The sequence below is a fragment of the Shewanella sp. 8A genome, from assembly GCF_023475945.1.
Lineage (GTDB): Bacteria > Pseudomonadota > Gammaproteobacteria > Enterobacterales > Shewanellaceae > Shewanella > Shewanella xiamenensis.
This window is the reverse complement of sequence record NZ_JAMDJP010000025.1, coordinates 1-57,671: the sequence shown is the minus strand read 5'-3', so window position 1 is coordinate 57,671 and position 57,671 is coordinate 1. Positions and strand designations below refer to the sequence as shown.

At 46.0% G+C, this 57,671-nt stretch carries 49 protein-coding genes, 4 tRNA genes and 1 riboswitch (1 of these 54 running past the window's edge); of the genes, 20 read left to right on the top strand and 33 right to left on the bottom strand.

Annotation, left to right across the window (positions count from 1 at the left end):
* Both purB and M0413_RS17145 read left to right on the top strand, forming a co-directional pair.
* On the top strand, positions 1-225 hold the 3' portion of the coding sequence (gene purB / locus M0413_RS17150; protein ID WP_037426522.1) for an adenylosuccinate lyase. 1,146 nt of this gene lie to the left of the window's left edge; only the last 225 of its 1,371 coding nucleotides appear in the window; its start codon lies beyond the left edge, outside the window; its stop codon occupies positions 223-225.
* 120 nt (positions 226-345) lie between these two features.
* Positions 346-1,485, top strand: a complete 1,140-nt coding sequence (locus M0413_RS17145) for a ribosomal protein uL16 3-hydroxylase (RefSeq protein ID WP_144346688.1) — start codon at positions 346-348, stop codon at positions 1,483-1,485.
* Between the two features lie 121 nt (positions 1,486-1,606).
* On the opposite strand, the gene M0413_RS17140 is transcribed toward M0413_RS17145, so the two are convergent.
* Positions 1,607-2,059, bottom strand: coding sequence for a DUF4826 family protein (locus M0413_RS17140; protein WP_037419348.1), 453 nt, complete (start codon positions 2,057-2,059; stop codon positions 1,607-1,609).
* A 280-nt stretch (positions 2,060-2,339) separates the two neighbouring features.
* On the opposite strand from M0413_RS17140, the gene M0413_RS17135 reads away from it, so the two are divergent.
* Positions 2,340-3,374, top strand: a complete 1,035-nt coding sequence (locus tag M0413_RS17135) for a Glu/Leu/Phe/Val dehydrogenase dimerization domain-containing protein (RefSeq protein ID WP_037426528.1) — start codon at positions 2,340-2,342, stop codon at positions 3,372-3,374.
* Between the two features lie 195 nt (positions 3,375-3,569).
* Entirely contained in the window at positions 3,570-3,917 is a 348-nt protein-coding gene (locus M0413_RS17130) for a hypothetical protein (RefSeq protein WP_037419354.1), read from the top strand.
* Positions 3,918-3,942: 25 nt separating this feature from the next.
* Here M0413_RS17130 and M0413_RS17125 read toward each other — a convergent pair whose 3' ends face one another.
* From M0413_RS17125 to ppsA, 4 genes are all read right to left on the bottom strand, one after another.
* Positions 3,943-4,368, bottom strand: coding sequence for a MarR family winged helix-turn-helix transcriptional regulator (locus M0413_RS17125; protein ID WP_037419357.1), 426 nt, complete (start codon positions 4,366-4,368; stop codon positions 3,943-3,945).
* 138 nt (positions 4,369-4,506) lie between these two features.
* The gene (locus M0413_RS17120) at positions 4,507-4,998 is read right to left on the bottom strand and encodes a DUF1285 domain-containing protein (protein ID WP_249555016.1); all 492 of its coding nucleotides are present in this window, start codon (positions 4,996-4,998) and stop codon (positions 4,507-4,509) included.
* A gap of 87 nt (positions 4,999-5,085) precedes the next feature.
* Entirely contained in the window at positions 5,086-8,127 is a 3,042-nt protein-coding gene (gene ydiJ, locus M0413_RS17115; protein WP_249555014.1) for a D-2-hydroxyglutarate dehydrogenase YdiJ, read from the bottom strand.
* 99 nt (positions 8,128-8,226) lie between these two features.
* The gene (gene ppsA, locus M0413_RS17110; protein ID WP_144376463.1) at positions 8,227-10,596 is read right to left on the bottom strand and encodes a phosphoenolpyruvate synthase; all 2,370 of its coding nucleotides are present in this window, start codon (positions 10,594-10,596) and stop codon (positions 8,227-8,229) included.
* A gap of 124 nt (positions 10,597-10,720) precedes the next feature.
* Here ppsA and ppsR point away from each other — a divergent pair, with 124 nt between their 5' ends.
* The 4 genes from ppsR (at position 10,721) to M0413_RS17090 (ending at position 14,232) form a co-directional block, all read left to right on the top strand.
* Entirely contained in the window at positions 10,721-11,533 is an 813-nt protein-coding gene (gene ppsR / locus M0413_RS17105; RefSeq protein ID WP_011072591.1) for a posphoenolpyruvate synthetase regulatory kinase/phosphorylase PpsR, read from the top strand.
* 181 nt (positions 11,534-11,714) lie between these two features.
* Positions 11,715-12,779: a 3-deoxy-7-phosphoheptulonate synthase gene (locus M0413_RS17100; protein WP_069455136.1), complete on the top strand. Its 1,065-nt coding sequence runs from the start codon at positions 11,715-11,717 to the stop codon at positions 12,777-12,779.
* A 149-nt stretch (positions 12,780-12,928) separates the two neighbouring features.
* A complete protein-coding gene (locus M0413_RS17095) occupies positions 12,929-13,360 on the top strand; it encodes an acyl-CoA thioesterase (protein WP_037419524.1) in 432 nt (143 codons plus the stop codon).
* Between the two features lie 209 nt (positions 13,361-13,569).
* Positions 13,570-14,232 (top strand): response regulator transcription factor, encoded by a 663-nt coding sequence (locus M0413_RS17090; protein ID WP_037419521.1) that lies wholly within the window; start codon positions 13,570-13,572, stop codon positions 14,230-14,232.
* Positions 14,233-14,319: 87 nt separating this feature from the next.
* Here the strand turns inward: M0413_RS17090 and cysB are convergent, their stop codons facing one another.
* Positions 14,320-15,294, bottom strand: coding sequence for an HTH-type transcriptional regulator CysB (cysB, locus tag M0413_RS17085; protein WP_011622367.1), 975 nt, complete (start codon positions 15,292-15,294; stop codon positions 14,320-14,322).
* Between the two features lie 227 nt (positions 15,295-15,521).
* Here cysB and zomB point away from each other — a divergent pair, with 227 nt between their 5' ends.
* The gene (gene zomB, locus M0413_RS17080) at positions 15,522-16,301 is read left to right on the top strand and encodes a flagellar motor control protein ZomB (RefSeq protein ID WP_037419518.1); all 780 of its coding nucleotides are present in this window, start codon (positions 15,522-15,524) and stop codon (positions 16,299-16,301) included.
* Between the two features lie 144 nt (positions 16,302-16,445).
* Here the strand turns inward: zomB and topA are convergent, their stop codons facing one another.
* Entirely contained in the window at positions 16,446-19,082 is a 2,637-nt protein-coding gene (gene topA, locus M0413_RS17075; protein WP_069455457.1) for a type I DNA topoisomerase, read from the bottom strand.
* Positions 19,083-19,413: 331 nt separating this feature from the next.
* Between topA and astB the strand changes: the two genes are divergently transcribed.
* Entirely contained in the window at positions 19,414-20,748 is a 1,335-nt protein-coding gene (gene astB / locus M0413_RS17070) for an N-succinylarginine dihydrolase (protein WP_249555012.1), read from the top strand.
* Between the two features lie 83 nt (positions 20,749-20,831).
* Here the strand turns inward: astB and M0413_RS17065 are convergent, their stop codons facing one another.
* From M0413_RS17065 to M0413_RS17030, 8 genes are all read right to left on the bottom strand, one after another.
* A complete protein-coding gene (locus tag M0413_RS17065) occupies positions 20,832-21,329 on the bottom strand; it encodes a GNAT family N-acetyltransferase (protein ID WP_047538930.1) in 498 nt (165 codons plus the stop codon).
* A 34-nt stretch (positions 21,330-21,363) separates the two neighbouring features.
* Positions 21,364-21,912 carry an NAD(P)H nitroreductase gene (locus M0413_RS17060; RefSeq protein WP_144345663.1) on the bottom strand — a complete coding sequence of 183 codons (549 nt, stop codon included), beginning with the start codon at positions 21,910-21,912 and terminating at the stop codon, positions 21,364-21,366.
* Between the two features lie 129 nt (positions 21,913-22,041).
* A complete protein-coding gene (locus tag M0413_RS17055) occupies positions 22,042-22,635 on the bottom strand; it encodes an HvfX family Cu-binding RiPP maturation protein (RefSeq protein WP_188871549.1) in 594 nt (197 codons plus the stop codon).
* Positions 22,636-22,686: 51 nt separating this feature from the next.
* Entirely contained in the window at positions 22,687-23,559 is an 873-nt protein-coding gene (locus M0413_RS17050) for a DUF6279 family lipoprotein (RefSeq protein WP_203433457.1), read from the bottom strand.
* 178 nt (positions 23,560-23,737) lie between these two features.
* A complete protein-coding gene (locus M0413_RS17045; protein ID WP_249555010.1) occupies positions 23,738-24,877 on the bottom strand; it encodes a phosphotransferase in 1,140 nt (379 codons plus the stop codon).
* A gap of 74 nt (positions 24,878-24,951) precedes the next feature.
* Positions 24,952-25,617, bottom strand: coding sequence for a nicotinamide riboside transporter PnuC (pnuC, locus tag M0413_RS17040; RefSeq protein ID WP_037419501.1), 666 nt, complete (start codon positions 25,615-25,617; stop codon positions 24,952-24,954).
* A gap of 116 nt (positions 25,618-25,733) precedes the next feature.
* A complete protein-coding gene (locus M0413_RS17035; RefSeq protein WP_037427460.1) occupies positions 25,734-25,994 on the bottom strand; it encodes a hypothetical protein in 261 nt (86 codons plus the stop codon).
* Between the two features lie 102 nt (positions 25,995-26,096).
* Positions 26,097-28,298, bottom strand: coding sequence for a TonB-dependent receptor (locus M0413_RS17030; protein WP_203433453.1), 2,202 nt, complete (start codon positions 28,296-28,298; stop codon positions 26,097-26,099).
* A gap of 53 nt (positions 28,299-28,351) precedes the next feature.
* A riboswitch (TPP riboswitch) is annotated at positions 28,352-28,461 on the bottom strand.
* Positions 28,462-28,684: 223 nt separating this feature from the next.
* On the opposite strand from M0413_RS17030, the gene M0413_RS17025 reads away from it, so the two are divergent.
* Complete coding sequence (locus tag M0413_RS17025; RefSeq protein WP_188871557.1) at positions 28,685-29,365, top strand: Crp/Fnr family transcriptional regulator; 681 nt, start codon at positions 28,685-28,687, stop codon at positions 29,363-29,365.
* A 76-nt stretch (positions 29,366-29,441) separates the two neighbouring features.
* Here M0413_RS17025 and tsgA read toward each other — a convergent pair whose 3' ends face one another.
* The 6 genes from tsgA to hinT all read right to left on the bottom strand — a co-directional run bounded on the left by tsgA (position 29,442) and on the right by hinT (position 33,458).
* Positions 29,442-30,596, bottom strand: a complete 1,155-nt coding sequence (tsgA, locus tag M0413_RS17020) for an MFS transporter TsgA (RefSeq protein WP_249555008.1) — start codon at positions 30,594-30,596, stop codon at positions 29,442-29,444.
* A gap of 50 nt (positions 30,597-30,646) precedes the next feature.
* Positions 30,647-31,351, bottom strand: coding sequence for a purine-nucleoside phosphorylase (gene deoD, locus M0413_RS17015; RefSeq protein WP_037427467.1), 705 nt, complete (start codon positions 31,349-31,351; stop codon positions 30,647-30,649).
* 269 nt (positions 31,352-31,620) lie between these two features.
* Positions 31,621-32,013, bottom strand: coding sequence for a YcfL family putative periplasmic lipoprotein (locus M0413_RS17010; protein WP_099458254.1), 393 nt, complete (start codon positions 32,011-32,013; stop codon positions 31,621-31,623).
* Between the two features lie 113 nt (positions 32,014-32,126).
* Positions 32,127-32,591, bottom strand: coding sequence for a PaaI family thioesterase (locus M0413_RS17005; RefSeq protein WP_088585477.1), 465 nt, complete (start codon positions 32,589-32,591; stop codon positions 32,127-32,129).
* Entirely contained in the window at positions 32,578-33,105 is a 528-nt protein-coding gene (locus tag M0413_RS17000; protein ID WP_249555006.1) for a PaaI family thioesterase, read from the bottom strand. Before M0413_RS17000 ends, M0413_RS17005 begins: the two co-directional genes overlap by 14 nt.
* Complete coding sequence (gene hinT / locus M0413_RS16995) at positions 33,102-33,458, bottom strand: purine nucleoside phosphoramidase (RefSeq protein ID WP_011623075.1); 357 nt, start codon at positions 33,456-33,458, stop codon at positions 33,102-33,104. The genes M0413_RS17000 and hinT overlap by 4 nt, the downstream gene beginning before the upstream one ends.
* A gap of 145 nt (positions 33,459-33,603) precedes the next feature.
* Here hinT and M0413_RS16990 point away from each other — a divergent pair, with 145 nt between their 5' ends.
* Entirely contained in the window at positions 33,604-35,370 is a 1,767-nt protein-coding gene (locus M0413_RS16990) for a M61 family metallopeptidase (RefSeq protein ID WP_144376468.1), read from the top strand.
* Between the two features lie 186 nt (positions 35,371-35,556).
* On the opposite strand, the gene M0413_RS16985 is transcribed toward M0413_RS16990, so the two are convergent.
* Positions 35,557-36,192 (bottom strand): LuxR C-terminal-related transcriptional regulator, encoded by a 636-nt coding sequence (locus M0413_RS16985; RefSeq protein ID WP_011717426.1) that lies wholly within the window; start codon positions 36,190-36,192, stop codon positions 35,557-35,559.
* A 296-nt stretch (positions 36,193-36,488) separates the two neighbouring features.
* On the opposite strand from M0413_RS16985, the gene M0413_RS16980 reads away from it, so the two are divergent.
* The gene (locus tag M0413_RS16980) at positions 36,489-37,235 is read left to right on the top strand and encodes a cytochrome b/b6 domain-containing protein (protein WP_249555004.1); all 747 of its coding nucleotides are present in this window, start codon (positions 36,489-36,491) and stop codon (positions 37,233-37,235) included.
* 71 nt (positions 37,236-37,306) lie between these two features.
* Here M0413_RS16980 and cctA read toward each other — a convergent pair whose 3' ends face one another.
* Positions 37,307-37,657 (bottom strand): tetraheme c-type cytochrome CctA, encoded by a 351-nt coding sequence (gene cctA / locus M0413_RS16975; protein WP_037419470.1) that lies wholly within the window; start codon positions 37,655-37,657, stop codon positions 37,307-37,309.
* A 325-nt stretch (positions 37,658-37,982) separates the two neighbouring features.
* Positions 37,983-38,846 carry a protease HtpX gene (gene htpX, locus M0413_RS16970; protein ID WP_037419467.1) on the bottom strand — a complete coding sequence of 288 codons (864 nt, stop codon included), beginning with the start codon at positions 38,844-38,846 and terminating at the stop codon, positions 37,983-37,985.
* 286 nt (positions 38,847-39,132) lie between these two features.
* On the opposite strand from htpX, the gene pepE reads away from it, so the two are divergent.
* From pepE to M0413_RS16955, 3 genes are all read left to right on the top strand, one after another.
* Positions 39,133-39,843 (top strand): dipeptidase PepE, encoded by a 711-nt coding sequence (gene pepE / locus M0413_RS16965; protein WP_037419465.1) that lies wholly within the window; start codon positions 39,133-39,135, stop codon positions 39,841-39,843.
* Between the two features lie 371 nt (positions 39,844-40,214).
* Complete coding sequence (locus tag M0413_RS16960) at positions 40,215-41,798, top strand: glucan biosynthesis protein G (protein WP_249555002.1); 1,584 nt, start codon at positions 40,215-40,217, stop codon at positions 41,796-41,798.
* Between the two features lie 676 nt (positions 41,799-42,474).
* Positions 42,475-43,443, top strand: coding sequence for a DUF3187 family protein (locus M0413_RS16955; protein WP_249555000.1), 969 nt, complete (start codon positions 42,475-42,477; stop codon positions 43,441-43,443).
* 82 nt (positions 43,444-43,525) lie between these two features.
* Here M0413_RS16955 and bioD read toward each other — a convergent pair whose 3' ends face one another.
* The 4 genes from bioD to bioB all read right to left on the bottom strand — a co-directional run bounded on the left by bioD (position 43,526) and on the right by bioB (position 47,557).
* A complete protein-coding gene (gene bioD, locus M0413_RS16950; RefSeq protein WP_249554998.1) occupies positions 43,526-44,221 on the bottom strand; it encodes a dethiobiotin synthase in 696 nt (231 codons plus the stop codon).
* Between the two features lie 54 nt (positions 44,222-44,275).
* Complete coding sequence (gene bioC / locus M0413_RS16945) at positions 44,276-45,103, bottom strand: malonyl-ACP O-methyltransferase BioC (RefSeq protein WP_249554996.1); 828 nt, start codon at positions 45,101-45,103, stop codon at positions 44,276-44,278.
* Positions 45,104-45,199: 96 nt separating this feature from the next.
* A complete protein-coding gene (locus tag M0413_RS16940) occupies positions 45,200-46,405 on the bottom strand; it encodes an aminotransferase class I/II-fold pyridoxal phosphate-dependent enzyme (RefSeq protein WP_249554994.1) in 1,206 nt (401 codons plus the stop codon).
* A gap of 99 nt (positions 46,406-46,504) precedes the next feature.
* Positions 46,505-47,557, bottom strand: a complete 1,053-nt coding sequence (gene bioB, locus M0413_RS16935; protein WP_037427489.1) for a biotin synthase BioB — start codon at positions 47,555-47,557, stop codon at positions 46,505-46,507.
* A gap of 122 nt (positions 47,558-47,679) precedes the next feature.
* Between bioB and bioA the strand changes: the two genes are divergently transcribed.
* A complete protein-coding gene (bioA, locus tag M0413_RS16930) occupies positions 47,680-49,038 on the top strand; it encodes an adenosylmethionine--8-amino-7-oxononanoate transaminase (protein WP_249554992.1) in 1,359 nt (452 codons plus the stop codon).
* A gap of 19 nt (positions 49,039-49,057) precedes the next feature.
* Here bioA and M0413_RS16925 read toward each other — a convergent pair whose 3' ends face one another.
* Positions 49,058-52,495, bottom strand: coding sequence for a hybrid sensor histidine kinase/response regulator (locus M0413_RS16925; protein ID WP_037427492.1), 3,438 nt, complete (start codon positions 52,493-52,495; stop codon positions 49,058-49,060).
* A gap of 175 nt (positions 52,496-52,670) precedes the next feature.
* Between M0413_RS16925 and acs the strand changes: the two genes are divergently transcribed.
* The 3 genes from acs to M0413_RS16910 all read left to right on the top strand — a co-directional run bounded on the left by acs (position 52,671) and on the right by M0413_RS16910 (position 56,944).
* Positions 52,671-54,623 carry an acetate--CoA ligase gene (acs, locus tag M0413_RS16920; protein WP_047535065.1) on the top strand — a complete coding sequence of 651 codons (1,953 nt, stop codon included), beginning with the start codon at positions 52,671-52,673 and terminating at the stop codon, positions 54,621-54,623.
* 227 nt (positions 54,624-54,850) lie between these two features.
* The gene (gene radD, locus M0413_RS16915; protein WP_249554990.1) at positions 54,851-56,623 is read left to right on the top strand and encodes a DNA repair helicase RadD; all 1,773 of its coding nucleotides are present in this window, start codon (positions 54,851-54,853) and stop codon (positions 56,621-56,623) included.
* A gap of 60 nt (positions 56,624-56,683) precedes the next feature.
* Entirely contained in the window at positions 56,684-56,944 is a 261-nt protein-coding gene (locus M0413_RS16910; protein ID WP_011072684.1) for a GrxA family glutaredoxin, read from the top strand.
* Positions 56,945-57,218: 274 nt separating this feature from the next.
* Here the strand turns inward: M0413_RS16910 and M0413_RS16905 are convergent.
* The 4 genes from M0413_RS16905 to M0413_RS16890 all read right to left on the bottom strand — a co-directional run bounded on the left by M0413_RS16905 (position 57,219) and on the right by M0413_RS16890 (position 57,639).
* Positions 57,219-57,294 (bottom strand) — tRNA-Lys (locus M0413_RS16905).
* A 33-nt stretch (positions 57,295-57,327) separates the two neighbouring features.
* Positions 57,328-57,403, bottom strand: a tRNA-Lys gene (locus M0413_RS16900).
* Positions 57,404-57,436: 33 nt separating this feature from the next.
* Positions 57,437-57,527, bottom strand: a tRNA-Lys gene (locus M0413_RS16895).
* A 36-nt stretch (positions 57,528-57,563) separates the two neighbouring features.
* Positions 57,564-57,639 (bottom strand) — tRNA-Lys (locus tag M0413_RS16890).
* Positions 57,640-57,671: the final 32 nt, after the last annotated feature.

The following is a 57,671-nucleotide window of genomic DNA, read 5'->3' as shown; positions in this document are numbered from 1 at the left end:
GAAGTATTGGCTGAGCCAGTACAAACCGTGATGCGTCGCTATGGCATTGAAAAGCCATACGAGAAGTTAAAAGAATTGACACGCGGTAAACGCATCGACGCTAAACAACTTGCCGAATTTATCGACGGTTTAGCCCTGCCAGAAGACGTGAAGGCTGAGCTGAAGAAGATGACGCCAGCCAACTATATTGGCCGTGCAGAAGCATTCGTTGACGAACTTAACTAAAGTTCAGTTTACGGCTAACGCTTCGTTTAACGCTAAGCTGACATGCTTAGCTTATTATCTAGCCTAAATAAGGATTGAGGCGGTTACATTGTTAAGGATGTAGTCGCCTTTTTTGACACTATGTATAAACTCAATCTCGATATTGCCCAGTTCCTCAAGGATTACTGGCAACAAAAACCTGTGGTCATCAAAGGCGCTTTTCCTCACTTTGAAGATCCAATCAGTGCCGATGAGCTGGCCGGCCTTGCCTGCGAAGAAGAAATCACTTCGCGCATCGTCGTGACCCAAAAAGATAACTGGGAAGTGATCCAAGGCCCCTTTGAGGATTACGACAATTACGGTGAAACCCACTGGCAATTATTGGTGCAAGCGGTTAACCATTGGTATCCCGACTCACAACCCCTCGTTGAGGCCTTTCGTTTTCTCCCCGATTGGCGATTCGATGATTTGATGGTGTCATTTGCCACTCCAAGTGGCGGTGTCGGTCCCCATATCGACAACTACGATGTGTTTATTATTCAAGGCGAAGGTCAGCGCCGCTGGACCGTAGGTGACAACACCCCACAACAACGTCGTGGCGGTAATCCTAATTCACCTCTGGTTGAAGACTTTGACCCCATCATTGATATGGTGTTAGAGAAAGGCGATATGCTTTATATTCCGCCAGGATTCCCACACTGCGGTGAAACCTTAACCTTAGCCTTGAGCTATTCAATTGGTTACCGCGCACCCAGTCAGCAAGAATTAGTCAGCGAAGTGGCCGACTATTTACTCGACAAAAATTTGGGTCAACAGCGTTTTACCTCCGCATCCGAGCCAGCAAATCCGGGCATTATTAGCCAAGATCATCAACTCGGCATTATGTCGCTGTTAAGCCAGCTTGCCCAAGATCCTGCGAGTTATCAGGTTGTGCTAGGTAAACTGCTAAGCCAAAACCGATTCGAATTAGATATTTGTGAAGGCGAAGAAGCCTATAGCATCGACGATCTGCAAGATGCCTTTGAACAAGGCGCTGGTGTAAATCGCATTGGCGGTTTAAAAGTACTACGTTTAGAGAATGATGCTCACTCGCGCTTATTCATTAATGGCGAAATCTATGATCTGCCCAATACACCCGAAGCAGTGCTTGTACAGTTAAGCGATCATGTCAGCTTTGATAGCGAAACGGCTTTGGCGTTATGCGAACATGATGAAGTACAACAGCTGTTGCTGGAACTGATTAATCAAGGTTTATACTATTTAAGTGATGAAGAAGCGTAATCCTTTAATATGGAACGAAACCGTCGGTATGCTCAACGTAGAACACAACGCTTGAGACAGACTTAAACAACAAAGGCACTCAATCGAGTGCCTTTGGTTTTATGACTTAACACAAGGAAATCTAGCTATTCCACAGTTTTTCATCATTGTGCATACGATATAAACTCTCTGCACGGGAGACTAATAACTGGGCAAATTTTGCCTGGGTTGCATCACGTCTGGTTGCGCCTGAACGGATCAAATTTTCAGCCTGCATTTGCCACATCATCGAGAAATGACGAACCGCATCACGCGCCGTTTTAGCCACTTTGACATCCACAAAATCCGATGGTAAATCGCCTGACATCACCCAATAGGTTTTGGTCGTAGGACGTTTGGATTCCATCTTCCAAATCGCTAAATAAGGTGCAAGATAACGGCTCTCATCGGCTAAAACCTTGCTGGGGATAACCCCTTTTTCCGCTAAAAAACGGTTCGCTTTTTGGAATTGTGTTCTGACCCACTCTTGGCGCAATTTCTCCATTTCTTCAGGAGAGATTGTTGGTTGAGCTTGATCGACAGCTTGTTCAGTCATACTTCCGTCCTATCTTATTGTTATAGCGCGGCTCTCATTCTCGGGACAGCACGCGAATCATACTAATGTCAGAGAATATCATCAGTTAAAACTGGTTTCGCATCTCTAAGCTTACGTTTACGTAAAGTGGAAAGCTAGATTGCCACAAATAATCTATTTATTCGGTCATTATGCATGGTTGAGAGTATCGCTAAATGCTATGGTTCTGCAATAAATATAACGAGCTGTCGATGGGAAGTCGTTCCATCGACGTTTTATTGTGTATAGCGGAGAACTTCACGTGGCTGTATTTAATCATGTATCCTTTGATGAACATGAACAGGTCGTATTCTGTCATGATAAAGAAAGTGGCTTAAAAGCCATTGTTGCCATCCATAACACCAACTTAGGTCCAGCTGTGGGTGGATGCCGGATGTGGAATTATCAATCCGATGATGAAGCCCTGACAGACGTATTACGCCTCTCCCGTGGTATGACTTACAAAAATGCCCTCGCCGGTTTAACCATGGGCGGTGGTAAGTCAGTGATTATTGCCGATCCTAAGCGTCCTGATCGCGAAGCCCTTTTCCGTGCCTTTGGCCGTTTTATCAATAGCCTCGGTGGACGTTACTATTCTGCTGAAGACGTGGGCACCACGACCGCTGATATCATGATTGCCCATCAAGAAACACCTTACATGGCAGGCCTTGAAGGCAAGAGTGGCGATCCATCGCCATTTACAGCATTAGGCACCTATTTAGGGATCAAGGCTGCAGTTAAACATAAACTCGATTTAGACAGCTTAAAAGGCCTTAAGATCGCCGTTCAAGGTGTTGGCCATGTCGGTTACTACCTGTGTAAACATTTGCATGAAGAAGGTGCACAGCTGATTGTTACCGATATTCACCAAGCATCACTGGATAAAGTGGCTACCGACTTTGGCGCCATCGTTGTTGCTCCACAGGATATCTATGCCCAAGACGTGGATGTCTATGCGCCATGTGCACTAGGTGCAACTCTAAACGATGTCACTCTACCACAACTCAAAGCTAAGATTGTTGCGGGTTGCGCCAACAACCAATTAGCCGAAGTCCGCCATGGCGAGCAGTTAAAAGAAATGGGCATTCTGTACGCGCCAGATTATGTGATTAACGCTGGCGGCATTATCAACGTGTCATTTGAAAAAGATTATGACGCAGCAAAATCAGAAGCTAAGGTCAGAGAAATCTACAACACGCTGCTGAAGATTTTTGCTAAGGCCGATGCTGAAAACCGCACGACAGGTGCAGTAGCTGACGAAATGGCCCGTGCCATTTACCAAGCGGCCAAAGCCTAATAATGCAGTAGGCGGACAACGAGTCGTTGTCCGCCTCAACCACTTCCCTCGCTCCACTTATCTATCTAAAAAATAAATTCCTCTCAATACCAATCAGATACCAAAACGCCACGTAAAATTCACTTTTCTGTAGTGGAAAACCCTATATGTCTCTGCTTGAATTAACTACTCGTCAGTCACGGAGAAGGTGCCACTATGGTCAGTTTCAAATATGAGCTGGGGAAAGATTCACTTGAATTACAAGCAAGTGATTGGTCGGGTTTGGAGAGAGTCTATATCAATGGCCAAATGGTTTCGCGCAAACTCAATTTTAGCCATCAAAGTGAACATTTGATCAAATTGAAAGATGGTGGGCAATGCCTATGTAAGTTGTTTATTGACCCCTTCACAAATGAGTTAACTTGCCGTATTTATAAGCGTAATCAGCTAATCACTAGTCTGAAACAGGGAAAAAATAGCTTAATGCAGCGACAACGATTACTGCAACAAGGGTTATTACTGGGGTCAAGTTTAGTATTACTTTTTATGCTACTTCCACTGTAAATAACCGAAAGAAGCACAATAAAACTTACGGATTAGATGACAGTTTATTTATTTTATTCAAAAGCTTAATAAAATAACTTCGTTCATCTTCAGTAAGATTAGCAAGAAACTTTTCATTGACGCGCTCGGCCTCACGGATCAAATCCTGCTCCAGCGCCTTGGCCTCATCGGTGAGAAAAATCTGGAAAGCTCGGCGATTATCGAGTTCTTGATGGCGGGTGATGAGGCCTTGCACCTGCAACTGATCGAGCAAACGGGTCATGGTATAGTTCGCTACATCACAACGTTTGGACAACTCGGTCTGAGTAATCCCCTCCTCCTGCCAAAGCGCGAATAATACTGGCCACAACTTAATGTCGAGCTGATAGCGTTTCAACTGCAAATCGAGTTCATTTTGCAGCTCAATATTTAAGTGCGAAACAAGATAGCCTAAGCTTTCATAACGGTTCAAACAGCACCTCCGAAAACAACATTTAGACCCATCGACACAAACCTAAACCCGAGTAGGATTGGCTAAGGTTAGTTTTAATACTATCACTTAACCCATAATAAACTAGTCAGCCTCCCCAAGTTATTACAATCAAAATCTTTAAGCACTGAGGCCACCTTCATCGGTTAAATTGAATTCATTCACAAAATTGTAGTAACAGGCACGGCTCAATTTTCCCCATAGGCCACGCTCTAGCGGCAGATAAATCCCAAAGTCGGTGAGCTTTAAACGATTGAGTGTAGCCAGAGAATGCTCGGTGCCAATACTACTGTGCAGCGTTAAACCCGATGCTGTCTCATCCTTCATATAATCCACAATCACCAGTGGCGCATCATCCACCTCGACTCGCACCTTTTCGACTGGTGTGATCAAAAAATATTCGCCATCGATGCCATGTAAAATACTGGCAAACAGCTTAGCAAACTTCGTCGGTAATGGGCTGTCCTGATATATCCAGTCACCGGAGAGTTGGATACGAAATAACGCGACTTCACTACACAGCGCCGTTGGGTGTGTGGTGACGTCATACGGCGTTGGCTTGCTGGTGAATGCCTGTAGCGTATCGATAACATTGTCCGTGTGTTTTTCCATAGCGTCCCCTCAATAAAAAAACCAGCCTGACGACTGGTTTAGTGTGGCATTGCCTTAGAGATTATCCAATCCCTAATTAAAAATTGGTTAAGCCTTAACGAGCTCCAATAAAGCCTCTAATGGATGTTTTGGCTTGTAACCGGCGAAACGTTTCACTTGGCTGCGACAAGAGTAGCCAGAGACTAACACCTGCGACGCGTCTATCTTGCTTAAAGTGTCTTTCCACGACATATCAAACAAGGTCTTAGAACGCTCAAGATTCTCAGCCTCATGGCCGTAGGTACCCGCCATGCCGCAGCAGCCCAAATTCACCGCCGTCAATTTAGCGCCAAAGTGAGTGAAGATTTTGCTCCACTCATTGGCGGTATTAGGCTTCGCCGTAGACTCAGTACAATGGCTAAACCAAGTAAATTGTTTATCTTGCATGGCCTTAGTAGGAATATCCTGCAGTATGCCAAGCAGCCATTCGTTAGCCAGTTTAACCTCAAACGCGCCGCGGTTAGCCCCTAAAATTTCTTTATATTCATCGCGATAACAGAGCACTAAGGCGGGATCGATCCCAACCATCGGCATACCTAACTTATGCACTTGATTTAAGAAATCCGCACTCGACTGCGCCGTTTTAGCAAATTTACCCAAGAAGCCCTTGATATGCGTCGGTTTACCGTTGGGCTTAAATGGCAGTAGAACGGGTTTTAATCCTAAGGTTTCAATCAATTGGATAAAGCGATACACCAAGCCCGCATCGTAGAAACTGTTGAAGGGGTCTTGTACAACTAATACAAATTTTGCCCTCTCATCGGCGGGGATGGCCTGCAATGCCGCCAGATCATAGCCGCGGCTCGCATGGCCATCGAGTCGTTGTTTTAAGGTTGGCACCGACAGCGCTGGCGCATCCACATAGCCAATAGCCTTTTTGATGACCCATTGACTGAGTGGGTTTTGCGAGGCGAAATTGGTCAGCCTTGGCGCAGCAGCCATCAGAGGTAAGCTGTCTTCTATGCCCGCAACCAGGTAATCCTTGGCCGGACGCAGATAACGTTGATAGTAAATATTAAAGAATTGCGCCCTAAACTTAGGTACATCCACTTTCACCGGACATTGGCTCGAGCAAGCCTTACACGCAAGACAGCCCTTCAGCGATTCCATCACTTCGTGGGAATAATCGTAATCGCGCTTCGCATTGATGGTATTTTGCATCCGCTGCAAAATGCCTAAGGGTTTGGCTTTCGCCAGCGCGTTCACATCCACCCCTTCCGACTCAAGCAAACGCAGCCACTCACGCATCAGACCCGCACGGCCTTTGGGGGATTGCACCCTATCGCCAGTCACCTTAAATGACGGACACATGGGCGAGTAGCTACTGTAATTAAAACACAGGCCATTGCCGTTACAATTCATCACATCGGGATAGGCATCGCGTACTTCGACGGGAATTTGTCTGTCAAACTTGCCGCGCTTGGTACTATCCACATCAAATGCCAAGCTGCCGACTTGCTTGGGCGCCACTAACTTGCCGGGATTAAGCCTGTTATCAGGGTCAAATAGACCTTTAATATCTTGCAGCACACCATAAAGTTCATCGCCAAATACCGATGGGCCGTATTCGCCACGCACGCCCTTACCATGCTCGCCCCACATCAGGCCGCCGTATTTGAGCGTCAGTGCTGCAACTTGATCAGAAATCACCCTCAACAGTTTTTCATCTTCGACATCGCACATATCCAGCGCAGGCCTTACGTGTAATACGCCTGCATCCACATGGCCAAACATACCGTATTGCAAATTGTGACTATCGAGTAGCGCACGAAACTCCATAATATAATCGGCAAGTTTTTCAGGCGGCACAGCAGTATCTTCGGCAAATGCAATGGGTTTGCGACGTCCCTTGGTAGCACCGAGCAATCCAACGGCCTTTTTACGCATGCCATAGATTTTCTCAATACTGGCCTTATCTTGAGTGACTTGATAACCCACAACACCACATTCACCGTGACCAATTTGCTCGGTCAATACAGCCTCAAGATTCGCAAGCTTTTGCTCAACTTCTGCCTTATCACCAGCAAACTCGACCATATTCAGGCCATCGATGACTTTACCCGGCACTTCTTGAATAAGGTCGGAAACCGAATGCCAAACAATGTCCTCGCGGGCAAGATTAAGCACTTTAGAGTCCACGGTTTCAACCACCGTAGCCCGCGCAGCCACTAAGGAAGGAGCATGACGCAGCGCAGACTGGAAGGAATCGTACTTAATGTTCACCATCGCCCGCTCACTCGGCAGTGGTGTAATGTTGAGTTTCGCTTCGGTGATAACCGCCAGCGTGCCTTCAGAGCCTGTTAAAATACGTGAAAGGTCGAACTGAGTTAAGCCTTCATTCCAGACATTCTTTAAGTCATATCCAGTTAAAAATCGATTGAGTTTAGGGAATTGCTTTTCAATCAGCGCTCGCTTCTCGCGGCATACCTTTGCAATTGCCGAAATCAGTTTTTGTCCAAGCGGATTTTCACTCACGTTATCGGGATTACATAACAGACCCGCATCGAGAGGACGAGTATCTAACACACTGCCATCTATCAATACACTGCGCAGTGCCAGTACATGGTCGGAAGTTTTACCATACACCAAAGAGCCTGCGCCCGAGGCGTCGGTGTTGATCATACCGCCAATAGTGGCGCGGTTTGAAGTTGAGAGATCGGGACTAAAGAAGAATCCATGGGGACGCAGCGCATCATTTAGCGCATCTTTAATGACCCCAGCTTCAACCCTAACCCAGCCCTGCTCAGGATTCACTTCCAACACACGATTCATATAACGAGACACATCAAGGATCAAACCGTGGGTCAGCGACTGCCCATTAGTGCCTGTTCCGCCACCTCTGGCACTAAAAGTCACACCCACAAACTCTGCTTTCGTAGCAAGTTTAAGCGCTATCTCGATATCCTTTTGATGTTTAGGATAAAGCACCGCCTGGGGCAAAAATTGATAGACGGAGTTATCTGTGGCTTGCACTAAGCGCGCGCTGTAGCGCTTATCAATATCACCTTCATAGGCACTTTGTTCTAAAGCATCAAGATAGGCCAGATAAACAGGTTCTAAGGTTTGTTGATGTGATAACAGAGGTAACATGGGCGGCTTCAGTCAATTATTGTTATGCGGCCCATTATAAACAAAAAAAAGCCGCTAAAAAGCGGCTTTTTTAACACCTTGATAAAATTACGGCCTAGATCAAGCGTGCGCTTCGGCTAAATATAACCAAGTATCAATTACTGTATCAGGGTTTAACGATACGGTATCGATGCCTTGTTCAACTAACCAAGCCGCGAAATCGGCGTGATCTGAAGGTCCTTGACCACAAATACCGATATAAGCACCCTTGGCCTTAGCCGCTTTAATGGCCATAGACAGCAGGATCTTCACCGCTTCGTTACGCTCATCAAACAAGTGGCTGATGATGCCTGAGTCACGGTCAAGACCGAGTGTTAACTGTGTTAAGTCATTTGAGCCGATAGAGAAACCATCGAAGTGCTCAAGGAACTGATCCGCTAACAGCGCATTTGATGGTACTTCACACATCATGATGACGCGTAGACCATCTTTACCACGCTCTAAGCCCTGCTCTTTCAGCAGTTCAATCACTTGCTCAGCTTCTTTCACGGTACGGACGAATGGGATCATGACTTCAACGTTCTTCAGACCCATTTCATTACGCACGCGCTTAATCGCTTCACATTCAAGTGCGAAACAATCGCGGAATGATTCAGAGATATAACGGCTCGCACCACGGAAGCCCAACATTGGGTTTTCTTCCTCTGGCTCGTAACGGTCACCACCGACTAAGTTAGCGTATTCGTTAGACTTAAAGTCTGACATACGTACGATCACTTTCTTCGGATAGAAAGCCGAACCAATAGATGCGATACCTTCGACTAAGCGAGCGATGTAGAACTCAACAGGAGAGTCGTAACCGGCGATCATCTCGTTGATTTCTTCCTGCAATGCAGCATCTTGTTGGTTGAATTCAAGCAACGCTTTCGGGTGAATACCGATCATACGGTTGATGATGAATTCTAAACGCGCTAGACCCACACCTTCGTTAGGTAAACGGGCAAAATCAAATGCACGATCTGGGTTACCCACGTTCATCATGATCTTCATCGGTAATGCTGGCAATGAGTCAACGCGGTTTGAAATCACTTCAAACTCTTGTTTACCTTCGTAGATGTAACCTGTGTCACCTTCGGCACAAGATACTGTCACTAACTGACCATTCTTGATACGGTCGGTCACGTCGCCACAACCGACTACCGCTGGTACACCTAATTCACGGGCAATAATCGCCGCGTGACAGGTACGGCCGCCACGGTTAGTCACGATGGCGCTGGCGCGCTTCATGATAGGTTCCCAATCTGGGTCAGTCATGTCGGTCACTAACACATCGCCAGGTTGGATTTGATCCATATCCGCAATAGAGGTTAATACCTTAGCCACACCAGAACCCACTTTATGACCGATAGCGCGACCTTCAGAGATCACTGCGCCACGGCTCTTTAAGTGGTAACGTTCAATTAATTGTACGTCTTCACGGCTACGAACCGTTTCTGGACGCGCTTGAACGATATAGAGTTTGCCATCGTTACCGTCTTTCGCCCACTCGATGTCCATTGGACGACCGTAGTGTTTTTCGATAACCATCGCTTGTTTAGCCAGTTCCATCACTTCGGCGTCGTTGATGGAGAATTGACGACGTTTTTCAGCAGCAACGTCTTCAATTTTCACTTGTTTGCCGTGAGCAGCATCATCGGAATACACCATCTGGATGAGCTTACTACCGATATTACGGCGAACAACGGCTTTATGACCTTGAGAAAGGATAGGTTTGTGGACATAGAATTCGTCAGGGTTTACCGCACCTTGAACAACCATTTCACCCAGACCGAAAGATGAAGTGATAAACACCACATCATTGTTGCCTGATTCAGTGTCCATGGTGAACATAACACCTGATGCCGCTTTGTCTGAACGAACCATGCGTTGTACGCCGGCAGACAGGGCAACACCGTGGTGCTCATAACCTTGGTGAACACGGTATGAAATTGCACGGTCGTTAAAGAGTGACGCAAACACGTGCTTAATCGCCACGAGTACAGAGTCAAATCCTTTCACGTTTAAGAAGGTTTCTTGCTGACCAGCAAAAGAAGCATCTGGCATATCTTCTGCGGTAGCAGAAGAACGTACTGCAAATGATGCATCGCTAGTTTCAGCGGCAAGTTTATCGTAAGCTTCACGAATGGCTTGCTCTAAAGCTGGTTGGAATGGGGTGTCAATCACCCATTGTCTGATCTGTGCACCTACTTTTGCCAGTGCATTGACATCATCTACATCCAGTGTGGCTAGAATGTCATAAATCTTCTGGTTTACTCCACTTTGTTCAAGGAACTCATTGAACGCATAAGAAGTAGTCGCAAATCCGCCAGGTACTTGAACACCGGCATTAGCTAGATTGCTGATCATCTCGCCAAGAGAAGCATTTTTACCGCCAACCAAGTTGACGTCACCCATGCCTAATTCCTGATACCAGAGTACGTATTGCTGCACAGTTCTATCTCCGCAAGTTTATTTCAGTGGCCCCTTCACACGAGGGCAGCGGCATTTTACACTCCCGCTGAAGAAGCGTAAATCTATAATTTTATTTGTAATTTTATTACTACAAGAGGTCAGTATGGCACCAAAGGTATTTTACATCTCCGACGGCACAGCGATCACAGCAGAGGTTTTTGGGCATGCAGTTCTCTCGCAATTTCCATTAGAATTTGAGTCACTTACAATTCCATTTGTTGAAACATTGGCAAAAGCTGAAAACGTTAAACGACAAATTAATGATTGTTTTATTACAACAGGCGAACGCCCCTTAGTGTTCCATTCAATCGTTAAACCGGAAATTCGGGACATCATTTATTCGAGTGAAGGTCTCGATTACGATTTTTTAAATACCTTCGTCGCTCCACTTGAACAACATTTAGGCGTAAGTGCATCGCCTGTATTACACCGCACCCACGGTAAAGCCAATCAGGGTTATGAAGCCCGTATCGATGCCATCAATTTTGCGATGGATAATGATGATGGCCAAACCATGAAGCATATGGATCAGGCCGATTTGATCCTGCTGGGCGTGTCTCGCTGCGGTAAAACCCCGTCCAGCCTCTATTTATCGATGCAGTTTGGTATTAAAGCGGCTAACTACCCGTTCACCGAAGACGATATGGATAACCTTAAACTGCCCGAAGCCTTAAAACGCAATAAGAAAAAATTGTTTGGGTTGACCATCGATCCGGTACGCTTACATGAAATCCGCCAAAGTCGGATGGAAAACAGTCGCTACTCTTCCTTAAAGCAGTGTCGTTTAGAGGTAAAAGAAGTCGAGATGATGTTCAAACGTGAACGTATTCCCTATATCGACACCACCAACCACTCGGTCGAAGAAATCGCCACTAAGATTTTGGATGTCACCGGCTTAGAACGTCATATGTTCTAATCTTGATGATTTCGAACGAGACAATCGAGTCCCTCGATTTAGGCTAAATAGGTCTAACTTAAATCAAATTCATTGCACAGTTGCCGACAATTAACACAATTGGCACTGTGCAATGCTGTTCGATTCGTTATAATCCGAGGCAATCTGGCGAAAAGCGCCGCACGCAAGCTCGGTATTTTGAATGACCATTAAAACAGACGAATTACGCACTTCCTTATTAGCTAAAGTCATCTCACCTGCACAACTGGCATCTGAGTACCCGTTAACCCAAGATGCAGCCGATTACCTCGTTCAGCAACGTCGTGAAGTTGAAGCCATTATTATGGGCGAAGATCATCGTCTACTGGTGATCATTGGCCCTTGCTCTATCCATGATACGCAAGCTGCCCTCGACTACGCCCGCCGTTTAGCTGTGCTGCATCAAGAGTTAAAGGACGATCTCTGTATTTTAATGCGGGTGTACTTTGAAAAGCCGCGCACCATTGTTGGCTGGAAAGGGTTAATTTCCGATCCTGACTTAGATGGCAGCTTTGAACCCAATAAAGGATTGCGTATTGCCCGTCAGCTACTACAGCAAATCACTGAGCTGAAATTGCCGATTGCCACCGAGTTTTTAGATATGGTGAACGGTCAATATATTGCTGATTTAATCACCTGGGGCGCTATCGGCGCTCGCACCACTGAAAGCCAAGTCCACCGCGAAATGGCCTCGGCACTCTCCTGCCCTGTGGGTTTTAAAAATGGAACCGATGGCAATATCAATATCGCCGTTGATGCCGTTCGTGCCGCCAAAGTGCCACATATTTTCTATTCACCAGATAAAGATGGCGCCATGTCTGTCTATCGTACCCATGGCAATCCTTATGGGCACATTATTTTACGCGGTGGTAAAAAACCTAATTACTTTGAGCAGGATATTGAACAAGCAAGATTAAAACTTGAGTCTGTCAATGTAACGCCGCGTGTAGTGGTTGATTTTAGCCACGGTAACAGTGAAAAAAATCACCTAAAACAACTGGTCGTTGCTGAAAATATCATGGCGCAAATGCGCGCGGGCAGTACGGCCATTGCCGGCATCATGGCAGAAAGTTTCTTACATGAAGGCAATCAAAAAGTGATTGAGGGTCAACCTTTATGCTATGGCCAAAGCATTACCGATGCCTGCTTACATTGGGATGACTCAGAAAAATTACTGCGAGATCTGGCTAAAGCCTCACGCGATAGGCGTGAACTTCTCGGTAAATAAGTCGATTACCAAACACTAAAGGCTTCCACTGGAAGCCTTTTTACTTTTCGTTTTGTCTTAAAACCTAACGATATAGTCGTTTTATATCATTCAAATTGAAAACTCACTATAATCGCGCCTCTTGAAAATGCATAACCTCAGGTTGCCGTATGCCACATTCACTCGACTCTACTCGCCCTGCTTTTTCCGATGCCATTGAACAACGAATCAATCAATCCGAAGCGCGTGTAATCAAAGCCGTATTTCCTTCTATCACCAATCACCACAATACCTTATTTGGTGGTGAAGCCTTAGCATGGATGGATGAAACCGCTTTTATTGCTGCGACTCGTTTCTGCCGTAAAGCCTTAGTTACAGTCAGCTCTGATCGAATCGACTTTAAAAAACCTATTCCAGCGGGTACCTTAGCAGAGCTTATCGCCCGCGTGATCCATGTAGGTAATACCTCGTTAAAGGTCGAAGTCAATATTTTTGTCGAAGACATGTACCAAGATCACCGTGAGCATGCGATCCGTGGCGTATTCACCTTTGTTGCGGTAGACGAACAACGCCATCCAACCCAAGTGTGGACGGCTGAATAAGATTTATACTACGTAATAACGTACTCTAGCCCTTTAACAGCAAGGTTTTAGGGCTAATTTATTCGTTCATTTAAGCAAGACAAAAGTATAACAACCAGAAACATATAAAAATTTTGTCCTTCTTGCTGCATAAACCAATAGGATCCTCGATTACTTTTCTGTTACATTGGGTTTAATCTTCACGCGCCACGAACATAATCAAAAAAGCCATGAAGCTAGAAAACTTAAATATAATTATTGCCGACGACCATCCATTGTTTCGAAATGCACTACGTCAAGCACTCAGTAGTGCCTTTGAGCGCACCCAGTGGTTTGAGGCTGACAGTGCCGATGCGTTGCAGTCTGTGTTAGATTCACAAAGTGTCAGCTACGATTTGGTTTTACTGGATTTGCAGATGCCAGGTTCCCACGGCTATTCGACGCTTATCCATCTGCGCTCTCACTACCCTGAGCTGCCTGTTATTGTGATTTCGGCCCACGAGGATATCAATACCATTAGCCGTGCTATTCACTATGGTGGTAGTGGTTTTATCCCTAAATCGGCGTCGATGGAAACCTTGAAAGAAGCCCTAACCGCTGTTTTATGTGGGGATTTATGGCTACCTAAAGGTGCTGATATTATACCTATCGAAGATGACAGCACTGATAAAATGGCCAGTAAGCTCTCAGATCTCACGCCGCAGCAATATAAAGTACTGCAAATGTTTGCTGAGGGCTTGCTCAATAAACAAATCGCCTATGACTTAGGGGTTTCTGAAGCAACAATAAAAGCGCACGCCACTGCCATTTTTAGAAAACTAGGCGTTCGTAATCGCACTCAAGCGGTTATTGCTTTAAGTCAGCTTGAAATGGATAAAGTCGATTTGTCATAGTCGTACGTGTCATTTCAATTCTCAACACAATAAAAATGCCGCAATTGATGCGGCATTTTTATTAATTTCACCAATAGTGTAGCTTAATCAACGCATAGGCAGATTTTTATCTGCAAACATCTCATCAATTAATTGCTGATCACGCAATGCGACGGCCTTCTCAACCACATCACGAGTTAAATGTGGCGCAAAGTGTTGAATAAAATCATACATATAACTTCGTAAGAAACTACCCTTCCTGAAACCAATTTTAGTGGTGCTATGGGCAAATAAATGGCCAGCATCGATGGCAACTAAATCTTTATCAATATTTGGATCAATCGCCATAGAGGCAATCACTCCTACACCTAAGCCTAAGCGCACATAGGTTTTCAGCACATCAGCGCTGGTAGCACTAAAGACAACCCGCGGCTCAAGGTTTGCACGATTAAACGCTTTCTCAATTTCCGATGCCCGATCAAACCCAAACACATAAGTCACTAATGGAAAACGAGCTAAATCTTCAATACTAATATGAGTCCGTGTTGCCAAGGGATGATCTTTTGGCACAACGACGGAGCGATTCCAGTGATAACAAGGCAACATAATCAAATCGGAATACAAATGCATCGCTTCGGTTGCAATCGCAAAATCAGCATCACCTCGGGCTGCCTGCTCACTGATCTGCGATGGCGTCCCCTGATGCATATGTAGGTTAACTTTGGGATAACGGTCGATAAACTGGCGAATGATATGGGGTAAAGCATAGCGAGCTTGGGTATCCGTTGTCGCAATATTCAATTCACCTTGATCCGGTTTTGTATATTCCTCAGATACTTTTTTAATACTTTCAACTTTACCTAAGATGTCATTGGCGATATTAATCACCTGCTGTCCAGCTGGCGTCACATGGGTCAAATGTTTACCACTGCGACCAAATATTTGAATACCTAATTCATCTTCCAACATGCGAACTTGCTTACTGATCCCAGGCTGTGATGTGTATAAATTTTCAGCTGTGGCCGATACGTTAAGGTTATGCTTTACGACCTCAGCAATATACCTGAGCTGTTGCAGTTTCATCTTATGTCCTTGTCTCAAACAGGCTGAAATGGATTGGTTAAAATAGCACCACTCAGTATCAGCTATAATCAATCGTTATAGTATATAGTAAAAATTAAAGCAAATAGGAATATAGAGCACAAGTCTTATGTTTCAAACGACAGAAATGATAACCTAGGCTAAGATAACTATGCTAGTTTATTGATTTATTGTAGCATTAGCTCAATTGGATAAATAATGGAACAGCTATGACATTCACCTTGGTTCTGATCCTCATCGGTGCACTATTACTGCTTGTTATCGGAATTAACGTAATACAACAACAAAAAGAACGTGCAGAGGCTGAACGTAGGATTGAATTTGCCCGCCAACGTGCGATTCTTGATGAAACAGAAACCGTATTATCCAATACAGGGATGATACCTTGTAGTACACATATAATGTTAGTGCTCTATCGCCGTGTTCAAGATGCTTTGGAAATGGCAACATCACTGAGCACAAGCCAACAACAAGCTGATTTTCAACGTCGACTTGCCGATATCAAAAATCAAATTGATTCATTACAAGCTAACCCACCTCAAGTCCCGCCGATTGAGAATTTTAGATTGCCTGATAACGACAAACAAACTTTGGTGTTAGTACAAACGTTAAAGAAACTAAAAGCCATTTTGCGTGCAGAGCATAACAAGGGGAGAGTCGACCCAGCGGTGTTTGGTCAGGAAGAAAATCGTATTGATAGTTTACAGCTCAGAATTAACGTTGACTCTATGTTGTCACGTGCTCGCGCCGCAAGTTTTATGAAGCAATACGGATCTTCAAAGCAAATGGTGACTAAAGCATTAGCCACTTTGCATGCGATTAAAGCGCAGACGCCAAACGACCCCTTCATCGCCCGTAAAGTCGATGAAGCCAAAATGCTATTAGATGAAATTATGGGCGCACAAAAACTCACTGCACCCAGTGCACCTAAGCCCAAGAATGAAGAAGACGATATCGATATGCTGTTTCAACCGAAAAAGAAATGGTGATCAATCTTTAAAACACAAAAGCCAAGTCAGTGACTTGGCTTTTTTATTGGTTGAAATCTAACTTAAGCAGTAACACAACCTAGAGCATATTCACAAAGCGTTCATCCTCAATGACGATTTGTGAACATGCCCATAAGCACATGTTTATTTCTTCGCTTTCTTCGCTGATGATTCACTTACCCATTTACCATTAACATAATGGGCGGACCATCCAGTGGCTTTACCGTCGACTTCCGTCGCCACATATTGCTCTTTGGTCTTACGGCTAAACTTCACCGCCGCCTTATTGCCGTCATCATCAGCGATAGGTGCATCTGCAAGATACTGATACTTAGGCCATAAGAGTTCACGGTATTTCACTAATTCTTCAACCAGTGGCGCACGGGTTTCCCTCGATTTAGGGAAGGTACTGGCCGCTAAGAATATCCCTGCCGCCCCGTCACGCAGCACAAAGTGCGCATCCGACTTGCTACATTTAAGCTCTGGTAAGTAAATAGGATCTTCTTTTGGTGGCGCCGCTTCACCGTTTTTCAGTAACTTACGAGTATTCTTACATTCCGCATTCGTACAACCGAAGTACTTACCAAAACGACCGTTTTTCAGTTCCATATCATGACCGCAGCGGTCACATTCGATTAATGGGCCTTCGTAACCTTTGATCTTAAATTGCCCTTCTTCGACTTCATACCCCTCACAAACAGGGTTATTACCACAAACATGCAGTTTGCGTTTTTCGTCGATAAGATAACTGTCCATTGCCGTGCCGCAAATACCACAGCGGTGCTTGGCACGCAATGCATCGGTTTCGGCATCTTCACTATCGCTGATCGCTTCAATGCCTGGCGTTAAGTTCATGGTGGTTTTGCAGCGCTCTTTTGGTGGCAACTCGTAACCAGAACAACCGAGGAATACCCCTGTTGTGCCTGTACGGATCCCCATTGGACGACCGCAAGTAGGGCACTTAATATTGGTCATCACCATTTGATTGAGGCGCATACCGCCCTCTTCCGGTGCTAATTCTGCTTTCTCTAATTGTTTAGTGAAGTCAGCATAGAAACCATCGAGTACTTTTTTCCAATCCAACTCACCCTTAGCAACATCGTCGAGGGTCTGTTCCATACTGGCGGTAAAGTCATAGCTCATCAACTCGGCAAAACTATTGACTAAGCGTTCACTGACTATTTCGCCCATTTTTTCAGCGTAGAAGCGGCGGTTTTCCACTTTCACGTAGCCACGTTCTTGGATCGTCGAAATAATGGTGGCGTAGGTTGACGGACGGCCAATACCGCGCTTCTCTAACTCTTTAACCAATGACGCTTCACTGTATCGCGCTGGAGGCTTAGTAAAATGTTGTTTAGGCTCGAGTTCAACGAGAGATAATACATCCCCTTCGTTTACTGCCGGTAGCGTATTGTCTTCTTCGTTTTTCTTCTTGATTGCAGTTTGAACACGGGTCCAACCGTCAAAGCGCAGGATGCGTCCTGTTGCTTTAAGTTCGTAGTCGCCTGCTTTCACCGTGAGTTTAGTCGCGTCGTATTGGGCAGGTGTCATCTGGCAGGAGACAAACTGACGCCAAATTAACTCATAAAGGCGCTGCGCATCACGTTCCATATCAGTTAAAGCCGCAGCTTCAACATTGACATTTGAAGGACGAATCGCTTCGTGCGCTTCTTGTGCGCCTTCCTTAGAACCGTAGCGGATAGGCTCGGCAGGTAAATACTTGGCGCCGTATTCCTTGCTGATCATCTCACGTACGCTGTCTAAGGCCTCTTGGCTTAGGTTTGTCGAGTCGGTACGCATATACGTGATGTGACCCGCCTCGTACAAGCGCTGCGCCATCATCATGGTTTTCTTCACCCCAAAGCCTAAACGAGTACTGGCCGCTTGTTGCAGGGTAGAGGTAATAAAGGGTGCAGAAGGTTTACTTTGAGTCGCTTTGTCTTCACGGGCAATCACTTTAAAGCTGGCCGAAGATAAGGCCTGCACCGCGGCTAACGCTTGTTGCTCGTTGGTTGGCTCAAAAGCTGAATCTAAATACTTAACCACTTCCATGCGCAGTGCTTCGCTGGCTGGCGTATTAAGCTCAGCATGCACATCCCAAAACTCTTCTGGCACAAAGGCTTTGATTTCACTTTCGCGTTCCACCACGAGACGCACTGCCACAGATTGTACCCGTCCTGCGGATAAACCACGGGCAACCTTCTTCCACAACAGTGGTGACACCATAAAGCCGACGACACGGTCTAAAAAGCGTCGTGCCTGTTGGGCATTAACCATATTGGTGTCGAGGGAAGAAGGCTTACTAAAGGCTTCTTGAATCGCAGATTTGGTGATTTCGTTAAACACTACGCGCTGATAACGTGAAGGATCGCCACCAATCACCTCTTGCAAATGCCAGGCGATGGCTTCCCCTTCACGGTCTAAGTCCGTTGCGAGATAAATTTGGTCAGCAGAATCAGCTAAGGCTTGCAGCTCTTTAACCACTTTCTCTTTACCCGGTAGAATTTGATATTTAGCCGCCCAGCCCTTTTCAGGGTTAACGCCCATACGCGATACCAGCGCTTGATGATCTTTCATCTTTTTGTATCGCGCCTTTTCTTCTGGCGACATCTTCTTTACTTCGGCGGCAGGTTTCACCTTATCGGTGCCGTCAGATATAGAAGATGTAGGCAGATCACGGATATGACCTACGCTCGATTTAACGATGAATTCTTTGCCAAGATATTTATTAATGGTCTTAGCTTTGGCCGGTGATTCGACAATAACTAGCGATTTACCCATAGTTTGATTTGCGCCAAAAAATCTCAAGAAGGTGGAAATTGGCTCCATATATAGAGGGTTGCATTGAGAGTTTCAAGCTAATCCCTCTTTTATATGTACCAGCGAGTCACTTTTTAATCAAAGTTGAAAAAATGTAAAAAAATAATATTGCGTAATTAAAAACTAATATTTCATTATTTGCCAGCAAGCAAGAAATAGTTATGCATTTATCGCGAAAAAGTCGCTTTGAGCACAAAACCGTGCGCTTGTGCCCACAAAAACCTTCAGTATACTGGGTCGCTTCAGGGACCATTTGAATAAATAATAACCTTCCCTATCACAAGGATATGCAATGAAGCACTTTGAAGCGAATTTCGACGGACTCGTTGGGCCAACCCACAATTATGCCGGTTTGTCTTTTGGCAATGTGGCCTCACTCAACAACGCTGCTTTAGTCTCTAATCCTAAAGCCGCCGCTAAACAAGGTTTGCAAAAAGCCAAAGCACTCGCTGATTTAGGGATGATCCAAGGCATGTTAGCGCCACAAGAGCGCCCCGATCTTAACACGCTGCGCCGAATTGGTTTTTCTGGCAGCGATGCCCAAGTTTTACAACAAGCCGCTAAAACCGCGCCTGCGCTACTTAATGCCTGTTGCAGTGCTTCAAGCATGTGGACGGCTAATGCGGCTACCGTGTCACCCAGTGCCGACACCCGTGATGGTAAACTGCATTTCACGCCCGCTAATCTAGTCGATAAGTTGCATCGCAGCATCGAGCCCATCACAACGGGGCGCATCTTAACAGCAACTTTCAATGATCCCCACTATTTTCATCACCATAATCATTTACCTGAGCATAATAGCTTCGGTGATGAGGGCGCAGCGAACCACACTCGCCTATGTCAGGAATATGGCCACGCTGGGGTTGAACTCTTTGTTTATGGACAAGAGGCGACAAATCCTCATGCTCCTAAACCACTGAAATATCCGGCAAGACAAACCCTCGAGGCCTCGATGGCGATAGCAAGATTGCATCAACTCGAAGAGGATAACTGCGTTTTTATTCAACAAAATCCCGACGTGATTGATCAAGGCGTATTTCACAATGATGTGATTGCCGTGGGTAACCAAAATGTGCTTTTCTACCACGAGCAAGCATTTTTAAATACACAGGCAAAATTGGATGAAATAAAATGCAAACTCGATACCGAGTTATATTTTATCGAAGTTCCAACCGCCAAAGTGGCGATTAACGATGCGGTGAAAAGTTATCTATTTAATACCCAAATCATCACTCTCCCCTCAGGAGAGATGGCGATCATTGCCCCAACCGACTGCCAAGAAAACCCCGCTGTTTATGCTTATTTAAATGAGCTACTCACCTTAAATACGCCAATCAAACAAGTGCTGTATTTCGATGTTAAACAAAGCATGCAAAATGGCGGCGGCCCAGCCTGCTTACGTTTACGGGTTGCCATGAATGAGCGCGAAGTAGCCGCAGTAAATCAGCACACTTTACTTAACGATGCTTTATTTGCACGTTTAAACGCTTGGGTAGATAAGCACTATCGCGACCGTTTATCAACTCAGGATTTAGCCGATCCGCAATTAGTTATCGAATCACGCACCGCACTAGATGAGCTCACTCAAATCATGAAACTCGGGAGCGTATATCCATTCCAGCGATAGTGTTTCAGTAAAAAGTAACGTTAGTTAATCGCATAATGAGGCCCCCAATGTTGGGGCCTCATTTTTTGAGTGCTTCGAATTTATCAGGAAAATAATTCAACTGGGGGGTCATTAGGCGTTAGCTGCAACTCGGTTTCAAACGACATGCCCAATTTTTTCAACAGCGACTTAGAGGCCTGATTATGTGGGCTGACAATCGCGACAATCCGTTCAATCCCTAAGGTTTTACCGAATTCCAGTGATGCCCTAGCGGCTTCAAACGCATAGCCTTTGCCCCAATATTGAGGCAAAAAAGCATAACCTAAATCCACATCCTTCAGCGTGGGTCTTTTAATTAACCCGCAGATCCCAATCGGAAAACCATTTTCGGCCAGTACCACTGCAAATAACCCAAAACCATGCTCGCGATAGCTGATAGCAGGCCCATTAGCGATATAATCCTTGGCGTCCTGCAAGCTACGCACTCCTTTATCGCCAATATTGTCGATAAATCCTTGGGTGTTGAGTAGCACCAAAATAAATGACGCATCATCGGGCGTTAACTGCCGCAGCAGTAATCTTGGGGTTTGGGCAACTTGCATACTAAGGACTCCCATTCAGAGGGGATAAACTAGGTTATAGGTAACGGACGTACTGGCTGCCATCCTTTTGCGGTTTTTTCGGTGCGGCTACCGCTGGGGTGCCAACATATAAAAAGCCGACGATTTGATCCTCTGGCGCTAAACCTAACGCTGCATTCACATTGGCATCGAAGGCAAAATCTCCCGTGCGCCACACTGCGCCTAATCCTAAGGCGAATGCCGCTTGCTGCATTGCCATCGTAGCGCAGCCCGCTGCAATTTGCTGCTCGAGCACTGGCACTTTAGGATGTTGTTGGGTTTTCGCTACAACCGTAATCACCATGGGCGCACGCATCGGCATCCCTTTGGCTTTGTTGATAAAATCTTCATCTGCGCCGCTGGCTTTGGCGGCATTAACATAGATATCCGCTAAGGTGTCTAAACCCTTCCCCGTGGCAATAATAAATTCCCACGGCGCTAACGCGCCATGATCCGGCACTCGAATCGCCGCATCTAAAATGATTTTAAGCTCATGCTCATTGGGTGCTGGCGCGGTTAATCTTGGAGTAGATTGGCGGGTGAGTAAAAGTTCGATAGCGTCCAAGTGATTATCCCTGTTCTTATAAATGGGTGCGTATAAATTGGCTCAAGCATAGCAAATTGCGGCTAAAGAGGTACAAAAAATCCCACGTAAAAGTGGGATTGAAAGCGTTTACAGGCAACGTCGCTCGGCTTACTTTACGCCATAACGCTTAGCGATAACGTAATCAAGACTGGTATAACGCCCACCACCTAGGCTTAAGAGTGCCAGCAACATAATGAAATAGGTCACCGCAAACTCAATTCCATTATTCAATACAACCAAGTTACCTGAACTGGTTAACCAATCGTAATTGCCGTATTGCTGCAACAGGGATTTGGCCTTATCCAGCTTGTCACCCGCTTCGAGCACCCGCTCATTTGCCAGCCATGAACTGCCATCGGCAATTGCCAACCAACCATTAGGCCAATGCACGGTAAAAGCGGCCACCAGCATAGTGATCATCAGCGGGATAGAAATCAGTCGCGTGGCTAATCCGAGTAATAACAAAATCGCCCCAAAAAACTCAGTGCCCGCCGCCAGCGCGGCCATTAATGTCGGCATTGGTAGACCCAGCCCCCAGTCGGGATTCGCAAACCAAGCGACGGTGTCTTCAAAATGTGCGAGTTTGTTATACCCAGCCTGCATCAGTACAGGTGCAAGATAGAGCCTAAGGGCCAAGGGTGCGAGTCCATCAAACAGACGGCTAGCATTGAGTGATTTTTGATAAAATGAAACGAGGGACATGGGCTATATCTTCAACAAAATGACGTTGTTCAATAGACCTTGTCACCAGGATTAATCTTTCATAGTCTTAACAGCCTTTTCGATTCCCTCTTGATTTAATTCGCGAAGATCTTGAATAAGCTTGTTCAGCTTCTTATAAAAATGTTTCGACTGCTTAGGTGTCAAACTAGCATTAATGGCCAGCAATAACGCCCCAAAGGCCTCGGTGTTTTGCCTTAAAATAGCGCGGTGTTTTTCTGATTTAAGCTCGTCTGGCTGTGTCATCAGCAACGTCAAACGCTCGGTCAGCAGCGGAATATCGCTGCGCTGCCCAAGGGCAACCTCAAATTGGCGCAGCCATTCATGGCGGTAGTCGAGCCACATATCTAGGGTGGATAGCCGCTGTTGATTATATTGATGGATAAGGGCTTTTTGATCATCCGTTACGCTCCCCAGCCAGTCATCGAATTGCTCGATAAGATTCTCATCGGCCTCTTGTTGTAACTGCTCTGGAGTTTTACCGGCAAATTCCTTAATCAATTCCTGCTCGTCTTTTCGAGACTGGGTAAGAATTTGCTTTACCTGAGAATCCGTTAATGATGCGATGATCGGCAACATGTCAGGTAGCGCAAACTCAAATAACCTAAACCAATGCCGCTTGGCGAGTGTGACATGCTCAGCCCAAAGCGCAGGGGTTAAGGTATTGGTTTGAATGAGATGTTCAACTTCGGTTAACTGCGCCACATAGTGAGCAAGCTCTTCAGATTGATGCCAACGCACAAACTTTTCGATAAGCCGATCCATACTCTTTTGCTGAGTTTTATCTAAAGTGACATAGTCATCTAATTCCCAACCGATAGCCCAATCCAGAAAATGGTAACTAAACTTAGTCGAACACGCGGATACCCCAAACACCAATACCAACAGCAACAAGGTTTTTTTCATCAATTTGCGTCCTTTCTCTCTTTGTCATCCTACGACACCCAGGTTAACAAAAAGTTGCACCAATAACATAGCAGTAAACATCACGAAGTGTTTGACCTTAACTGTTTTGCTTAAGTGGTTTTACAGAGGATTATGGGTGCAAGCATCTTTGACTAAGTGTGGTAGCGTAAAGATGTGTTTAAGCGTCTTGGCTTACTAGCTGCCAAAAGCTATCAAACCAAGCAAGATACGCCTGCTGACGCTCTACATCTGTTTGCGCCGCCATCAGTAGCGCCCAGTAAAGCGCAAACACCCAATACATTTCAATTGCAGCTGGAATCGCCGTGATCGCGGTGGATGTGAGGCCTGGATGTTTTGCAAGATATTGCTGTACTAAAATATGCCGCTGCGCTGGTGTTAATCTGTGGGTCGCCAGCACAGCGGCCAGCTCACATAAAGGATGAGAGGCAGTGGCGTATTCAAAGTCGATACAATACAGCCGGTTATCCTTTATCAGCAGATTATGCGGATTTAAGTCTCGATGGCAAAATTGCGCCGCCACCAAACAATCGGCTAACGCTTTTGTCCAACGATGAATTTGCGGTTGTAAGCCCAACAATGAGTCCAACCGCGTCTGCCAAGCGCAGCCTTTATCGGTTGCAGCAAAGGCTAATAACTGCTGATGATATTGCTGCCACTGCTCAGTCACGCTGATGTGATAAGGCCCAGCCGATTGCAAGCGTAGCTGTTGCAATAATTGCTGCAATAGAGCATGTGCATAATTTGGGCACTGGGATTCAAGTAATGTCAGCGGTGTGAACTCTGCGGCGAAAGACTGAAGCGTGGGAACCTCGTATAATGCGCACTCAAGATTTTCAGCATGCGCTTGCAGCCACCTTTGCACCCACAATTCTCCATGGGTGAATTCGGCCGCACTACACTGATATTCCAAGTCGTTCCAGTTAACCACGTGATAAAAATCAGCCCCGTCGCCGAGCATTTCCGGCGTCCGAGAAACGTTAACTCGACAGGCAATCTCCTGTGATTCGATAAATGCACTTACATAGTAACGATGATCGCAACTTGCCCATATCAGCTCAGGCGCAAGCTTTGCCTTAGCCAGATTACGCCAATAAAACAACTCCTGCTCTCGAGAACAAAACCGGTCGGCGGCATCGGCATTAAGACGTAATACGTATTGTGCCGCAGGTGTTTGAATATGATAGTTATGATTACTTAATCCACCCGCCAACTCGTGGATATGCGTGATATGGCTTAGCCCTGCCTGGCGTAATATCGGAACCAGCCTTGCAAACACCTCAGCAGATAACGGCTGCATTAACGGCTTACCACTGATGTTGCAGTTAAGATCTTAGGTGTTGGCAGTTGGTCCATATCAGTATTTGTCATCACTTAACCAAGTAACTTAGCGGCACGTTCGCCATTAAGATTGAGACGACTCTCGGCCAGTGCGGTGCGCCATAGGAAATAGCCCACAACAGCTAACCCCACATAAAGCACAAATAATAATGAGGTCAGCATAAGGCCTTTACTCAAGTAGAGGTAAATCGACACCAGATCGATAACGACCCAATACAGCCAGTTCTCCAACACTTTTTTGGCGACTAAATAGGTGGTCATCACCGCAAAACAGCTGGTCGCAGCATCGAGATAAGGAAAAGAAGCTTGAGTAAAGGTCGCCATACCATGACCAATACCAAGGGAGACTAGCGTCGTTGCAGCAATCAACTTTAAATGTGTTTTCAGCGGCCAAGTGGTCACCTTAACACCTTGATGTTTATCACCACCTTGAGTCCAGAGCCAATATCCATAAAGTGCCATGCCCATATAATAGATATTGAGCATCGACTCCATCAGCAATGCTACTTTCCAAAACAACACAGTGTAAATGGCCGTGCTGGTAAATGCCGCCGCCCAGCACCATACGCTTGCCTTCATAGCCAGTAGCAAATACGCCATGGCTAATACCACAGCAAGTGCTTCCCACGCGGTCATCACATGGACTTCCCCAAGGGCGGCATTAACACTATTGACTAGCGTTAACCATAAATCTGTCATTGCCTTACTCTCACGATAAATCGCATTCTAAAAACCTGCAGGCTTGAGCCGTAACGGAGTGAGCGAGCCTTAAATTAACCACTGATATCGCGCAGTGGCCAAGCTCATTAAAGGCATTACTCACTGTGGGCTAAATTTAGCTCGCCACCAATAAACTTACACACAAACACGGCTTTGCCCCACTTCTCATGGGCGGCTTGCATTTCGGTGGCCAGCATCGCCATCACGTCCGAATAGTCGCCGCACACTTGGGTCGCCATCGCATTGGTAACACGTTGAATCGTGGGATAACTGTCTAAACGATGAATAAACCATTTAATTGGATCGAGGTAGTTTTCATTAAAAGGATACATGCTAATTTCGGCGGTCAGTTTCATCTTCAATCCTTATTTCAAATACTTATTATAAAAATAGCCGCACCGTGAAACGGTATAGCATAGCGCTTCAAGTATCTCTCCACAGCGCGGCTAGCTTGGGCACTACATAAACTTAACGTTCAGTGTTACCCCAATTTGGCGTGGGTCGCCGTAGCGGATATATTGTTTTTCCGCCCAGCCATTATCAGGCTCATTACCAAAATAGAAGCCACGAACGCCATATTCTTCATCAAATAGGTTGCGGCCCCATAAATATGCTGACCACGCACTTGCCTCATAACCTAAACGCGCATTCACAACAGTATATGGCTCGGAGCGCGAATCGTTACTGTCTGAGTAGTAAAACTCGCTCTTACCACTCATATTCAAGTTGGCAAACCAACCCGAGTTCGCACGATAGGTACCGCCTAGGCTATAGGTTAAGTGCGGTGAATGGGCCAGATCGCGCCCCGTTAAATCCACATCAGTACCGTATTTATCTTGATATTGGTAATTACCGTAAGCAGTCTGTAACCAACCAAGGCTTGAGTAAAACTGGAGATTATCCGTGGCATACCAAGTTGCATCCAGCTCGGCACCGTAGTTGTTTGAGCTACCCGCATTTTCAGTGTAGAGAATAAACCGTTGTGGCTTATTAGGATCTTGCTGGGAAGCAGCCACTTGCTGATCCTGTCTATCCATATAGAACAGTGCCAGATTAGTATCGATAAGCCCTTCAAACCAATGGGATTTTAAACCTATTTCGTAGTTGTATAAGGTTTCGGTATCAAACTCTTTTTTATCATTGAGTTCGACTGGCAAAGTCATGTTGAAACCGCCCGCCTTGTAACCTCGCGCCACACGGGCGTAGACATTGTGGGACTCATTGAGCACTTTACTCAGCGCAATATGGCCGCCCCACATGGTTTCGCTCGGGTCAAAATTATCATTGTTAGTGTCGGAGTAATGACTATTACGACGCTCCACACGCAGCCCCATAGACAAGGCATAGTCAGCACCTAAATCCGTATCCAGCTGACCAAATACGGCGTAATTGGTTGCTTCATATTCAGAATCTAACACCTCATCAGGCCAAGTATTATATTCAGAATACAGTTGGTTATCTTCTTTAAGGTTCATCGCATAAACCCCAAGTAACCAGTCGGTTGAGCCGGCAAAAATACGGCCTTGGTCAGTCGAGCTCAAACGAAACTCTTGGGATAAGGTTTTACGCTGACCGGTTTTGTCCCAAAAGTAATCATACTGACAAGGCGATACATTACCGCCCTCTTCACATTGTTTAGATGCCCAATACTCAGAATTGGCCCAATCGCCATCGTAACTATAGTGGTGATCGGTATTGGCAAATGAAGTCAGCGAGGTCAACTCAAACTGCTCTGCCCCCGAATATGTCGCTTTAAAACCTGCGCCGGTGGTGCGCTGGCTATCGACACCCGGTTGATCAGATAGGGTGTTTGTCGGATCGTTGGTTAAACTCCAGACATCATAACCGTTATCAAAATCGGCATGCAGCAGGGTTAAATCGAGTTGCAGATCATCGGTGGCATACCAACGCAATTTCGCGCGACCAGTAAATTCATCGCGGCCATTAGTATCTTCTTTATTTAAATAGATATTGTCGCGATAACCGTTTTGCTGATGTTGCTGCAGTGCCACACGATACAGCAATTTGCCGGAATCGCTTAAGGGACCTGAGCTAAAACCACTGAAGGTTTGTAGATCGTCATTACCTAAAGAAACCTCGGCGCCATGTTCAAACACATCGGTTGGGTCGTTACTCTTAAGGTAAATTAAGCCCGCTAACGCATTGGCGCCATAACGGGTTCCCTGCGGGCCGCGTAACACTTCAACCTGCTGCAGATCGTACATGCTCGACACCATGCCGATACCGGATAAATCAATATCATCAACAATATAACCAACGGATGAGTTAGGCGCGCCTTGATATTGCTCCTGCTCACCCACGCCACGGATCTGAAAATACTTGGGGCGAGAACTACCACCTGACCAGTTAAAGTTGGCGATGGAGTTCATCACATCTTCAAAGTGCTGGGCGCTTTCATCTTGAATTTGCTGGGCATCGATAACGGTAATGCTTGAAGGCATTTTTTCTAAACTGGCACTGCGAAAATCCGCCGTAACCACCATGATTTCCATATTATTATTGGGATCAGGTTTGTCGATAGCATCGGTTTGCGCCCATGCCGACGCACTTAACGCCGCAGAGACGGCCAGCGCTAATGGTGCACGAGTTAACGATATCGTGAAGATTGAAGATTGGTTGTTAGACTTTTTGTTAGACATAGGACCTCAAATACATGTTTGAGATCCGGCAACGAATAAGCGATTCAGAAGTGTGCTGTTGATTGGCCCATTCCTACGCCGGTATTAGCCGGATCAGGTTCTAAGGGTTCGTCTGATGACATCTCAGTCTGCCGAATGTTGGCAAACACCCCTTGGCGGCGCTTAGTATACATGACGAAAATAATAAAGTAGACACACTTGTGCCGGCGATATCCTTAAATATCACTAAAACCTTGTCTTTCTACACAATGTTAAAAATCTTATGCCAAACGCCCGCAATCCCAATGCCTAAAATCGCCAGTCAACTCCTTTGGCCCATTTGACCGTTTATCACGATAATGTTATAGAAGGCCGCCATTTTACATAGGATGAGAGGATCATACTCAATGCAGCTAAAACCGTTAGCCAAAGGACGTTATAGCCAGCGATGGGAGCAAGACTATCCCCTTATTGAAGCGGTGATACTCAGCTGTATCAGCGAAGTTAAAATGCTTAAAAAAGGCGCCCATCTAATGACACAAGGTGAAGCCATGACGTCACTGGTGTTGGTAAAACAAGGGCGCGTGTCGCTTGGCCATACCGCCAGAAATGGTCGATGTTTTCAATTGGGGACTATCGATTGTGATTCGCAACTCTTTGGTGAAATGGAGTTTTTTACTCAATATCACTGCCAATTGGATATTATTGCCAATGAAGCCTTAGAAATCATGGTCATTAGCGCCGAAAAACTACAATATTCCCTCGGCCAGCACCCACAGCTAGCGTTATTTTTTGCCAGCGCCATTGCCATTGACTACCAAGACACCGTCGATATTTTTACCCGGCGCCTGCTGTATCCCATCAGCTATAACGTGGCATATGATATTTACCACGAATATTTAAATGATTTACCCGTTGATGGCTTTAGTAAGCGTTATTTAGAAGCGGAGCGATTTGGTACAACCGATCGAGTTTACCGACGGGCACTACAGTTGCTTGAAGAACGTGGCCTGATTGAACGCAATAAAGAAGGCATAAGGATTAAAGATCTCAATGCCCTTAAACAATTTGTTGAAGCTGCGATATAACCAAATTAAAAAAGCCCACTCTCGAGATTATTCATTAGCAAGAGTGGGCCAAATCAATTAACGTCGCAAATGGACTTTAAGCCGCAGCAGGTTTCATTCGGCCTGAAACAATCAGCATGATAAATATCGCAACATAAAGTAGCGGGATAACATACATCACCGTTTGCAATCCAATAATACGTTCAAAGAATGAGCTAATGGCGGGACTAAACATCGCCCCCGTGCTGCCGCTGATCAGAATATAAGACACATTTTTACTGCTCGCCTTTTTAACAAAAGACACACCATAAGCAATAAATGCGTTGTAAAGAGCTGCGCACACAAAGCCATAACCATAGGTTAAATAACCGATCCAATTAAGCTTATCGGTCGTCACAATCATAAAGGTGATGACCATAGCCAGGCCGATAATTGTGACTAAAAAATGGTGGATTTTTACCCGAGTCACAATCAGCGTCGAAATTAACGCACCAATCAGTGCAGCTGACCAATATTGAGTAATAATATTGCCCGCGTCTTCAAATGGAATATCAAATTTTTGCTTAACAAATAAAGGGGCCCAGGTTAAAAACGTATACAGCGCCAACATGCCTAAAAATAACCCAATGCCACCGCTAATAATGCCGAAATTCCATTCAGATTGTTGCTTATCTTCCGTATTCGATGATTGCTCACATAGCGAAAAATTAGTGAACAAAGTAATAATCACGGTTCCTAACGCGACTAAACCTACGGCTAAGTAACTGTAACTCCAAGACAATGAACTTGTGAGTGCGTAAGTTGTGATTAAAGGGAAAATAACCCCCGCAATATTAAATGTGGCATCTTGCACGACGAGCATGGTGCTTTGTAATTTCTCTTGCCACACTGATACCACTATCGTACCCGCAATACATAGCCCCACACCGCCGCAAAAACCAATCAAGGTCATGGCTATCATCACCACTTGTAGCGAAGCGGTAAGATGTAACGCGACAGCACACAATGCCACTAGGCTGTAACTAATTAAGGTAATTCGCTTGATACCCAATTTTTCAATAAAGAAAAAAGCGGCAATAGTCCCCGCCAGTGCGCCGCCATTAAGCAAGGAGAATATTGAAGCAACGTCATTCACGTTTGCTGCAAATTTATCCGCTATGGGTTCAATCAGCATCCCAAATTGAGTGGCAAAGCCCGCCATTATAAAATTAGCGAGAAAACTAATTGCGGTTAAGGTGATTTTATTATTCATTTTGTCATTCCATCAGTGAAATGCTAAGGGTACAAAGGATAGCGTTAACCCTAATTAAGCGCGGTTTCTAAGGCGAGCTCGATCATATTATTAAAGGATAATTGACGCTCTTGCGCCGTGGTTTCTTCACCGGTTAAACAGTGGTCAGATACCGTCAGAATCGCTAAGGATTCAATTCCCTGTTGATGTGCCAAGCCATAAAGTCCTGCCACTTCCATATCAATACCTAACACGCCGAAACGCTCAAGTGCCGGGATCATATCTTCGTCGGGATCATAGTAAAGATCGCCACTAAATACGTTGCCAACTTTCACGCTAATGCCTTTTTCATTGGCTTTGGTATAGGCTTTGTGCAGTAAGGAAAAGGTGGCTGAGGTCGCCATTTGGTAGCCACTGCTGCGTTTAGCATTCGTTGGGGAATCCGTACCAGCGGCTTGAGCTAAAATCACATCGCGCATTTCGACATGCTGTTGGGTCGCCCCTAAACTGCCGATACGAATAATACGTTTAACGCCGAAAAAATTAATCAACTCATGGCCATAGAGCACCATAGATGAAATACCCATACCATGGCCCATCACCGAAATGCGTTGCCCTTGGTAATAACCTGTGTAACCCAACATATTGCGAACGTTAGTCACTTCTACGGCATCGGTAAGATAGGTTTCTGCAATATATTTAGCCCGCAGCGGATCGCCCGGCATAATAACAGTTTCTGCAAAATCAGTAGGTTGCGCATTAATATGAGCCGTCATAGATCTATCCTCATGTGGTAATATGCAGATAGTAGTGCTCAACCGCGAAATATTTTTAGGACTAAAGTCCGGATCTTCTGTTGTAATCCCCCTTTTTTGTTAAAAGTGGATGATTTATCGCAACGTTTACACTTAGCATCATAAAACTTAATAACAAAATCTCATTTAACACATTGTATTTGATACAAATAAAAAGACTTACACCCAAAAGAGTAAGTCTTTTTAAATATAGAGAATCCGGCACAGACTTTACTAAAACAAACACCAATCTAGTTTGAATGGGTCTCGCGCACATAAACATCGAATTTCGCCACTTGGGCATTTGGTGCCACAGCCGACACTTGTAGCTGTTGTTTGCCGTGTAATTTCACCGATTTCCAACTGGTGGCTTCATCTTCAATGGTAAAACCGCTGGCATCATACCAAGTGAACTTATATTGCACTCGCATATCGCTTGAGGACTTGCTGACGATCAGCGCCGAACCTTGGATAAGATCGCCAACACGGCGCGCCTCAACCCCTTCGACACTGATATCACGGGCAAAACTCTTACTATCGACACGGGTTTCTCCCAGTGAGTTCACCGAAATGCCCGCCGTATTAGTGCAGGCGCCGAGTGTCAGTGCTGCTGCCAAGATTAATCCACTGTAAATTGCTTTCATTTTGTTTTCCCTCACTCACAAAAACCTAGGTGCCGAACAACGGATGGGCAATGACACTACGCGACGCCAGCTGAACTTATGCTTAACGTGCTCATCATGCCCCGCGCTCGCGATTAATCGATCAAAAAGTGCGCCCTTGCGGTAGCGATAAGCTGCTTACGATTGGTTTGCCAACAATTGATATTCACGTTGGCGACCCGTCGCCCCTGACGGGTGATACGGCATTCGGCAAAACTGTCTTTATGCAGGCCTGCTCGCAGGTAATCAATCGAGAAATCGACCACTTTTGGCACTTTTGCCGTTTGCATAAACACCATTAATTGCACTATGGCTGACATTTCCATAAAACCAGCAATTACCCCACCATGAATCGCGGGCAGAATGGGATTACCGATATTGTCGTCCTTAGCGGGGAGTTTGAAAATCAGCTCATCGCCAAAGCGCTCGACCTTCATGCCAATAAACTTAGCATAAGGCACATGTTCGAGCAGATGACCAAAGTCGTTCAACTCGGTAGCGCGTTTTACAATTTCCTGTACATCGAGGGTTTTCGGCTCGGCCGGCTTATTTGAGTTCATCAGTCTCTCCTAAAGACGGCACGGCTTCTCCCATCAAGGCTTGCCTAAAGGCATCGCCGACCATTTCTGGGCTGATACGCATAAAGGAGCCCACCGCATGGGCGATAGGATCATCAATGCTGTCCTGATAGGCGATGGCGCGGGTAAAGGCAATATTGGATGACAACTTATAGCACTCGGCAAAGCCATAAACCGGTTTATGGGGCTGCGCGGGCTTCATATAATCGACGCGTAAGTCGAGGGTGGGCGAAATCTCTAAGGATTGATATTTTTGAAAAATCGCACTCACCACCGCGCTGCCACAGGCGGTATCCATCAGGGTGGTGATCACCCCGCCGTGGATAACCCCCGTATCGGGATAACCAATTAACTCCATGCTGTAGGGCAACTCAATCAGTACATGGTGCTCACTGGCTTCGAGCACGGTTAACCCTAAGCGACGGCACTGGGCGAGCTGATCGACAAACCGCTGCGCCATTTGAGTCAGCGGAAAAAACTCAGGATTTACCTTCATTGACCTTGGCTCAACATAGGTCCCAGTGGCTCTCCGCCGACGAGATGAATGTGGATATGGTACACTTCCTGTCCGCCATGTTTATTGCAGTTCATGATCAAACGATAACCGTCTTTGGCAATCCCCGCCTCTGCTGCCAGTTTGGCTGCCACAGTCATCATCCGGCCGAGTGCGGGTTCATCCGAGGCTTTCATATCATTTGCGGTTGGGATCAAATGATTCGGCACAATCAGAATATGGGTTGGCGCCTTTGGCGAGATGTCTCTAAAAGCAGTCACCAGCTCGTCTTGATACAGAATGTCGGCGGGAATTTCGCGGCGGATAATTTTGCTGAAAATGGTTTCTTCGGCCATGGGGAGTCCTCCTTGGGTTAATTGGGATAGTATACTAGCAATTCAACACTTTGTGTCTCCAGATATTTTGCGTTTCATTTGCCTGTTGTGCGTATTTTTGGCAGCATGACGCCCATTAAAACGCAGCGGTTTTACAGGATAAATTATGATCCACTATCACATCATGCCCGTCGATCCCAAGGCGCACTTGTTCGCCGTTACCATGACGGTACAAAAGCCCCATCCTAAGCAAGTTTTTAGCCTGCCCGCGTGGCTTCCCGGCAGTTATATGGTGCGGGATTTTGCTAAGAATATTATCGACCTTAAAGCCACTGGCGATAACGGTGAGACGCTCCACCTCACTCAGCTTGATAAACAAACCTGGTCGGTCGAACATCAAAGCACCCAACTGACCTTAACCTATCAAGTTTATGCTTGGGACCTGTCGGTACGCACCGCGCATCTGGATATGACCCACGGTTTCTTTAACGGTAGCAGTGTATTTTTAGCCGCCCATGGCTTTGAGGCAGGCTTACACACAGTGACGATGGCGGCGCCGACCGAGCCGAGCCTAAATGAATGGCGCCTTGCCACCAGCATGACACGCAAAAGCGGTGATGAATTTGCCTTTGGTGAGTTTTGCGCGCAAAGCTATGACGAACTTATCGATCATCCGGTAGAAATGGGTCTGTTCACCCACGCCAGCTTTGAAGCCTGCGGCGTCAGACACGATATCGTGTTAAACGGTCGCCACCGCGCCCATATGCCTAGACTTTGCCAAGATTTAAAGGCGATTTGCGAGTATCAAATCAAGCTGTTTGGCACGCCAGCGCCCTTTGAGCGTTATCTGTTTATGACAACAGTACTCGACAATGGCTTTGGTGGTTTGGAACATCGAGCATCGACAGCACTCATGTGCTCACGCAAAGATTTACCGCTGTCGATGGATGCGCCGATAAATAACGACTACCGCACTTATTTATCGCTCTGCAGCCATGAATATTTCCACAGCTGGAACGTTAAGCGCATCAAGCCGGAATGCTTCTTGCCTTATCAACTCGAGGCGGAAACCTATACGCCGCAGCTGTGGGCCTATGAGGGCATCACCTCCTATTATGATGATTTCCTTACCTATCGCGCAGGCTTAGTCGATGAGCAAAGCTACTTAGATATGCTGAGCGAAACCTTTACAAGGGTATACCGCAGTCAAGGCCGCTTTAAACAAAGCATTAAGGACTCGAGTTTTAACGCTTGGACTAAGTTCTACAAGCAGGATGAGAACGCCCAAAACGCCATTATCAGCTATTACACTAAGGGAGCCCTGTTTGCCTTGTATCTCGATTTAACCCTTAGAAGCGAGACCAAGGGAAAATATAATCTCGACGATCTAATGACCATTCTGTGGCAGGAATATGCCCTGCAAAACCGAGGCACCACAGACGAAAGCCATCAAAGGATTGTTGAACGCTTATTGGGGCGTGATTGCCAAGATCTCTTCGCCTATTTAGACAATACCGACGATATCCCGCTGGCACCACTACTGGCCGAGTTTGGGGTTGAATTGACACTGAGAGCGAGCCAAGGCGCGCAGGATGTTGGCGGTGGCACGGCCAAAGGGTATGAGATTGCCTTTGGCGCTAAAACGCAAGCTGCGCCAATAGGCCTTAAAGTGACCACTGTCGCCCAAGGTAGCCCTGCGCACCTTGCAGGCTTAAGTGCCGGAGATATCTTAATTGCGGCGGATAATCTGCAGGTGACAGGTCAATTTGAAGCTCAGCTTCAGCAATACCCAATCGGACAACGCTTAAGCCTGCATTGGTTTAGACGAGATGAATTGATGACGGGAGAACTGATTATTGCAGAGGCGCCTAAGGATACGGTTGCCTTAAGCATCACAGATAAAGACAAACTGCAGGCTTGGTTAGGTCGTTGATCTTTAATCTATTAGCCTTTAATGCACTAATTTTTAATGCACTAATTTTTAATGCATTAGTTTTTAATGCAATAGTCCTTAACCCATAAAGCACAAAAGGGGCAATCGTATCGAGGATTGCCCCTTTTTATTTGATTCTTAAGTTGTTCAATTGAATATTGGCTTAGTGGCCCCATCAACAACGCGTTACACCACCACATCGTGTAAGTAGGTTTGCGCCCATGCAATGGCTTGCCCACGGCTTGACACACCAATCTTACGGAACACACGGTACAAGTGAGTCTTAATGGTGCTCTCACTCACAAACAATTGATTCGCGATATCGAGGTTAGTGCTGCCAGACAAGAGGGCTTGTAACACTTCGCGCTCACGGATGGTTAATGGCTCGGTATCTTCGAACAGTCCAAAGTCATCATTTACCCCATTCACCAATTGGATGGGGATCACTCTGTGTCCACGCAGGATGTTAGACAGGCCAAGGCTGATTTCTGTCAGTCCTGCATCCAGATAAAACACCCCTGCCGTAGTCGAGGCTTGCATTAAAAAACGGGCATCAACCTGTTTAGGGAATTGAATGTAGACGACTCGCACACTCGGGTGTTCACGGGCAAGCAAGCGTTGAAATTGATAGGCTTTCTGAAGATCAACAGTGGAAAGGTCAATCACCACCATAGAGGCTTGGTTATCTTTGATTTGATCGCACATTTCATCTGGACTGACTTGCGACAGCTTCACCAGAAACTCCTGAGGCCAGCGGCCTGCAAGCAATTCCATCAGAACTTGCGATCTTGACACTACAATCCAATGTAATATTTTGAACATCCTGCTCACTCCCTGTCTGGTTAACGATTATTTATTTTGAGAGGAGAAACATCTCTCAATACCACTTCAACATCCGTTCAATAGACTTCCAAGTCTATCGTGCACACGATATTAGCATTAGATAAAACAGATTCAAAAGACTTACGTAAAAAATATTTACCGTACGCAAATCAAAAACTTCTACAACTTTAGGACAAATCATTGTCAAGCAGAAGGCTTAATTTAAACTGAAAATAATGCGCTATTTTTAACAGAAAGGCGTAAAATCAAATCAATACAAAACATAAGGAAATACCATGTCCAGCCAGCAACCAAGCCCTATTGAAATACAATCCTACCCCGTCTGGGACAGACCTACGCGTCTGTTCCACTGGATTAATGTCATCCTCGTACTCGCCCTGCTTATCGTGGGCGGTATAATGATGTTTCGCAGCGACTTAGGTATAACCGAACTCTCCGGTAAAATCGGGCTTAAGACCCTGCACGTCATCATTGGCTATGGCTTTGCGATTAATTTACTGATCCGCTTAGTGTGGGGCTTTATGGGCAACAAATACGCCCGCTTTAGTCATATGTTCCCCAATGCCAATAGCAAGGCCGAGTTACAAACCTATAAAGCAGAACTTGCCGCGGGTAAAAATCCCCAATATCTAGGTCACAACCCTAAAGGAAAATTCGCCGTTCTCGCTATCATGCTCTTATTAGCCACGATTATGATTACTGGGCTGATCCGCGCCGGTACCGATATTTACTATCCACCCCTGGGAAGTGCAGTCCAACAGTACCTTGCGGCCACCAATGTCGATCCGAGTAGCCTACAACCCTACGATGCAACGGGCGTCGATACCGATAAAGCTAACGTGATAAAGCCCATAAAAGGTCTTGTAGGAGAGGTACATGTGTATGCAGTGTATTTATTGATACTGTTGATCATGTTGCATGTTTTTGCCGTAGTCTACACCGAAGTCAAACGCCAACCTGGCATTATCTCAGCCATGTTTTCAGGCAAAAAGCTTATTCAAGGACAACCGAAGGACGAATGAGGTCAACTCAATGAGCATAAAAAACGCCAGCATTTGCTGGCGTTTTTATCAAGCTCAATCTGAAGTCAAACTTACTTCTTCAGAATAGATGCCGGAGTACGGCCATCGTCGTGGCAGCTTTCACAGGTAGGTTTTTGACCTACGTTCATATCGTGTGGCGCATGGCAGTCAGCACAGACTAAATTGCCATCGTGTGGCTTATGTACTGCGTCCATTTCAGAAAGCTTACCATGGCAGCTTTGGCATTGTTCAAACTCATAGGCACCATCAGCAGATGGCGTACCATCTTTATGACAGCTTTCACAACCACCAGATTCAGCGTGGAAGTCAGATAATTTTTGATCCGCGGCAAATGCGGTTGGCGACAGCGCTAGCGCTGCAAGACTTGCCCCGAAAAGCACACTTAATAGTTTTTTGCTCACAATTGTATCCTCCAATGGTGATTGACAGTGGAAATTCTTGTCAGGGGTGACTTCCATCTTGCAACCAATGTAAATAGCACGACTCGATTTAACTTAGCTAAGGATTGAGTAATAAGCAACACAATCTTATGCAAAGTAACTTTATCAATATACTCAAGGGTAAAATGTGCGCTGCATCATGTAACCACATGCTTATATAAGAGTTTTACATTGTCACAACCTACCAATTACAACTAAAAGCCTCCCTAGCTTAATCATCAGCAAAAGAAAAGCCCTAATAAAAAAGGAGACCCTAGGTCTCCTTTTGGTGAACGTTTGGACTCAATTAACGAGTTTGTAAAGCCGCAATACGCTTCTCTAGAGGCGGATGGCTCATCATTAACTCAGCCATTGAACGCTTGCCGTTAATACCAAAAGCAGACATTTGTGCTGGCATTGCTGAGCTTTCTGGGCCTTGGCGTAAACGCTCAAGTGCTGCAATCATCTTATGCTTGCCCGCTAAGCGAGCTGCACCTTCGTCGGCACGGTATTCACGGATACGTGAGAAGTAAGCCACAATAATTGAGGCCAAAATACCAAACAACATATCAAGAACAAATACCACTGCCATATAAGCAAACATGCCCAAACCTTCGCCTTCTTCATCATTGCTCGAGACGAAGTTGTTGATGATGCCTGCAACAACACGCGCCGCGAAGATCACAAAGGTGTTCACCACGCCTTGGATTAAGGTCAAAGTGACCATATCGCCGTTAGCGACGTGGCTTACTTCGTGTGCAAGTACGCCTTCGACTTCGTCTTGACTCATGCCATACAACAGACCTGTACTTACGGCAACTAATGAGTTGTCCTTACTTGGGCCAGTTGCAAATGCATTCATCTCCGGCGATTGGTAAATTGCCACTTCTGGCATTTTAATCCCAGCTTGCTGGGCTTGGCGGGCAACCGTCTCCACTAACCAACGCTCAGTGCTATCACGTGGGGTGGTGATTACTTCACAACCCATGGTCTTTTTCGCCATCCATTTTGAAATCGCTAAGCTGATGAAGGCTCCGCCGAATCCAAAAATCGCAGCGAACACTAAGAGTCCACCCATAGTAGACGTATTCACGCCTAGAATAGACATTACAATTGAGGCTACTAGCAACACGGCTAGGTTAGTCGCAATCAATAAAAATATACGCTTCATATCAGCTCCTTTACGGCACAAAGGTGCCATTTATTTTGTTCAAAGACATAATATGTCCAATTAATCGAAATTCAAGGGGTAAAGGTAAGAGTTTTTCTAATCGCTAATTTTTCTCTCAATTTAGACACAGCCTTTCATGGCTCGTGAGTCTAGGGACAGTCTATTAAGCCAAACTTAAATCTAGGCGCTGTCAGTGTTACAGCCAAATTCATGTGTGTTTATCTATGTTTATCGTAATTAAACTTTGTTAACATGCCTGCACATTCTGAGATTTAAGGATAAAAAAATGACCGTTAATGCCCTACTGCTAAGCAGTTCACGTGTTGGTGACACGCCTTATCTTTCCCATGCGCTGCCTTTTATCAAACCACTCACCGCTCACGCACAAAAATGGATTTTTATTCCTTATGCAGGGGTAAGCATGAGCTACGATACCTACTTAGCCTCTGTAGTGACAGGACTCAGTGAGCTTAAACTCGATATTAGTGGTATTCATCAACACCCTGATCCGCGCCAAGCGATTAAAGATGCCGACGGTATTTTAATTGGTGGCGGCAACACTTTTCATCTTTTGCATGAGTTGTATAAGTACGATCTTGTGCAGCTTATTCGTAATGAAGTCCTTAGCGGTAAGCCTTACATTGGTTGGAGCGCAGGGTCAAATGTATCTGGATTAAGCATTCGTACAACTAACGATATGCCGATCATTGAACCGCCATCATTCGCGGCCCTAAACATAGTGCCTTTTCAGGTAAATCCACATTATTCAAACTACCGTGCACCAGGACATAACGGTGAAACTCGAGCTCAGCGATTACTCGAATTTACCCGTGTCGATCCGATCACGCCCGTCATTGGCATTGTTGAAGGCAGTGCGCTATGGCGACAGGGAGACACTTTATCACTTTTGGGTGATAACCCTGCCTATTTATTCTGTGGCGAACAGCAGGAGCTCCCTATTCCCGTAGGTAGCGATTTATCTCATTTGCTAAAATAAGATCTCGTTAGCGGCATTCATCGTGGTAAATAGGGTAACATTCACACTAAGCTAACCACTTAACATGCAAATGCCGCTCCTTTAAGAGTTGAACGCGACAAAAGACTAGACTGATTATTGACCTTGCACGCTATCAATATCCTTTCATCATGCAAGGATCGGCATATCTCCCGCAGGAGAAAAAACTTGCACCACTTAAGTATCTGCACTAATTTCGTTGTCGAACACCTTGATAAACAAGATTAATTTTTGCATTTACCCCTAGCTACATTCTGAAACAAATTTTCTAAGTTATTTAAAATTAGGGAGTTATGACCAAGGCACAGGAGTATTTTTTTACCCTTGGTCCATCCAAGTGAGGAGTTTTCATTTTGCGACTGCATTCAACATTGAACCATTCAACCCCGATGAACGGTCATAAAAAGACCAAATTAACACTTTTTTTTGGGTCTATACTGGCCGGCATAATGAGCATCAGTAGTTTAGCCCCCGCCTATGCCGCCAATGCAAGCGATGATAAAAAAGCTAAGGCATTCTCCCATGACACCGTCGTTGAGTTAGCACAGCAACTGGCTCAAAAACCCTTCAAAGAAGCTAGAAAGGCTCCGAAGGAACTGATCGACTTAGATTACGCCACTTATGGCAAGATCAATTATCAAGAAAACGCTGCGATTTGGGGCGGAACACCCACTAAGTTTTCAGTGCAACTTTTTGCGCCCGGTTTTTTATACAAAAATTTGGTGGATATTGATGTCGTTGAAAATAGCCGAGCTTTTCCTATCGAGTTAACAGAATCTTCCTTTAGTGTGCCCAATGATACCATTGAGAAATTGCTCACGCAGGTAGGACAATATGCAGGCGTTCGACTTCATTACCCCATCAATGACGATGAAGTCAAAGACGAGTTCATTATGTTTCAAGGGGCAAGCTATTTTCGTGCATTATCCAAGGGCCAAACCTATGGATTATCAAACCGCGGGTTAGCCATTGATGTTGCCCAACCTAAAGGTGAAGAATATCCCTTATTTAAACGTTTTTGGATAGAGCGGCCCTCTAAATATCAAACCGCGATTGTGGTACACGCATTGCTAGATAGTCAGAGTGTTACAGGTGCCTATCGCTTTGGTATTTATCCCGGAGCACCGACACGTGTTGATGTCGATGTCACCCTCTTTCCGCGCCGAGATATCGCCCACGTTGGCCTAGCACCACTGACTTCCATGTTTCTTTATGGTGGTTTAGATACGCCTGACAAACCCGATTATCGTCCTGCTGTGCATAACTCTGAAGGATTACAAATTGATCGAGGTAACGGTGAGCGTTTATGGCGACCACTCAATAACCCAAACAAACTGCAAATCAGTGCCTTTGGTGACGAAGATATTAAGGGTTTTGGCTTAATCCAACGCCATCGTAACTTCGACTACTATCAAGATCTTGGTGCGAACTACCAACAACGTCCTTCTGCATGGATTGAACCATTAAACGATTGGGGTAAAGGGCAATTAATACTGCTTGAAATTCCATCAAGCGCCGAAACCAATGATAATATCGTCGCCTATTGGGAACCTCAGGGGGGATTAAAGCAGGCTGAGCCCTATCGCTATTCCTACCGCATTACAGCGTCTAATGACAGCCCAAGTTTTACAAACAAAGCACGGGTAATTCGTAGCTCTAAGGGACAAAAACAGGTCAAAGGCAAAGAACTCCTTATCGACTACAGCAATATCAAGCCACAAGATATTGAAAAAATTACAATTGATGCCAGTATCAGTAAGGGTAAAATCCTCTCATCTCGGATAGTAGCTCACCCTGAAATTAATGGTGCTCGGATCTTCATTACGTTTGAGCCTGAAAGTACCAATGTGGCAGAATTGCGCATTCAATTGCGTAAAGATGAAAAACCTGTCGCCGCTACTTGGCTATATCGCTGGAACAGTGATGATTGGCCCTAGGCCGATAAACTAAGACTCGATTTGCGTTTTACTTAACACCATAAAAATCGCCGGAAATCCGGCGTTTTTTATGGGTAAAATCAATATTTCCACACTCATATTAATAACCTTACAGTTAAGCAGTTTAATATTCCCGATGACTTATCACAGTATTTTTCGGAATAAGTAGGATTATTTTTCTCTAACAAAAATAGGGATTTTCAGTTCCAGTTTTTGAATCCTATTTAGCGTCTCATAACATTTACACCCCAATCCTACGGCGTTATATTAGCCTCTCAAAAAAACTGAATATTCACACAAGCTACGTTTTTATAAGATATCTACCTATTGTGCTCATCCTATTCAGTGTTTAGTTATTTTTCGCATCATCAATATGTTAGAGAAAAAATGAAGTTACCTACATTAAATGCTGCGTATTTTCGTAAGCCAACGACAATATTGTTAATTACAAGTACGTTACTTATCTTATATTATTTATTACCAATGATTGGGCGAGCATTTTGGCTAGCCTTAGTATTACTCAGCTATTTGCTGATTTAACATGTAAACAAGATGCTAATATGGCGATAAAGATTAACATTCATCTTAATATTCTCCATTAATCTCGCTTGATAATGCTAAGTTTCTTCAACCTATCAAATCTAGCTGACTCATCATCTAGACGGATATTTATGCTATGCCATTTTCACACTTGAAATCAGTTCTCACGCTTTCGTTACTGTTTACCCAGAATGTCTTGGCAACTGCCGTCGATTTTAGTGACTATGGTCCTTTACGCAGCTATGCGCAATCACCGGCCCAAGCAGGCAGTTTAACACCGATGTTAAGATCAGGGTTTTCGTTACCTGAAGGTCAAAAAGAGCTGCACTTATCCGCAAGTGCAGCCAGTGTTTGGGCTGAAACCGATGACTATTTTGCCGATTACTATCACAACACCCTTGAAGGAGGACTGACTTGGCAAGTCAATGATAAATGGATGATAGATACCAGTTATCACTGGCGTTTTAGTGGCGATAATCACTTAGACTCAGTAACTATGTGGTTTCATGATGCATTTGGTTTTAGTCAAAATGGTCGTGAAGATGCCGCTAAACATCAAAATCAAATATTTTCTAAAGATGGCGTTAATCAGCAAAATATCTCAGGCGAAAACCTCAATAATGTCGTCATACTTTATGTTGGCTACCAATTGTTTGAAAACCAATATCAGGGCTTATCTTTAGGAGGCAGCCTATATTATAACTATGTCGACTCAGGCCCCTTTGAAGATGAAAGCTTTGAACAAGCGTTACAGCTTAATTACAGCTTTCGTTATGAAAAACATCATATTCATTCTACCGCAGCTGTTAGTTTTAGGCAGGGTAATGAGGTTCTTTCGGGGATAAGCTACGATAATCATGCTTATTCCGTCAATCTCGGTTATGAATATTTAACGGGCCGCCATGGCTGGTTGCTTGAATTACATCACTATCAGGGCTTACTCGAAACCGAAAATGATTTTTCAAAAGCCTCTAACGAAATATTACTCGGCTACCGTTACTATTTAGATACCAGTGCAATAGAGTTTTCTATTGTTGAAAACTATTTCAATATGGATAACAGCACCGATATTGCCTTTAATATTGGCTATCGCGTTAAGTTATAATCACAATATTTTAAAACTATGCCAACAAAAACAGAGGCGATATTGCCTCTGTTTTGATATCAAACTTATTATTTGAATAAGCTTATTTCATCAATAAGGGCTGAATATTCATAAAATTGGCGGCATGCTCCGCATCCGCCTGCTTAAGATGTGGAATACACCCGAGAAAAGGCGATACCATCATCTCTTTAAGCGACGCTAAGTTTTCATCGAACACACTCATATTGGGATCGACACAGTTTGCCACCCAACCTGCGACCGTTAAGCCATCGGCTAATATCGCTTCTTGAGTTAATAACGCATGATTTAGACAACCGAGTTTCATTCCCACCACAAGAATGACGGGTAAATTAAGCTGTTGTACCAACTCAGATAAGTAGCGCCCTTCCCCTAAAGGCAAACGCCAACCGCCCGCTCCTTCGATCAAACAAAAATCAGCTTGTGCCCACGCCTGTCTATCCAACTTAGCTAAAATCGCCTCGGGGAATAAATTAACTCTCTGCTGTTTTGCTGCAATATGCGGTGCAATCGCAGGTTCAAAACTAATCGGATTCACCTGCTCATAGCTCAGTTTAAGGGATGAAGCCGACATCAGTTTTAATGCATCACTGTTACACAAACCCTTTTCAGTGATTTCACAGCCTGAGGCAACAGGCTTCACCCCAAGACTTAAGCGCGAAGACCCTGCGCACAGAACGTCACGATTGAATGCGGTCAAGAGTGCAGTCGATACTAAGGTTTTACCGCTATCGGTATCTGTTCCTGTTACAAAAAACATGCCTTTTACCTGTTAATCTGTTGGCCAACTATGCGCCAAACCGTTGCTAGAGATTTATACCGAGCCGCCTTGGCGACGCACACGAAATTGGGCGATCTGATAGGTTAAAGGCAAGCCCTGTGCCTCACGAAATTGCTCTGCTCGTTGTTGTAAAGCCTGCCAATCGTGGCGGCCACGCAATTTACCAAAATGGGCATCGGATTCAGAAGAAGTTAGGCTCTGTACTGAGGATTGCACCGATGCGCCCACGCCTTTAATGGAATAGAGTAAGGCTTTAAGATCTTGAAAATAGACGGTCATTGGCATGAGCTTCACATCAAGAAATTGCCAATCTGTGTCGTCAAATGCCGCTTGTAAGCTTTCAAGAGATAAGAAACTGTTGACCCTCAAACCAAGATTAGATAACTGAGTCAGGCTACCTGCCGCCACGATACTCAAATGCGCTTCTCCACCCGATGTTAAGACTCTGGCCATTTCGCTGGTTGCAGCCGAAAAGTCATGACACCACTGCAGGGCCAAATTGGAGTAAATATTATCGATGCACGCATCGGCAAAGGGTAATTGCTCGGCATTACCGCACACGCATAGGTAGCTAGGGAAAGTCGCTTGAAGTTGTTGCAGCATGCCCAAAGCGATATCGAGTGCATAAACTCTAATATCTGTGCCTGTGGCATTATGATCAAAATTGGTTCCCGGCCCTGCGCCAATATCAAGAATTGCGCCCTTGGCAACAAATCCCTGCAACAAACTCGCACCGCTTAAACGCTGCAAACAGTTATGTTCTTGATAGCTCTTGGCTGCTGCTGAAAACCGCTCGGCAATATGCGAGAGCTGATCTGCGGGCTCATGGGGATTAAGGCTAACGCCAAGCGGCATGGACATCTTTGGTTATTCTCACTTTTAAATCAAACTCTGATCTTTCAACTCTAAAATTTAGCCATCGAATCGTCGGCCATAAGCAGTACCGGGAACATTAGCTTATCGCGCAGGACGCTCAGATACCCTAGGTAGTGCAACTTCGGCCAGCACTTGCGCAATGCCGTTAACGCAGCGGCGAATTGCCGCCTCGCTATGGGATGCACTTAAGGTAATACGTAATCTTGCTGAGCCTACGGGCACGGTTGGCGGACGAATTGCCCCAACCCAAATCCCCATGGCTTTTAGCTTTTGCGCAACCAATAAGGTTTGCTCGGCATCGCCAATGATCAAAGGTTGAATCGGGGTGTCACTACCAAGAAGTGGAATATCAGCATCTTGGCATAATTGTTTGAACAGCGAGATATTACGCTGCAACTTTTGCCTAAGTTCAGGATGAGCTTCACAGTGTTCAACTGCGGCCAAAGCTAGCGCAGCATTGGCCGGTGACAGTGCAGTGGAATAAATATATTCCCGCGCATTACTCACTAAAAACGCAATCAACTCTCGACTACCCAGAATTGCTGCGCCTTGACAGCCTAATGCCTTGCCAAAAGTCACTATCTGGATATCGATAAGGTTGGCTGCTGGCTGATTAAAAATATCGGACACGCCAAAGCCATGGGCATCATCGACAATCAACCACACATTATGCGCGCGGCAAAGGCTAGATAAGGCCTTAATCGGCGCAATATCACCATCCATGCTAAATACACTTTCAGTGATCAGCGCTGAAACCGTGTTTTTGGCTAACAGCCGCTCCGCACTCTCAGTTGAGTTGTGCAAAAAGCGTTTAAAATCGGCACCACTATCGCGTAAACCATCGATAATCGACGCATGGACCAGCTTATCCGCCAGCACAACATCTTGCTTATCGAACAGGGTTTTACAGAGCGTACTATTAGCGCTAAACCCTGAGCTAAAGAGTAGCGCTGCCTCAAATCCGGTTATCTGGCACAGCTTAGTTTCCAGCGCTAAATGCGCCTCATTGTAGCCCGTCACCAGTGGCGATGCCCCGCTGCCGACACCATATTGCTGTGCACCGCGGTGTAGCGCCGCAATTAATTCGGGCGCACGGCAAAGCCCTAAGTAGTCGTTACTACTGAAGTTAAGATAAGTTTGCCCCTCAAAGCAAAACTGCGGCTCAGCGTGACTTAGCACGGCATCGGTTGATAATGCTTGACGCTGCCTTAGCAAACCTTGCTCTGCTAAGGCTTGCTGACGGGCGCGGATTTTTGAACCCAGTTTTGACGCGAGTGGTGAACTCATATTCTCTTGCTCAGGATTTTCTTGCTAAACGTAAGCGCCATAAATCCTTTAGAAGGTAAAGCGCTCCAACGCTTAACGAAGCGCATTTATACACTGTGTCTATAGCGCAGCCGCATCATAAAACTGAGACGCAGCTTTATCTTGGTGAGCCGCAGCTTTAGCTAATACAGCTTGCTCATCATCGATAGTCGCGGCTGCGCCCTGCTCAGGACGTAAGCCCAGACGGCGAAACAGCCCCATATCGTCACTTTCTTCAGGGTTTGGCGTGGTCAGTAACTTGCAGCCGTAGAAAATCGAGTTAGCACCTGCAAAGAAACACATAGCCTGCAGCTCGTCAGTCATGTTTTCACGGCCCGCCGATAAACGCACACGGGACTTAGGCATTAAAATACGCGCCACGGCGATGGTACGGACAAACTCCAGCGGATCTAAATCATCGAGTTTTTCGAAGGGAGTACCGGCCACTTTGACTAGCATATTGATCGGCACAGAATCCGGATGCTGGGGTAAATTCGCCAGTTGTTGTAATAAACCCGCTCGGTCTGTGGCCTTTTCGCCCATGCCGACAATGCCGCCAGAGCAAACTTTCATGCCCGATGCGCGCACATGGCTTAAGGTATCTAAGCGGTTTTGATAGGTACGGGTGGTGATCACATCGCCGTAATATTCAGGCGAGGTATCTAAATTGTGGTTGTAATAATCAAGGCCCGCATCGGCCAACTCGTTGGCTTGCTCGGCGCTTAACATCCCTAAGGTCATGCAGGTTTCCATGCCGAGGGCTTTCACCTCTTGCACCATTTGCTTAAGGTATGGCATGTCTTTATCTTTCGGGTTACGCCAGGCGGCGCCCATACAGAAACGCGAAGCCCCCGCGGCTTTGGCACTGCGCGCTTCGGTGAGCACGGTTTCCATCGCTAATAGACGCTCTTTTTCAAGGCCTGTGTCGTAACGCGCACTCTGAGGACAATATTTACAATCCTCAGGACAAGCACCGGTTTTAATCGACAGTAAGCGGCTGATCTGCACTTCGTTAGGATCGTACACTTCACGGTGGATACTGTGGGCTTTAAATAATAAGTCATTCATCGGCAGCGCAAATAAGGCTTCGATTTCTTCCCGCTTCCAATCATGACGAACTTGCAACTGCGACATTGAACACCCTTTTATTTTTGTATTTTACCTTGGCTAGGATAACCTCAGCCCTTAAACTGTCAACGCCAACCAGTGATACAGGTTTACCACTGATTAGTTTTCAATCAACACTGTGAGCTTTTATGCGCAATTTACTCGACTTGGATTTTGATAGCGCCCATATTTGGCACCCTTATACCTCTATGACTCGCGCACTTCCTGTTTTTGGGGTACACAGTGCCCAAGGCTGCGAGCTGGAATTGGTCGATGGCCGTAAACTTATTGATGGCACCAGCTCTTGGTGGGCCTGCGTGCATGGCTATGGTCATCCGGCAATATTAACGGCGATGGAGCAGCAATTGCACCAACTCAGCCATGTCATGTTTGGTGGCATTACCCATGAACCCGCCATTACACTCTGCAAAAAACTGCTGGCGATGACCTGCGAGCCCCTCACTAAAGTCTTTCTGTGCGACTCAGGCTCAATTGCCGTTGAGGTTGCCATCAAAATGGCGCTGCAATATTGGCAGGGGCAAGATTTGCCTTTAGCGCAAAAAGCCCAAAAACAGCGCATCCTTACCGTGAAGAAGGGCTACCATGGCGATACCTTTGCTGCCATGAGTGTCTGCGATCCCGAAGGTGGCATGCATACCATGTTTGGTGAAGCAGTCACTAAACAGTGTTTTGTCGATGCGCCGCAAACGCCCTTTGGAGAATCGTTACACCAAGACGATTTAGCACCCATGCAGCGCATTTTACGCGAACAACATCAAGACATTGCCGCCGTGATTATCGAACCGATTATGCAGGGCGCAGGGGGCATGCGCTTCTACAGTAGCGAATATTTACGTGGTCTGCGTGCCCTGTGTGATGAATATCATGTGCTGCTTATCCTCGATGAAATCGCCACGGGTTTTGGCCGAACCGGTAAATTATTTGCCTATGAACATGCCGACATCACGCCGGATATCCTCTGCCTAGGCAAAGCATTAACGGGTGGTTATATTAGCCTTGCCGCCACCTTGTGCACGGATAACGTCGCCCAAGGCATTAGCCAATCGCCCGCAGGCGTCTTTATGCATGGCCCGACATTTATGGGTAATCCCCTCGCCTGCGCCGCCGCCTGCGCCAGCTTAGATTTGATCAATCAGCAGGAGTGGCCTGCACAGGTTGCTGCCATCGAGCAGCAAATGCAGCGCGAGCTTGCCGATGCCATCGATATTCCCAGCGTGAAAGAGGTGCGCGTGCTCGGCGCGGTCGGCGTGCTCGAAATGCACCAAGCGGTGAATACCGCGGCGCTGCAGCAGCAATTTGTCGACCTAGGCGTATGGGTTAGACCCTTTGCCAACCTGATTTATATTATGCCGCCCTATGTGATAAGCCCTGCTCAGCTCACACAGCTGACTCAGGCGATGAAGCAAGTCGCGGCCACCATTACACCACCGAAAACCACTTCGGATGACGCAAGTCGAGGCCAAAACATCTGCATCAGCCATGGCTAATCGCCATGGCTGCAAGTTATTAAGCCTTCTTGACCAGGCTTGATATCAATGCCCGCAGCGCCGCCGGTTTAATCATTTTGGCCATATAGTGATAACCGCGGCGCTGCACATCTTCCACCAGCTCTTTGCGAGTGTTCGCTGTGATTAAAATGCCCGGTAACTCTTTGCCATAGAGTGCGCGGATCCCATCCATCGCATCAACACCGTTTTGACCATCATCTAAGTGGAAATCCGCTAACACGATATCGGGCGCCACGCCTTTAAGGCCTAATTTAATCCGCGCATCGGCTAAGTCTTTGGCACAAATCACCTCGCATTGCCAACGACTGAGTAAGCTCTCAAGCCCCGCAAGAATCGCCTCCTCATTGTCGATACACAATACTTTAATCCCTGATAACGGTTGTAATAACGATGGCAATGCCTTGACCTGCGGCTGACGCACGGTTTCCCCTAAGGGAACCGTAATGGAAAACACCGAGCCACGCCCCAATTGCGAAGACACCTGAATACTGTGATTAAGTACCCGGCTTATCCTATCGGCAATCGCCAACCCTAACCCTAAACCGCTGACACTTTTACTACGTGGATTATTTAAGCGTTTAAATTCTTTAAATATTTCATGAGTTTCATGCTCATCAATACCACAGCCCGTATCGAGCACTTGGATCTCCAATTCGCTGCCGCGATGACGGCATCCAAACAGTACTCGCCCTCCGCGGGCATAACGGTAGGCATTGGTTAAAAAGTTTTGCAGCACACGCCTGAGCAAAGAAGGATCAGAATTCACCGTCGCGCTGCAGGGGATCATCTTAAAGCGAATTTGATTGTCCGCCGCCATCGCCTCAAATTCGACCGACAGACCATTAAGTAGCTCAGATATAGCAAAGTCACGGCGGTTCACTTCGACCATGCCGGAATCCAACTTAGAAATATCCAATAAGTCGGTGAGCAACTCGCCGGCGGTTTTAAGCGAGCTATTCACATGGGATAAGGTGGTGCGTGCCTCGCGATCCAAATTAGGGTATTGGGATAACGACGCAGTAAACAATCTTGCCGCATTCAGTGGCTGCATTAAATCGTGCCCCACCGCCGCTAAAAAGCGACTCTTAGAGGCGTTAGCCATTTCTTCCTGTGCTTTGGCCTCAAGTAACTCACTATTTAGCAGAGCTAATTCGTAGGTACGTTCTTTAACACGCGACTCGAGCGTTTCATTGGCTTCGAGCAACGCCCGTTCTTGCTCACGATATTGGGTAATGTCGGTAAAGGTCATCACAAAACCACCATCGGGCATGGGATTACCTTGAATTTTAATCACTTTACCGTCTTTACGTTGCCGCTCTGAAGTATGCGGCGTGCCATTACGCATATGCTGCACACGTTTTTCAACCTGTTGCTCTATATCGCCATCACCACAATAACCTCTGGCGGCATTAAAGCGGATCACTTCACTGATAGGCATACCCTGCTGTAAAAAGCCTTCAGGATATTGATATAACTCGACATATTTGTAGTTCCATGCAACCAAGTTAAGGTCACTGTCAATCACGCTCATCCCTTCGTAGGCATGCTCGATAGCACCACGCAGCATATCTTGACTGAGCATAATTTTGGATGAGGCTTCATCCACAAGGCTAAAGACTTCATCTAAGGCCAAGTCACGACCTTGTAAAACCGAATCCATAACTAAAGAAGCACTTGAAGCGCCGAGCACGCCAGCGAGTAAACGCTCGGTATGGGCAATCAGTTCAGGAGTCGCGGCCTTATGCCAACTGTCACTTTTAACCGCTTCGGTAGAGAATCGACTAAAACTTTCATAGGCACGGGTTGGACTCACAAAGCGGCTAGCTAAAATCAATAAATCCTGCTGCGAGATAGGGCCGCTTTTCTTATTGGCATTATTTTTAAGCTTACCAGGGCTGACAAAAGCACTGGCCTGAATACGCTCGGCCACCCCGGCCCTGAACCAAATCGAGCCCAACACATAACAGGCAATATTGGCAAATAACGCCGTAAGCGCATCACGCACATTCGGTGTAATAGCATCTAATAGGTCGAAATTACTAGACATTAATGTCGCTGGGCTTTGGTTACCCGTCATGCCACTGAGCATGATGTAAAACCACAAGCTAAAACCCACACTGAGTCCTAAAAACACCCCTGCACGATTGCCGTGTTTCCAGTAAAGTCCACCCACTAACGCGGGTGCAAGTTGGGCAAAAGCACCAAAGGACAGCATCCCCAGATGCGATAGCGAGTCGCTATCAGCCAGCGCCAGATAACTGCCGTAACCCAACCCAAGGATGATGATAATCGCGAGGCGGCGGGCATTTAATAGCATCTGCGAAAACTGGCTGAAGTTTTTCTCGCGGATATTGCCAGTTCGTAACATCACAGGGACGAGCCATTCGTTACTCACCATAACACTGATTGTCACCACGGCCACAATCACCATCCCCGTCGCCGCAGATAAGGTGCCTAACAGCGCAATCACCGCCAGCAGTGGATGATCTAACGCAAGCGGTAAATTAATCACATAGGTATCAGCGGCAACGCTATCGCCCAAGATCAATTTACCCGCTAATGCCAGTGGCCCGACAAATAGACCAAATAAGGCCAAATACAGCGGAAACAACCAACGTCCCTTAGAAAGAACCGACTCATCGGCACATTCCACCACCATCACATGGAATTGGCGCGGCATACACAAAAATGCCGCCATGCCGACAAGCAGTTCAGGCATCAAGGTTTCAATACGGGGGTTTGGGTGATGAATTAACGCTTTATCACTCGCCTGCTGCCAAATATCGCCAAATCCGTCAAATACGCCAAAGCTAATCACCATCCCCACCAGCAAAAATGCTGCGAGTTTCACTAAGGATTCGAACGCGATAGCCAGCATCATCCCGGGATTATGCTCGGTAGCATCGAGCTTACGAGTGCCAAAAAGAATAGCAAATATGGCTAACAGCGCGGTGATCAGTAGCGCAATCATAATGCCATTTAAGGGGTCATCCGCGGGTTGAAATAGATTAAGGCTGAACACCATCGCCTTAAGTTGCAGCGCAATATAAGGCATGATGCCAAATAGCGCGATGAGGGTAACAATGGCCGCCAAGGTTTGTGACTTACCGTAACGGGCGGCAATAAAGTCGGCGACCGAGGTAATATTTTGCGCCTTGGACACGAGGACCATCTTGCGCAACATGCCAAACCCTAAGGTGAAGATAAGAATTGGGCCGATAAAAATCGGAATGAACGACCAAAAATCCTTAGCCGACTGTCCAACCGTGCCTAAAAAACTCCAAGAAGAACAATAAACCGCCAAGCTTAAGCCATAAATGACCACTTGCAGCTTCTTGGTCACGCCGCTAAACCAGCGCTCCGCCCCCCAGGCTAAAAGGAATAAAAGTGATACATAACAAATAGCAATAACGGCGACGACTAAGGTGAGATTCATATTTTTGCTCTTTTTTCCATTATTGTGCGATAAATAATGGCTGAAATCTAGCCAGATTTTCGAGTGCAACAGCCTAAATATAAAGGAAATTTTAAAACTAGACCAAGGTCTAATGGAGTTGACTCCCTCTTGCATACCATACTCAGACCACGCAATTTTTCGAAAGGGAAGCCCTATGAGCTCGCAGTCTCTCTACAAAGTCTCCGGCAATATCGCTGCCAATGCACTTGTAAATAACGATCAATATAAAACAATGTACCAAGAGTCGATTGTCAATCCAGAGGGGTTCTGGAGAGAGCACGGCAAACGTATCGATTGGATAAAGCCATACACTAAAATCAAAAAAACCACTTTTGACGATCATAATTTATCGATTAACTGGTTCTATGACGGCACCCTAAACGCCTCGGCAAACTGTCTAGATCGCCATTTGGCGGAGCACAGCGACCGCGTCGCCATTATTTGGGAAGGCGATAACGCCAACGAACAACGCAAAATCACCTACGGTGAACTGCACACTCAAGTATGTAAGTTTGCCAACGCGCTACGCAGCCAAGGCGTACGCCGTGGCGATATCGTCACGATTTATATGCCGATGGTGCCAGAAGCCGCCGTCGCGATGCTGGCCTGTGCTCGCATTGGTGCCGTGCATTCCGTTGTTTTTGGTGGTTTCTCACCCGATTCTATTGCCTCTCGGGTTATCGATGGTAAATCCAAAATCGTCATCACCTCCGATGAAGGTATGCGTGGTGGCCGCGCCATTCCACTCAAACGCAACATCGACGATGCGTTAAAACATCCCGATGTGACCAGTGTTGAGAAAGTCATTGTGCTTCAACGCACTGGCGGCAAGATTGACTGGGTAGAAGGTCGCGATGTGTGGTGGCATTCACTGGTTGAAACCGCATCCGAACATTGCGCTGTCGAAGAAATGGGCGCAGAAGATCCGCTGTTCTTACTCTATACCTCAGGTTCAACGGGTAATCCAAAGGGCGTATTGCACACTACTGGTGGCTATATGGTGTATGCCTCCATGACCCACGAGTATGTGTTCGATTACAAACCCGGTGAGATTTACTGGTGTACTGCTGATGTGGGTTGGATCACTGGTCACTCCTATATGGTATATGGCCCGCTTGCCAACGGCGCAACGGTGCTCATCCACGAAGGTGTTCCTAACCACCCGAGCCCTGCGCGTTTAGGCGAGATGATTGACCGCCATAAAGTCAATATTCTCTATACTGCACCAACGCTTATTCGTGCACTAATGGCCGAAGGGAAACAACATTTTGATAAGTACGATGGCAGCTCACTGCGCATCATGGGCTCTGTAGGCGAACCCATCAACCCAGAAGCTTGGCGTTGGTACCACGAGGTCATCGGCCACGAGCATTGCCCGATTGTCGATACTTGGTGGCAAACTGAAACAGGCGGTATTTTGATCACCCCACTGCCAGGCGCAACTGATACTAAGCCCGGCTCGGCGACTCGTCCTTTCTTTGGGGTACAACCGGCGCTCGTGGACAACATGGGTAACATTTTAGAAGGCGCAACCGAAGGTAACTTAGTGCTGCTCGACTCATGGCCTGGCCAAATGCGTACCGTCTATGGTGACCATGAACGTTTCGTGCTGACCTATTTTAAAACCTTCCGTGGCATGTACTTTACCGGTGACGGCGCTCGCCGCGATGAAGACGGTTATTACTGGATCACTGGCCGTGTGGACGACGTGATTAACGTCTCAGGTCACCGATTAGGTACCGCCGAAGTCGAAAGTGCACTGGTGTCACACGAACTGGTCGCTGAAGCTGCTGTTGTGGGCTATCCCCATGATATTAAAGGCCAAGGTATTTACGCTTATGTGACCTTAACCCGCGGCACAGAAGAAAGCGAAGAACTTCGCCAAGAGCTGCGCCAATGGGTTCGCAAGGAAATTGGCGCCTTAGCTACACCGGATCTTATCCAGTGGGCAACAGGATTGCCTAAGACACGTTCTGGCAAAATCATGCGCCGCTTCCTGCGTAAGATTGCCGCGAACGAAGTGACCAATTTAGGGGATGCATCAACACTGGCCGACCCAGCCGTGATTGAAACCTTGATTGAAACTCGCTTGAATCGCAACGAGTAATCGTTGTCCCACACTTAATCGTGATTTATCACGGTTAAGTGTGGCTTTAGCTCCTGTTCATTTGAACACCTGTCCGTTTTAGCAAGTGTTCCTTTTAATCAAGTAAACCCTGTTGAGAAAGTGCCTGATTGCCCCTTTCTCTTAGTTGCCCCTCCAACCAAGGGGCATTTTTTTGGTTCTGTGTTAAGCTTGGCGCTAAACTCAGTCGACCAAGAATAGCTAGCAGCGTGTCAGTTAATTCCAGCCCAAGCGTTACCCTCAGGGATTATCAGCAACAAGCCGTCGATGCCACCATCGCGCATTTCAAAAAAAGCACCGATTCCGCCGTGTTAGTCCTACCAACTGGAGCAGGGAAAAGTATCGTTATTGCCGAGCTTGCCCGCATCGCCAGAGGACGCGTGCTGGTTTTAACCCATGTGAAGGAACTGGTTGCCCAAAACGCACAAAAGGTGGGATTACTGACGACTGAGGCCAGCATTTATTCCGCAGGGCTAAATCAAAAATCGACTGACGGCAAAACCGTTGTCGCCAGTATCCAATCCGCTGCGCGCGCCTTAACTCAATTCGATGAGCCCTTCTCGCTGGTGATTATCGATGAATGCCACAGAGTCAGCCTCGAAAAAACCAGCCAATATCAGCAGCTCTTAACTCATTTACAGCAGCGTAATCCAAAGCTCAAATTATTAGGCCTGACTGCCACCCCTTATCGACTGGGCACTGGCTGGATTTACAAACACCACTACCACGGCAAAGTGGGCTCGCCTGAACTTGGGATCTTCGAGCAATGTATTTTCGAGCTCCCCATCCGTCCGCTGATTAAACAAGGCTATTTAACTTCACCAACCTTATTTGATGGTTTAAGCGCCCAATATGACTTCAGCCGAATCAAACCCAATGACAATGGCGAATATCCCGAGGCCCAAGTTAATGCGCTGCTGAACCACGCTGGGCGCGCCACAACGGCGATTGTGAAGCAACTGATTGAACTGAGTCATCATCGCCAAGGGATCATTATTTTTGCCGCGACAGTGCGCCATGCTGAAGAAATTGTCAGCCAGCTCAACAAGGATCACAGGGAGCAAACAGCAATCGTCACGGCGCAAACGCCAGATAATGAACGTGATGAGCTTATCGAGCGCTTTAAAGCGAAGGAGCTTAAGTTCCTCGTCAACGTCGCGGTATTAACCACTGGCTTCGATGCGCCCCATGTGGATTTGATTGCGATTTTACGCCCCACCGCATCGGTGAGTTTGTTTCAGCAAATGATTGGCCGAGGCCTTAGGATCTGTGAAGGTAAAAAAGATTGTTTAGTGATTGATTACGCTGCCAATGGCTATGATTTGTATTTTCCAGAAGTCGGCCAAGCTAAGCCCAATAGCAAATCTGTTCCGGTACAAGTGCATTGCCCTGTCTGCCAGTTTGCCAATATCTTTTGGGGATTAACCGACAAGGATGGCGATATTATCGAGCACTTTGGCCGTCGCTGTCAGGGCATTGTCGAGCATCATGGGCAAAAGCAGCAATGTGACTTTCGATTTAGGTCTAAATCCTGTCCCGATTGCGGACAAGATAACGACATTGCAGCGCGTATTTGCCAGCATTGCCAGTCGACCTTAATCGACCCCGATAAACGCCTTAAGCAAGTATTGAATAAGCAACACCATCATCTGTTCCGCTGCCAGCATATGACGTTAATGGATGATGCAGGCGATCTTAAGGTGCAATATCTAGACATTGACGGAAATGAGTTTAATCGGCACTTTAAGCTGCAAACGCCCGCCCAATGGCGTGCCTTGTATGCGCTGTTTATTTTCCCCCATAGTCGCACGCCAGGCATTAAACCTAAGCAATACAAAAAAGTGTCTGAGCTGATTGCCGATAGTGCCGCCTTTCGGATGCCAGATCTGTTACTGCTGAAAAAGCACAAAAAAGGCTGGGATCTGCTCGAAAGCTATTTCGATTACCAAGGGCGCTATCAAACTGAAAATAAACACATCTGACATTATCAATTCGGTTAGCGCTATGGTATAAAACGCTTAAAGTAATCCTAAGGAGCTATTATGTACGTTGTTATTTTTGGCCGTCCTGGCTGTCCTTATTGCGTGCGAGCAGTACAACTGTCAGAGCAACTCGTTGAAAAACGTGATGACTTTAAATTTAGATATGTAGATATCCACGCCGAAGGGATTTCTAAAGCGGATCTCGAGAAGACTGTCGGCAAGCCAGTCGAAACGGTGCCCCAGATATTCGTTGATGAAAAACACGTAGGTGGTTGCACCGATTTCGAACAATATGTTCGTGATAACAATCTGTTAGGTTAACCCTAATACGAGATAACAAGGAGACCTGTGGTCTCCTTTTTTACTTTTGCATCAGTTGTTACATCAATAATGTTGCAGAGTAAAGCAACCTCAATTTTGCTTGTTCCATTTTGTGTTTCCCCAGTTGTTATTATTTATCTGCAGCCAATATACCATTTAACACGTGAGAAAAACTGACAATAAGTCTATGAGCAAACTAGAAAATGCAGTGAAATTAATTAAGATTTTTAGTGATGAGTAGCGAAAGAAAATTATTACTAGGAGAGATAAAGAGTGGTGGGTCGTGAAGGATTCGAACCTTCGACCAATTGGTTAAAAGCCAACTGCTCTACCGACTGAGCTAACGACCCATCGAGTGAACGCTGATTTTACACTTCAGTAAGTGGTGGGTCGTGAAGGATTCGAACCTTCGACCAATTGGTTAAAAGCCAACTGCTCTACCGACTGAGCTAACGACCCATCTAGTGAACGCTGATTTTACACTTCAGTAAGTGGTGAATCATGAAGGATTTAAACCATTCGATTGATTGGTTAAAAGCCAACTGCCCTAGCTTTATAACATAAGCGATTGAGCTAACGACCCATCTATTGGATTCTGAATTTTACACTTTCAGAAAAGTGGTGGGTCGTGAAGGATTCGAACCTTCGACCAATTGGTTAAAAGCCAACTGCTCTACCGACTGAGCTAACGACCCATCTAGTGAACGCTGATTTTACACTTCAGTAA

Excerpts from the sequence above, each read along its gene's own strand:
- M0413_RS17145 (WP_144346688.1), top strand. The coding sequence starts at position 346 with ATGTATAAACTCAATCTCGATATTGCCCAGTTCCTCAAGGATTACTGG.
- M0413_RS17140 (WP_037419348.1), bottom strand. The coding sequence starts at position 2,059 with ATGACTGAACAAGCTGTCGATCAAGCTCAACCAACAATCTCTCCTGAA.
- M0413_RS17130 (WP_037419354.1), top strand. The coding sequence starts at position 3,570 with ATGGTCAGTTTCAAATATGAGCTGGGGAAAGATTCACTTGAATTACAA.
- M0413_RS17120 (WP_249555016.1), bottom strand. The coding sequence starts at position 4,998 with ATGGAAAAACACACGGACAATGTTATCGATACGCTACAGGCATTCACC.
- ydiJ (WP_249555014.1), bottom strand. The coding sequence starts at position 8,127 with ATGTTACCTCTGTTATCACATCAACAAACCTTAGAACCTGTTTATCTG.
- ppsR (WP_011072591.1), top strand. The coding sequence starts at position 10,721 with ATGGCACCAAAGGTATTTTACATCTCCGACGGCACAGCGATCACAGCA.
- M0413_RS17100 (WP_069455136.1), top strand. The coding sequence starts at position 11,715 with ATGACCATTAAAACAGACGAATTACGCACTTCCTTATTAGCTAAAGTC.
- M0413_RS17095 (WP_037419524.1), top strand. The coding sequence starts at position 12,929 with ATGCCACATTCACTCGACTCTACTCGCCCTGCTTTTTCCGATGCCATT.
- M0413_RS17090 (WP_037419521.1), top strand. The coding sequence starts at position 13,570 with ATGAAGCTAGAAAACTTAAATATAATTATTGCCGACGACCATCCATTG.
- cysB (WP_011622367.1), bottom strand. The coding sequence starts at position 15,294 with ATGAAACTGCAACAGCTCAGGTATATTGCTGAGGTCGTAAAGCATAAC.
- zomB (WP_037419518.1), top strand. The coding sequence starts at position 15,522 with ATGACATTCACCTTGGTTCTGATCCTCATCGGTGCACTATTACTGCTT.
- topA (WP_069455457.1), bottom strand. The coding sequence starts at position 19,082 with ATGGGTAAATCGCTAGTTATTGTCGAATCACCGGCCAAAGCTAAGACC.
- astB (WP_249555012.1), top strand. The coding sequence starts at position 19,414 with ATGAAGCACTTTGAAGCGAATTTCGACGGACTCGTTGGGCCAACCCAC.
- M0413_RS17065 (WP_047538930.1), bottom strand. The coding sequence starts at position 21,329 with ATGCAAGTTGCCCAAACCCCAAGATTACTGCTGCGGCAGTTAACGCCC.
- M0413_RS17055 (WP_188871549.1), bottom strand. The coding sequence starts at position 22,635 with ATGTCCCTCGTTTCATTTTATCAAAAATCACTCAATGCTAGCCGTCTG.
- M0413_RS17050 (WP_203433457.1), bottom strand. The coding sequence starts at position 23,559 with ATGAAAAAAACCTTGTTGCTGTTGGTATTGGTGTTTGGGGTATCCGCG.
- M0413_RS17045 (WP_249555010.1), bottom strand. The coding sequence starts at position 24,877 with ATGCAGCCGTTATCTGCTGAGGTGTTTGCAAGGCTGGTTCCGATATTA.
- pnuC (WP_037419501.1), bottom strand. The coding sequence starts at position 25,617 with ATGACAGATTTATGGTTAACGCTAGTCAATAGTGTTAATGCCGCCCTT.
- M0413_RS17035 (WP_037427460.1), bottom strand. The coding sequence starts at position 25,994 with ATGAAACTGACCGCCGAAATTAGCATGTATCCTTTTAATGAAAACTAC.
- M0413_RS17030 (WP_203433453.1), bottom strand. The coding sequence starts at position 28,298 with ATGTCTAACAAAAAGTCTAACAACCAATCTTCAATCTTCACGATATCG.
- M0413_RS17025 (WP_188871557.1), top strand. The coding sequence starts at position 28,685 with ATGCAGCTAAAACCGTTAGCCAAAGGACGTTATAGCCAGCGATGGGAG.
- tsgA (WP_249555008.1), bottom strand. The coding sequence starts at position 30,596 with ATGAATAATAAAATCACCTTAACCGCAATTAGTTTTCTCGCTAATTTT.
- deoD (WP_037427467.1), bottom strand. The coding sequence starts at position 31,351 with ATGACGGCTCATATTAATGCGCAACCTACTGATTTTGCAGAAACTGTT.
- M0413_RS17010 (WP_099458254.1), bottom strand. The coding sequence starts at position 32,013 with ATGAAAGCAATTTACAGTGGATTAATCTTGGCAGCAGCACTGACACTC.
- M0413_RS17005 (WP_088585477.1), bottom strand. The coding sequence starts at position 32,591 with ATGAACTCAAATAAGCCGGCCGAGCCGAAAACCCTCGATGTACAGGAA.
- M0413_RS17000 (WP_249555006.1), bottom strand. The coding sequence starts at position 33,105 with ATGAAGGTAAATCCTGAGTTTTTTCCGCTGACTCAAATGGCGCAGCGG.
- hinT (WP_011623075.1), bottom strand. The coding sequence starts at position 33,458 with ATGGCCGAAGAAACCATTTTCAGCAAAATTATCCGCCGCGAAATTCCC.
- M0413_RS16990 (WP_144376468.1), top strand. The coding sequence starts at position 33,604 with ATGATCCACTATCACATCATGCCCGTCGATCCCAAGGCGCACTTGTTC.
- M0413_RS16985 (WP_011717426.1), bottom strand. The coding sequence starts at position 36,192 with ATGTTCAAAATATTACATTGGATTGTAGTGTCAAGATCGCAAGTTCTG.
- M0413_RS16980 (WP_249555004.1), top strand. The coding sequence starts at position 36,489 with ATGTCCAGCCAGCAACCAAGCCCTATTGAAATACAATCCTACCCCGTC.
- htpX (WP_037419467.1), bottom strand. The coding sequence starts at position 38,846 with ATGAAGCGTATATTTTTATTGATTGCGACTAACCTAGCCGTGTTGCTA.
- pepE (WP_037419465.1), top strand. The coding sequence starts at position 39,133 with ATGACCGTTAATGCCCTACTGCTAAGCAGTTCACGTGTTGGTGACACG.
- M0413_RS16955 (WP_249555000.1), top strand. The coding sequence starts at position 42,475 with ATGCCATTTTCACACTTGAAATCAGTTCTCACGCTTTCGTTACTGTTT.
- bioD (WP_249554998.1), bottom strand. The coding sequence starts at position 44,221 with ATGTTTTTTGTAACAGGAACAGATACCGATAGCGGTAAAACCTTAGTA.
- bioC (WP_249554996.1), bottom strand. The coding sequence starts at position 45,103 with ATGTCCATGCCGCTTGGCGTTAGCCTTAATCCCCATGAGCCCGCAGAT.
- M0413_RS16940 (WP_249554994.1), bottom strand. The coding sequence starts at position 46,405 with ATGAGTTCACCACTCGCGTCAAAACTGGGTTCAAAAATCCGCGCCCGT.
- bioB (WP_037427489.1), bottom strand. The coding sequence starts at position 47,557 with ATGTCGCAGTTGCAAGTTCGTCATGATTGGAAGCGGGAAGAAATCGAA.
- bioA (WP_249554992.1), top strand. The coding sequence starts at position 47,680 with ATGCGCAATTTACTCGACTTGGATTTTGATAGCGCCCATATTTGGCAC.
- M0413_RS16925 (WP_037427492.1), bottom strand. The coding sequence starts at position 52,495 with ATGAATCTCACCTTAGTCGTCGCCGTTATTGCTATTTGTTATGTATCA.
- acs (WP_047535065.1), top strand. The coding sequence starts at position 52,671 with ATGAGCTCGCAGTCTCTCTACAAAGTCTCCGGCAATATCGCTGCCAAT.
- M0413_RS16910 (WP_011072684.1), top strand. The coding sequence starts at position 56,684 with ATGTACGTTGTTATTTTTGGCCGTCCTGGCTGTCCTTATTGCGTGCGA.